This window comes from Streptomyces sp. JNUCC 63, from assembly GCF_054366325.1.
On the sequence record NZ_CM135963.1, the window covers coordinates 6,953,214 to 7,009,262 of the forward strand.

A 56,049-nucleotide genomic window follows, 5' to 3' on the forward strand; every position below is an offset into this window, starting at 1 on the left:
GCAGCAGCTCCACGGGCTGGTCCTCGTCAGAGTCTTTGCCGGGCATGAGCTGGTTGAGCAGGGTGAACAGCTCATCGGGGATCGGCTCGTCGACATCGTGGTCGTCGGGGAACAGGTAGTTGATGATCTCCCGGTCCCGGGACGTCGCAGTCCGCCACCCCTTGTTGTCGCGGTAGGCGTCGTCCTTGTCGTCCCGGGCTTTGCTGAGCGCGGGCGGGTTGAGGATCAACTGCTTGTTCGCCAGCCACAGAAGCAGGTTCTCGGCGGTCAAGCGGGCGTGGCTGAGGGAGTTCGTGAGCAGTTCGCGCAGGTGTGGCGGAAGATTGCGCCTGTCGTCATCGACGATGTCCAGCAGGGACTTCCTCATCAGAGACGCGAGGACCGCTTCCTTGGCGCATCCCTTGATGGCACTCAGCTGGAGGGCGTCCACCTCGTCCACGACGAGCAAATGACACATGCGTGCCATCGCTTCGAACACGGACGCTCCACGGGTCCCTCGCGGCTTGTTCTGGAAGGAGTCGCCGTCGAAGACGACTCCGGTTCGCAGAGTTCCTTCCACGAAGTTCATGTGGTTGGTGATGATGACGCTGGCACGGGTCGCCTCGTAGAGAGGCCGGAACTTATCGCACACCGGGATGAACGGACAGGCGTAGGTGCCACTCTCTCCGGGCTTGCTCAGCGTCAGGCAGTTCTCCTCCCCGGCCGGGAACGGGTCCTGGACCGTCATGTACGCCTTCTGGGCGCACGCGTAGCCCACCTCGGCAAGATCTTCCAGATTCTTACCGTCCCACTGCTCGATAGGCGTGTCCTTCATGAGCGCCCCGTACTCCAAGGCACGTTCGTGGCGCTTGGCCGGCGACATCAGCGCAGCGCAGGTCTTGGGCTCAGGAAATTCCTCCAACTGGTACAGCCAGTCAAGATCGCTGCCGATATCCCGCTTCATCTTCAAGGTGGCCTTGACGTCCGGGACGACAATCCCCAGACGCAGGTCCCGCTTGGCCATCAACGCGGCCAGCACCCGCACCAGGACCGTCTTACCGCTGCCGGTGGGCGCGTTGAGGATCTGGAAGCTGCCGTTCATCAGCTCCAGGGCCTTGACCTTGCCGCCGGGGCAACGGAGCTTCTTCAGGAACTTCTTCACGGTCCGACGGATGTACTTGGTCCCGGCCTTGCGTTCGGGACGGCTGAGGAGTTCGGCGACCTCCAGGATCTCTTTCTTGCTGAACGAGAGCTCGGGTGTCTCAGCAACGGTGACGATGCGGGGAAGGGCGTCGTGACCAGGGGCCTCGTCGAAGTCGGGGGCTGAGGGGAAGGTGAGGCCGACAGCGGCCCGGCCGAGATCCTTGCCGAGGTAGGCGACGCGGGTCGTGTAGTGGCCGGGGCCGGCGAATTCCAGCGCGCGCGGGCGTTTGCCCATGGTGTAGTGGCGGCGAATGATGCTGCCGGCGTAGTCCAGTGGAGGCTCGGGCAGGTAGCAGAGCACGTGCCCGGTCGTGCCGTCGGAGGGCAGAGCAAACAGTCCGTCGGTCAGGTCCACGGAATGTTCACTGTCGTCGCCCAGTATGGCCCGGAACGCGACGCGAACAGCGTCGACTGACGTGTAGGAAGAGGGCAGCTTTCTGACGACGCGGGCGAAGACACGGTATTCGTCTGCTGTGAGCTGGTCCCATTGTTTCAACGACCAGGGTTTGCGTTCGGCGAGCAGGGCCACGTGCCGGAAGGACGCGATGGGTGTGCCGTCGTCGCTGGTTGCCGGGAAGAAGTGGCTTGCCAGGGCGAACGCGGCGAGGAGGGCGTCTTGCTCGGGGGAGCGTCCGCTGCTCACATGTACTCCTTCAGGCGGTCGGTGAACAGGGTCAGGAAGTCGGACGCGGCCATGGCCGTCATCCCGATGCGTTCACGGTGAATGACGGATGTGAGGTAGCCGACCTGCTGGCGGCGGTGGTCGGGTACTACGAGCCAGGTGGCTCCGCCCTTGTCGCCGCGGTCCTCGATGAGCTTCTTGGCCAGGGCCCCGGGCCAGGTGTAGTCCTTGACGTCGATGGAGAAGACGACGGTGTCGCCGTCTTTGACCTCGATGTCGACGCGGTCGTTGTCGGGCCAGACCTGGACCGCCAACCGTGTCCCTGCAGCGGCTTCCTTGAGGACGTCGGCAAGCCTGAGTTCTGGGAGTCCAGGGATGCAGGTGCTGCGCCAGACACGTCGCACCAGCGCACGGTATCCCTCAGCAGGGCAGGCTCTTGGGGTTTCACGCGATGCTCCCGTATAGAGGGGCGTCTCGGCCTTGCTGGGGATGTAGATGCGGTCCTCGGCATGGAGGACCGGGGGCTGGTCGCGGGTGGCAGAGAAGGTGAAGCGGGCTCCGGTGTCTTGGTGCCACGGGTAGAGGCACCTGACGGCGTAGGTCCTGCCGTCGTCGTGCGGAATCACCTGCATGGGATAGGCGCAGGCGGGACATCCGAACCACCACTGCCGCTTGTAGAGGCAGTAAGACGGGATGTCCTGATAGAAGACCTGAGCCACGGCAGGAGGGAATCCGAGTTCCTCCAGTTGTTCCTTGTCGCAGACAGGGTATTCGATGATGTTCCGACGGTGCCGCTCGTAGAGGCCGCCCTTAATGGCCTTGAATACCTGCTCCTGGCCGAACTCACTCTCGAGCTCGAAGTGGGTAAACCTCTCGCCGCGTCGCTGCTTCTTGTCGACGATCTTGAAGATCTCCGCGGCTTCCCAGAGCAGGTCGCAGCCCTCCTGAGTGGACACGCCCACACTGTCGAGGAAGCGGAGGCTACGTAGGGGGCCGGCGAGTGCCTCGTCGGGGAAGATACCGACGAGGCTCCCGGCCTGGTCCCCGGAAAGACGGTTGAGTAGATCCCGGAAGGTGACGCGGAACCGGGGGCCCACGGTCGCCATGATCACTCCCTGGGCCTCCATCAACTTCTCGACGCGCTGCCCGGAAGAGAGACTGTCGTTGTAGCGGGCCTCCTCGCACAGCGCAAACGCGCTGGCGGCCCGCAGGACTGTCTCGTCGAACTGCCATTCTTCCGGATGTACTTCATCGTGCTCGGGCATGCCGGGCAGCTTACGAGCCACCACTGACAACCGGGGTGCGGTACTGCGGCGGGATGAGGTCCTCGAGGCCGTCGGTGGGAACCATCGGATACAACTCGCGATACTGGGCGAGGTAGTCGGCGATGTGTCTCCAGCCGGAGGCTGAAGGAAACCAGGCGTGCCGCCCCCAGGTGGCGCCGTCGGGGAGCCTGTGCTCGAGATAGCCCCGAGAGGGCGCCTCCCGACCAGGACCGGTCTTTACCGTCAGGTGGAGGCGTGCCCGGCCGACCAGGTCGTAATCGCCGCCGCGCTGACTGGCAAAGGCAACACGCACCAGTGTCCGCCACAGCCACACCGACATCATCGGGGCAGGAGCGCTCTGGCTAAGGGAGACGCCGAGGGCCGCGCGGGCAACCGCCCTGCCCCGCTTGGTCATCTCGACTCGGGTCCGCTTGATCAGCCCGGCTCCGGGAACCGTGACGGTGTCGTAGTGAACAGTGATCAGGCCGCGCCGATTCAGTGCGGCGATGGAGGGGCCAGTGCCGGGATCATGGACGCCACGGTCGCGGAGGCGTTCCTGAAGACGGCTGTAGCCAGTGATCTCCGGCGGGGCGTAGAGAGCGAGCGTCATCTTCCGCCACTCGGCGGCGGGGCGACGCTGGCCGGTGCGCGCGTAGCGCTCACGCTCTGCCCGCTCTTCTTCCACGTCTTGAAGGAAGCAGGCTTCCAGGTAAATACGCTGGCGGTCATTGAGACCGTTCCACGTTTCCATGAGGGCGGAGCGCCCGGCGCGAGGGCCCGGCCTCGGCAGTACCGGGGCGGGCTCGTCAGGCCGGGTTCTGCGCCATGCATCAACGACCACGTGCTCGGGGACCTTGTAAACCAAGGCGAGGGCCTTGGCCAGGCGGCCAGCGTGCTCGGGGGTGGAGCAGACTACGCCGCGCACGGGCAGGCCGCGTTCAAGACGGAGCAGCTTGGTGCCGTCGAAGCTGATGCCGCGCATGACTTTCCTGCCGGACACGGCCTGCGCCGCGCGGTCAGCACTGCTGAACCCAGCTTCCCGTCGAAGATCGCGAAGAGTCGCACTCCCCCTAGGCCGGTTCGTGAGGTAGTGAACATCGACCTTGAAGAAGCTCATCAGAGCGTGCAACTGGCGGGCTTCCGGCTTGCGCTGACCGCTCTCCCAGTAGGCGACAGTCCGCTGAGTGACGCCTACCGCGTCGGCGAGCGCGCGACGGCTCACTCCCCCTAGTTCCCGCAGTTGCCGAAGAACTTCAGGCTTGAACGACTCTTCTCGTCCCATACTGCTCCAGGGAACCGCATGGAACAGTTCCAGGCAACCGTCCAGAAACAGCTAGAGTCCAAAAGATCCAAGAAAGATAGGGATTCGTCTTCCGGAGTACGCAAGTCAGGGCTCGGCGAACCAGGGTTGCGCCCGTGCCGCGCGATAGCCAGCCGCCTGGCCGTGGTACGCGTAGTGTCCGAGGGGATGGACACGCCGAGCTCAAACTCTGTCAGTGGGATCGGCTGGCCTGTGCCGTGGCCGCACTCGGAGGCAGTGCTGTGGGGGTGGTGATGAGGTGCGCGGTGTGCCTCACCTTCACGGGGGTGTGCGTCCGGGCTCCGGTGCCATGGGCGAGGTTGTCGGCGAGGTCGGCCAGCAGCGAGCTGGGAGTGTAGGGGGATGCCGTGAGGGTCCAGGTGGGGTGGTCGATGCTGCGGCCGGCCCAGATGGTCCAGGTGACGAGTGTGCTGTTCGGCTTCTGGGCGGCGAGGGCGTCGAACTGGATGCCGGCGTCCCCGGACGGGTTCGTCCAGCGGATCCAGCGTCCGTCCACGGTGTGCTTCCAGCCGGCGTCGGTGAGGGGCTTCGTGGCGGCGGTGACGGTCTTCTCGTCGACGGGGCCACCGATGGCGGTGTCCCACGCGTCGCCTTCGGCAAGGTGGTGCAGCAGGGTCTGGAGCACGGGGGCGGGGGTGGTGCCGGTCGCCGTGAGGTGCCACATCCGGTCCGAGACGGGCGTCTCGTACGCGGCCACGGTCCAGGCGGCCTCGCGCGGGTCGGCTTCGTGGACGCGCTCGATGCGCAGGGTCTGGGATTCGTGGATCGCGTGGGTGGTGTCGTCGGAGAAGGTGCGCCACTTCTCCCAGTCGCCGTGTGTGGCGAGGAACTGCTCGAAGATGGCGTCGTGATCGCCGGCATCGGCGGCGTAGGCGGGTACGATCTCCGGTTCCTGGGCGGGCGGTTCGGGTTCTGTGGCCGGTGTGCCGAGCGAGGTGCGGGCTTGGGCGGCGGCGCGCTCGGTGTCGGTCACGGGCGCGGGGCCGGGCCGCATGGTGCCGCCATGGAGGCGTTCGAAAGCCGTGAGGGCCTGGGCGGGTGAGTCGAAGGTGTCGGCGATCTGCCGCAGGTGGTTCTCGCCGTGGAGGTAGACGCTCTTGCCGTTGTCGCGGTAGGTGCCGACGGCGACGGTGGTACCGCTGTCGTCGGCGTGGGCGTGGATGATGAGACGGCCGTGGCGGATGTCATCGTGGATCTTCTGGGCTTCGTTCGAGACCTCCCGGATCTCCGCCCGGGTACACCAGGGCATCGGGTAGTTGGCCCAGGTCCATTCCTCGTCGATCGCTTCGCGGAGCCGGGGGGTGATCTCGGTGGTGATGCCGTCTGCGGTCAGGGCCTGTGCAGCCTTCTCGGCCCAGTAGGGCTCCTCGTTGTCGATGCGGGCCATGACCAGGGTGTCTTCGTGGAGGGCCTCGAAGCCGCGGGCGGTCAGCAGAGCGCGGGCCAGGTTCTGTCGGGGGCCGGTGATCGTGGCGGTGACGGCGCTGGTGTGTGTGGGGTGGGTGTCGAGGAGGACGTGCGCGTCGGCGGAGGGGGACGTCACGAGGAGGTGCTCGCTTCTGCCGGTGGCCGGACCGTTTCAGGCCCTGCCACCGGCGGGCTCGGGGTCAGCGGGAGATGCGCGTGGCGGGTGGAGCCGTGGTCAGCGGCGGGCCGGCCCGGGGCGGTGCCGTGGCCCTGGTGCGCGCGGGCAGGGGTGTCGGCGCTGGTGAGGTGGCGTGGTGCCAGCGGGTGCGCACGGCGGACAGGCCGGCGAGCGCGCGGCGGCTGCCGACGACGAGCTGATACGGGGTGGTCGCCGGGTCGTCGGAGAACGCCTCGATGCGCAGGCCCACTTGATGCGCGGTCGTGAGGACGGAGCGCTGGAGGATCAGCTCGCCCCAGTGTTGCGGGGAACCGGCCGGTGCTCCGAGGAGCTTGAGCAGCTCGGTCGGCTCGACCTCGGAGGTGAGGAGGCCGCGCTGCTGGGCCTCCCACAGGACGGTGACCGGGTCGACGGGGGCACGGCGCCGGGTCAGAGCGGTCAGGCACTGCCACAGCCCGGCATGCAGGGGGTGGGTGAAGTCGTCGGCGGCCAGCCACCGCATCTGCTCGACGGCAGCAGGGAGCGCCGTCGCGGTCGCGAGCAGCAGCCACTCCTCGTCGACCGCCTCCTCGGCGTTGTAGGGGGCCGCGGTCGGCGCGGGTGTCGGGGTGCGTTGCCGGGGGCCGGAGTGCGGGGGGAACCGCGCGGCGATACCGTCCACGGCGCTGGCGAGGGCGTCGGCTTCAGCGAGGGCGGCGGGCACCGGGTGCAGGAGCGTGACGTCCGTCGCGGTCTGCGCGAGGCGCTCGGCATGGGCGCGCAGGATGCGGCGGGCGTGATCGGCCTCGATCATCCGGGCGTACGCGGACGCGTGGCTGGGCCACGGGCAGACCTGGATCAGGGTGTGCAGGTAGGAGGCGGTCAGTCCGCGGGCGTGCTCGCGTGCGGCGCCGAGCACCGCGTTCAGCCAGGTGGTGTCCTGGGCGTGCTGGACCGGGTCGGGGGCCGGCAGAGCGCGGATTGCGGCGAACAGGGCGCGGTGCGCGTGGTTCGAGAACGAGTCGGGCTCGATCCCGTCGACTTCGTCGAGGCGGTGGGGTTCGAGGAGAAGGGCGCCGAGAAGGGCCTGCTCGGCGTAATACACGGGCTGCGGCGGATGCGAGTCGCGCAGGTCGTCGAGGTCGTTGTCGTCGTCAGGGGCGGGGCTGCGGGGCATCAGACGGCAAGGGTGAAGTCGTCGGGGTTGAAAGGCACGCGCAGGTGCGGGGCGAGGAGGTGGCCGGCGAGGAGCGGGGGCACGGCATTGCCGATCTGGGAGAACTGCTGGCCCTTGTTGCCCTGCCAGGGGTAGTCGGCGGGGAAGGTCTGGAGGATGCCGGCCTCGCGTGCGGTGATCCGGATCGGCTCCGGCGCAGCCTCCGTCTCGTCCTCCGGCGGGGTGCCGACGGGCTGGGCGATCCAGGTGCACTCGTTCGCGCGATGCCCGAAGAAGAGCGTGCCTGCGGGCTCGTCCACGCGGCGGACGGTGGCGTTGGCCTGGTTGTTGCTGCGCAGTGACCACGTCCAGTGCGTGGCCTTACTGGTGAAGGTGGGGGCCGGGGCATCTGCGGGTGTGACGGAGCGGGGGCCGTGTCTGGATGTCCAACCTGCTCCACGCGTCTGCGGTTCGAGTGTCACCTCTGTGGCGGGCACTGGCGGGCGCCAGAGACCGCGCTCTCGGGCGTTGGCGAGTGCCTGGCGGGAGCCGGAAGGGAAGGGCTCGGGGCCGCCTCCTGGTCCGCCGCCGGCGCACACGGTGGGGACGGGCCGGTCGGTGACACCCCAGCCGAGGGCCTCGGCCATGGACACCCACCGGGCGCGGCCTGGCCCGAACAGCGTTTCGGGCTCTGCGACCTGGGCGTGGGTGGGCGAGGGGGGTTCGGCTGTACGGACCCGGGAGGCGAGCAGGATCGCGCGCCGTCGTGTTTGCGGTACGCCGTAGTCGGCGGCGTTAAGGATGCCGGTCCATGCGGAGAATCCCCAGTGGCGGAGGATGGCCGCGTACTGGCGCCACAGCGGCAGAACGTCGGGGACCTCCTCCATGGCGACCCACTCCGGTTCGCCCACCGTGTTCAGGGCATGGAGGTAGCGCATGGGCTCGGCGGCCAGCAGACTGCGCGCGTCCCGGCAGGCGGCGAGGAGCTTCTCGCGAGTGTCGCGGCCTTGGGCGAGGTCGGCCACCGCCTGGTGGACCAGGGGCTGGTCCACCAGGCCGAGGCGCTTGCCGGCCATCGACCATGCCTGGCAGGGCGGGCTCGCGATCAGCCCGATGGTCCGCCCGAGGAACGGCCAGACCGGATACAAGGCCACGTCTGTGCGTATCGTCAACTGTCCTGCTGCCGCACGGGTCTTGCAGGCCCACTCGTCCCATTCCAGGCCCACGTCCCGAACACCGAGGACGTGCAGTGCGTGGCTCCATCCACCCGGTCCCGCAAAGAGGTCCAGGGTGATCAAGAGGCCAGTCCGAAGTCGTCCTGTACCGGCGCGACTTCCCCGCGGCAGGCCCACGGGGAACAGCCATCGATAACGCCCTGCTCCAGCTCCTCCAAGGCTGGTTCAGTGTTGGTGAGTTCCTGCTGCATCGCCGCCCATTCGGCGGCGGTGACGTGGTCGATTGGTGCCTCACTGAGCGGGACGCGGGAGCGGTGGAGGAACGCCTGGCCGAGCAACTTGTTGCCGGCGGCGTTGGCGCGGGCGTTCCCCTTTCGGATGGCGGCGTCGAATTCGACGACGTCCTGCCATTCTGCGGGGCTCGTGTCGCGGATGTGGCGCCATTGTGCGTTGCCGTGGAAAGGGCATCCGAGGCACGATGATTTCGGTGTGTCTGCGAGGCCGCGTGAGGTTAGGTAACGGACGCAGTCGCTGCGGGACCAGCCCATTTCGATCAACGGGTGGATGTTCTTCATGTAGCGGACGTCGGCGTCCTTGGCGCGATGGAATTCGTCCGTCGAAATGCCGACCCACTGCTCGACGAACACGTCCTTCGGGATGCGCTGCGGGTGGGGGTATCCGAGGAGTTCGCGGACCTTCTTCTTGATCGGTTTGATCTTGTATTCACCCGTGCACTGGCGCCTGGTCATGCCCTGCTTTCCGTCCTGGTTCAGGATGTAAAGCGGCATGGAGGCGAACCGGTGATTCGGATCGAGCGCGTCGGCTCGAATGTTCCCGGCGGAGACGCGCAGTACGGGGATCCCGGCAGGTTTGGCTACCTCTGTCTCCAGGCGATCGAGGTGCTCGTATACGGCAGCCGGTTCCCAGCCTGTATCGGCGAAGATGGCGTAATCGACCTTCGGGAGGATGCCTTCGGCGGAAAGGGCGAGCATGGCGCTGGACTGGATTCCCGCGCCGAGTGATATGGCACGAAACTGCGGAGTGGCGGAAATGGTGGATCCTGACGGTGAGACGATGGGGAGGATGGCCGACTTGCTCAGCGCCGCGCGTGGAGCGCGTGGGCGACGGCGGTGACAAGAGCGCCCGCTTCGTGGGGGCGAAGGCTGTTCATCGGCGCCTTCCGCCCGGCTTGCCGGGCGCGGGTACCTTGCTTGGTGATGCTGAGGGCGTCGGTCCGGGCCGCTGGGTGTACAGCACCAGCTTTCCGGCGGCCGTGACCGTGATGTCCTGACCGGCGATGGCGGAGCGCTGTGTGTCGGTCCGGACCAGGCGGTGTTTCTCCAGCACGGCGAAGGGCGTGGCGTGGATGCTGCTGCCGTCGCCGGCCATGACGCTCCTGCTTCCGCCGCGGCGTTCGTAGCGGCGGGCGCCGCCCTGGGCGATCTTGTCGAGCGCCGTGTACTGGGCGTCGGTCAACTGCGGCAGCGGCGGGCGGTGTTCTGGATGATCCTTCAGGTCGCGGGCGATCCCGGCCGCCGTGTACTGGCAGCACGTCGCGCACAGGTCGAGGTGGTGGGCGGCCGTGGTCAGACTCTCGGCCAGGAGGGGCCCGGCCTCGGCGTGCCGGGCTTGGCGCACGGCAGCGTCGTCGACCGGTGGGCCTCCGGCGAAGGCGGCGGCTTCGAGCGGGTTGTCGGCCACGGCTCTCGCCAGCTGCGAGGCGGCGAGAGAGGCGGAGGCGACGACCTCACTGTGAACCGCCCCGGGTTCGGTAGAGATCTCAGATTGTGGTGATGACCTGGGGTTTCGTGAGTTCGGTGTAGTAGTTGGCTTCGTATTCGACGGGCGGAACGTGGCCTATCTCACCGTGGAGTCTTCGGTGGTTGTACCAGTCGACCCACTCGGCGGTGGCCAACTCCACCTGGGAGAGCGTCTTCCAGGGCCGCTGGGGCTTAATCAACTCGGTTTTGAACAGGCCGATCGTGGACTCCATCAGGGCGTTGTCGTACGCGTCACCGACGGATCCGATGCTCGCCGCGATGCCGGCGGCGTCCAGGTGCTCGGCGAGCTTGAACGATGTGTATTGCGACCCGGCGTCCGAGTGATGGATCAACTCGCCTGGCTGAATGGGGTGTTGGTCGCGGTCGCGTTGCCAGACGGCCATCTCCAGGGCGTCCAGGACGAAGACGGTCTCCTTCACGGTGGCCGCCGACCAGCCGACGATCCGGCGGGAGAAGGTGTCCACGACGAACGCGACGTAGACGGTGCCGGACCAGGTCTTCACATGGGTGAAGTCCGCCACCCAGCAGCGGTTCGGAGCGCTGGCGACGAAGTCGCGGTCGACCAGATCGGGGGCCCGCCCGGCCTGCCCGCCGGGGATCGTGGTGATGACGCGCTTGCCGCGCACCGCGCCCTGGACACCCATCTCGCGCATCAGGCGCTCGACGGTGCAGCGGGCCACCGCATGTCCCTGCCGGTTCAGCTCGCGCCAGATCTTCCGGGCGCCGTAGACGCGGTAGTTGGACGTGTAGACCTCCTGGATCCGCTCCTTGAGCTCCGCATCGCGCAGGGAACGGGCGGAGGGGGTTTCGAGGCGTTTCTTGTGGGCGTAGTAGGTGGAAGGGGCGATCTTGCAGTCGTGTGCGGTGAGCGTCCTGCAGATCGGCTCGACGCCGCCGAAGCGGTCCCGGTGCTCGTCGATGAAGGCTACGAGCGCGTGTGTGGCCGGTCGAGCTCGGCCGCGAAGAAACTCGCCGCGGCCTTCAGGATCTCGTTGGCCCGCTTGAGTTCGGCGTTCTCCTTCTTGAGCGCCTTGAGCTGGGCGGACTCCTCCGTCGTCGTCCCCGGCCGCGTCCCCGCGTCGACCTCATGCTGCTTCAGCCAGTTCCGCAGTGTCTCGCGGGAGCCGATGCCGAGCTTGTCCGCGACCGCCTGCAGGGCCGCTGTCTCGTTCGGGTAGTCGCCGCGCACTTCGGCGACCATGCGCACCGCACGACGGCGGAGCTCAAGCGGGTAGCGGGAGGGTCGTGCCATGACTCAATCCTTACATGGAATCGAGCCTCCACCTGACCCGGGGCGGTTCACTGAGTGTCTCCAGGGAGGAACGGCTGCCGGGTATGGCCGTGTACTGGCTGCCATCGAGCACGGACAGGCGGACCAGGGCACGGCCGACCAGCTCGTGGATGGCGAGGATTTTGGGGCCGAGCTGCTGCAGCATCTCGCTGCCCGGCTGGGCGTTCAGGGCGGTGACGGTGGTGTGCAGGGCGGTGACGGTGGTGTGCAGGGCGGTGAAGTCGGCGCCGAGCTTGCGGAGATGGTCGATCTGCGCGGGCAGGTCAATCTGGCGCATGGCGGTGGTGGGGCTCCGGTGCGTAGGGGTCAGCGGGTGCGTCCCCGGGACGGGTTCGCAGCCGGGCCAGTGGGGACAGTGGCGAGGGTGGCGTGGCGTGCGGCGACGGGAATCGCGGCTGGGGTCGCGATACCGAGGCCGACGCGGACAGCGACTCCGTGGGCGTAGGCGTGTGATTCGACACCCACGACGGCGCCGAGCAGGCCGCGCTTGTCCAGCCCGGCCGGGGGCCGGTGTGAGGATCCGTCTGGTGAAGGGGTGAAGCCGTGCTGCTCCAAGAGGGAGCGGGCCTCGGGGGTCTTGGCGGTCGCGGTGACGGTGCCGTCGGCGAACTGGATGCACAGGTCGGACTCGGGCAGCGGGCCGTGCGGACTCCAGCGGGTTGTCCAGGAGAGGTCGACGAGGTCGTGGGTGCGTTCCAGCAGCCCGTACATCGCTTGACCGGCTCGCTCGTGGGCGTCCTGGGGGATTCCCGGCGGCAGCAGGTAGACGGTGCGGTCGTGGTGGGCACGGGCGGTGAAGCCGGCGTCGGTCAGCAGGCGGTCGGCGCCGGGCAGCCGGCGGTTGAGGACGAGAAAGGTGTATCCGTCGTCGGTGGACCCGATGAAGACGTCATGGTGGTCGGTCAGGGCCATGGGGCTCCAGTGGAGGTGGCGGGGGCTGTGATCAGGCCGCAGGCCCGAAGCCGTCCTGCGCGGGGGTGTGCTTGGCGACGGCGCGGGCGGTGATGGCCTTCGAGGCGCGGGCGGAGGTCGCGGACAGTTCGTCGGCGCCGGGCTCGAGGTACCAGGGGCGCAGGTCGAGCATGGCGGCGCGCATGCCGGTGGCGAAGCACAGGGCGGTGCCCTTGGGCAGGGCGCGGATGGCGTCGGCGGGCAGGATCCGCTCCTGCCGCATCGACACCGAGGTGGACTTGCCGGACTCGGAGTGGGAGGTGGAGGTGGTCTCGACGTCGTGGTCGCCGATCAGCCGGGACAGCTTGTCGGCGAAGTCCGGATCGTCGATGCCGGAGCCGATGACCTTCACGGTGGAGGCGGACCACATGGCGTCCATGCCCGCGTCCCCCCAGACCTTCTGGCCCTGGCGGTAGGACTGCAGGATGGTGATCGGGATGATTCCGCGGCTGCCGAGGTGGGAGTACAGGTCCGGCAGGTCGGAGATCTTGCAGACGTTGGCGGCCTCGTCGAGGATCGCGAGCATGGGCGGGTCGAGGCGCCCGCCGGCGCGCTCGGCCTGGGCGGTCGCGGCCCGCATCACGGAGTCCGCGCACGCCGCGATCAGCGCGCTCGCTCCGCCTCCGCCGTCCTTGCTCAGCAGGTAGAGCGTGTCGGTGGAGGTGACGAACTTGGCTGGCTTGAACTCGGGGACGTCCTTCTGCGGGGTGACCCAGGCGGCGATCTCGGAGTTCAGCAGGGCGGCGGCGTACTGGCGGGCGGTCTCGTAGATGCCGTCCCTCGTCTCCGGCGGGCCCTCGACGGTGCCCTTGAGCTGGGCGGCGACGGCGGTGAAGTCGTGGTCGCGGAGGATGTCCAGTGGGGTGCGGTCGGCGGGGAAGGCGAGCCACTGCATGACGTCGGTGATGGGCCGGTCGTCGAGCGCGGCGGCGAGGAACAACTGGGCGAGAATGTTGGATCCGGCCTTGGACCAGAAGTCGCCCTGCTGGGAGGCGTCCACGCTCGCGGCGAGGAAGTGCCCGGCCAGGCGTCCGGCACCGTCCAGCGTCTTGGCGTCCGCGAGGGGGTTCCACCACATCTCGCGGGCGGCGTGCGCGATCTGCTGCGGGTCCATCGACCACGCCCGCCCCACCGCGGCCCGGGCGTCGAGGGTCGCGGTGTAGGCGTCGCCCGCCGCCTTGTTCGAGGTCAGCAGGACCGGGCCGGGCGCGTTGAGGATCGAGGGGATCGCCAGCGACGTGGTCTTGCCGGAGCGCGGGGCCATGATCGCGACGGCGACGTCCTCGTACCCCATGCGGACCTCGTGCTTGGTGCCCTGCAGGTTGCCGAGGAGGATGCCGGTGTCGCGGGCGTCGATGCGCTTGGCGTCCTTCAGGCTCGGGCGCAGGGATCGGGCCTTGTCGGTGATCGCCTTGGCCATCAGCGGCTCGATGTCCCGGGCTTTGGCCATGCCGGTGATCTTCTTCTTCCGTCCTCCACTGGTCTTGTGGCGCGACCACAGGACGCCGGCCGCGGTGGCGAGCGCGAGCAGCGCGGCGGCGGGGACGATGCGGGTCCCGATGAGCAGGGATGTTTCGCCGGTGTGGGGCCAGAGCTGGTCGGGGTGGAGCAGCGCAGTGGTGGGCGCGTAGGAGGCCCAGGGGCCGTCGGCCAGCCAGGAGGTGATGTTGCCGGAGAGCCAGGCGAGGTGGGACAGGGGGACGACGACGGCGGCCACGCCCAGGAGGATGCGGAAGGCGATGTCGTAGCCGTCGGAGGGCTTGTTGGTGGAAGAGGGCAAGGAGTGGTGTGCTTCCGGGCGGAGGGGCGGGCGGCGTGGGTCAGCGGGTGCGGCCCGGGTGGGCAGGCGGGCGTCGCGGGGTGCTCGGGGCCGCCGGCGGTGCGCTGCGGCGGGCGGCGAGTGTGCGGATGCGGTTCTCCAGGGCGAAGGCGATCAGGTCGACGGGCACGTTCGCCTCGGTCCGTGTGATGCGGTTCGGGTCGAGGGTCGGCAGGCGTCCCGGGGAGGTGCGGATGGCCGGGGTCGGGGCGGCGAGGGCGGCGGTGAACGCGGCGATCAGATGCGGGGGTGTGTGTTGGTCGAAGCGGGCCTGCCAGACCGGGCGGGATTCACCGAGCGTGGCCGTGGCGACCCAGGGGCCGGTCTCTTCGCCGACGGGGCGTTGGAGGTAGGTTGTCGCGTGGGGTGAGATGAGGCCGTTCTCGGCCCGGGCGGGCTCCCAGCCGGCTTGCCGGAGCGGCTCGTACGGATCAGCCTCCTCGTCGTGCGTGGGGCGCGGGCCGGTGAGGGCGTCGACGAAACCGGCGAGGATTTCGACCGGGGTGTGGGCACCGAAGCTCGCGTACCAGGCGGGCCGGCCGCGGTCGGGAGCGTGGTGGAGGGTCCACCACTGTCCGTCGGGGGCGGGATCCAGCCGGAGTTGGGCCTTCTGGTCGGGGCTGGTGAGGATGACGCGCGGCATCAAGGGGTCGTCGCCGTGGCTCCAGCCGCAGGCGCGGTGCAGGGGCACGGTGATCCAGGCGGGGTCACCGCCGCCGGCCAGGTGGCGTGGCGTGATGTACTCGACCTCGACGGTCTCGGGAGACGGGGGCACCACTACCTCCGTACCGGGGCGGTCCGGTCGGCCACGGGCGCCGGCTTCGCTGTCGGCTGCGGGGCCAGGGGCGACGGGGTGCTGCGGGCAGTGGTGTTGATGTCGATGACGGCGTGGCCGTGGGTGGCCCAGTCGTCGAGGTAGCTCCACGCCTCGGCGTCGTGGCTGGCGAGCGCGTCGTCGTACGTCGGCGTGCCGGGCCGGGCGGTGAGGGGGAGGTCGGCGCGGGTCTGCTGCCACTGCTTGTGCAGGGTGTCCAGGCGGTCGAGCGCGTCGCGCAGGGTGCCGAGCTGCCAGGCCCAGCGGGTCTGGACCGCGCGGGCGGGCAGTTGGGCGAGTTGTGCTTCCGCGGTGGCGAGGAGTTGTCGCGCGGTGGGGCGGATGGCCTCGAACGCCTCGGCGGTCTCGCGGTCGCGCTGGTGTTGGCGGAGGCCGTAGGCGTGCTCGTCGAACGGCCAGCCGTCGAGGTCGGTGTTCTGTTCGGAGTAGTAGTCCCAGTTGGCCAGGATGTAGGCGCTCTCGCGCAGGAAGGCGGAGAGCTGCTTCAGCGCGGCGCGGTGGGAGGCGGGGATGGCGGAAATGACGGGTCCTTGAAGAGCGGTGACGTTCGGAGTCCCGTTCGGCGGTCATCGCCGCGGGGAGGCAGGCGGGGATGGCGGCGGAGCGGGGGCCTTGGCCGTCTCGGGCTGGGGATGCCGCCGGGCGGCACGGGCCCGGGCACGAAGGGCGTGGACGCGCTCGATGTGCGCGTCGACCACGTGCTGCGGGGACAGGGGGCTCGGCTCCTGCACGGCGCCGTGGGCGGTGCGGTCGAACATGCCGCGCTGGAGCGGAGCGGGGTCGGCGAGCGCGGTGACGAAGGCTTCCACCAGGCGGGTGGGCGTGCGGCTGTCGAAGCAGGTGTGCCAGATGCGGCGGCCCTTGGAAGTGTCGTGTCCTGGTTCGCAGGTCTCGACGTTCCAGTGCGTGGCTTCCCGGCCAGGTCGCCGTTCTACGTGGCACATGCCGTCAGGTGAGCGGGCCGTGTTCTCCTCGTCGGTCCCCCAGTTCGCCGCGTGCAGCACCTGGAGGGGATCTGTCTGCTCGGCCGGCGTGGGGCCGATCAGTGCGTCGGTCAGGCTGCCGAGGATCTCGGCGGGCACGAGTTCCCCGAACTCGGCGTACCAGCCCGGCTCGGTGTCGGTGGGCTCGGCCCGCAGCCGCCACCAGGCGGAGGTGGCGGACTGCGGGTCGAACTGGAGGCTGTAGCGCAGGTCGGGACTGATGAGGACGATTTCGGGGCTGAGTGGGTCGGAGGTGCGCCTCCAGCCGGCGGCGGCCAGGCCGTGGGTGACGTGCCGGGCGTCGCCGGGGCCGGCGAGGTGGCGGGGGCTGGTGTCGAACGGGATTCGCCAGGCGTGGGTATCGGCGAAGGCAGCGAGCTGCTGCTCAGTTACCGGCACCGGCCGCACCTCGGTGTGCTCGTCGGTGCGTTCGCGTACAGGGCGCGCAGATCGTCCAGGACGTAGTGGAGGGTGTGCTGGTCGGCCTGCTCCCAGGCCGCGGTGCGCAGCTCCTGGAGGAGGAGGTCGACTGCGGCGGTGCGCGGGGTGTCCGGGTGGTTCTGTACGGCGCGGGCGAGGGCGCGCAGGGCGTCGGCGAGCTGGACGGGAAGGCCGGTGTACTCGTCGAGCAGCGGCTCGACGAGAGCGAGTGCCTCGGCGGGATCCGGGTCCTGGCGCAGGTATTCGGTGAGGTGGGACAGGGTGTCCGCGGTGGCGCGGATGGTGTCCGGGGTGAGTGCGGTCACAGGGTTCCTCGGTGATCGGCTTCGGGGGTCAGCGGCGGGCGCGGGCGGCGCCGGCGTGAGCGTGGGGACGGACTGTGGTGCGCGGCCGGTTGGCATTCCAGTTGCGGGTCCAGGTGGCGGCGCGGGCAGCGGCGACACGGGCCTGCTGCCAGGCGCTGAGCTGGGAGGGCAGGACGGAGACGGACGTGGTCCGGATCTGCGCGCTGTGCGGGACGCGTCCGCGCGGACGCATCACCGGTTCGGGGCTGGCCAGGGCGGCCGAGAAGGCTTGCACGAGGTGCATCGGGGTGCTGGGGGTGAACTGGGCGGTCCAGCCGTTGCCCTGCCTGTCCCTCGCGCCGGACCACCACATGGCGTTGCCGTTCGGGTCCTGGCGGAAGTGCATCCACGCTGCTCCGTCAGGGCTCGTTGCGGTGTAGTGCCTGCCTTCGGGCCGGGTTTGCCAGTGCTGTTCTTCCAGGGGTGCCCACACGTTGGGGGCGTGGGCGGAGCGCGGACGGGTGAGGGCATCGGTCAGCCCGGCGACGATCTCCACCGGCGTCTGCCGGCCCAGGACCGCCCACCACTCGGCCTGCTGTCCTTGCGCCGTGCCGTGGATGGTCCATCCGCCCGGCAGCATGTGGGGGTCGTAGGAGATCCGCACCGTACGGTCCGGGCTCTCCATGATCAAAGGCCCGTCCTTTTTGGACTTGTCCCGCCAGCCGGAAGCGCGCAAGAACTCGGAGACGTGGCGGAGGTCGCCACCACCGGCGAGGGCGCGGGGCTCGACGAGATAGTGCTGTTCGGGCTGCTCGCCCGGCCCCCAGTGCTGCCGCTGTCTCTTTCTCACCGGCGCCGCCGGGCAACGAGCGGTGCAGGGGACGGCGGCTTCGACATGCTGGTGGCGGTCTGTCTGCTGACACGGCGCAGGGTCTCGCGGTGTTCGTCCAGGTCGCCGCCCATGGCGTCAAGCTCGTTAGCCGCGCGGCCGAGCGCGAGCCATACCTCCGCCGGCAGCGCCCCGCGCTCGGCCTGGACCTTGGCGAACCTGCTGCTGGTGGTGACGAGGCCGGTGACGCCGCCGAGAACTCCGGCGTCTGGGTCGAGTACACGTGCGATGACGTGCGTGGCCTCGTGTGGGGGGAGTCGGGCGAGGTGGTCGGTGAGCTGGCCGAGCCGGCGGGTGATCTCGTCGGCCAGCCGCACCGGGTGCGGGATGGGGTGAGGCATGTTCCTCCAGGACGCGGTGTCGGGATCGGTGATGGTGGTGGCCGGTGTGCTGGGTCTCGGCGAGAGCGGCCTCGGAACGTGCGCGGCCAGCGGCGTGGTGTGGTCGGGGCCGATGGGGATGCGGGCGCGCAGGTAGCGGCGGAACAAGGCGGTCGCGAGGCGGGGCTCGTAATTTCCCAGGTGGTGGAGTGCTGTAGCGGTCGCCGACTCCACCTGTGACGCGGCGTGGGGCAGTCTGCGGTGTCCCGTTGCTTCCGGGGCTGTGGCTGTCCCGAGGTCAGTGCTCGGCGAGTTCTTCCAGCTGTTGAACGACGCGTTCGATGGATGCGGTGGCGTCGATCTCGGCGGTTGCGGTGGCCCGCAGCAGCGGTTCGACGGTGGTCAGGTGGTGGAGAACGGCGTCTCGTTCTTCGGGCCGCTTGCCGTAGGGGTTGTCGGTCCGGGCTGCGATCCGATCCAGCAGCACTTCGGCCGGTGCGCTCAGCAGCACGATGTGGTCGAACAGGGGATAGAACCGGCCTTGGTTGGTCTTGCAGCCGGCCACGAAGAGGTTGCCCTTGTTGTGGCTGCTGAGCAGGTCCGTGATGGCCTGCTCGCGCCAGATCCAGTCGGTGGAGCCGTCGGGCAGCGTCACCCATTGACTCCAGGTGTCGGTATCGGTGTCCACCGTCTGGTGCCCTCGCCGGCGCAGGAGACGGAGTGCCGTCGACTTGCCGGTGCCCGACATTCCGGTGATCAGGACCTTCACGGAGCGAGCCTATGCGAGCCGCCTCGCTCCCGGGTGCGGCTGACGGGGCCGGACCGTTGTCCCCATCCCCGTGGTGCTTCGGCTACTTGCCCGGGGGCGTTGAGGAAGCCGGTTCGCTGAAGAATGCCGGCCGCTTGCTCGGTGCCGCCGAGGGCAATGGCCAGCCCGGTGCAGGGGCCTTGGCGATGGTGATGACTCCAGCATCAGGAAATCGGGTTCGTTCTGCCTCACCGGGATCTGGTCGCCGACGCGCGGGGCGTAGCCGAGGCCGGGGGCGCGGCCGGCGGTGTCGTCGTTGGGGCGATCCGCCCCGAGGGGTGCTGCAGCGCGATCGCGATGCCCTGGTCGCCCAGCTGCTGGCCGGTGTTGCGTACCGCGCGGGCCTGCACGGCGGTGTCGTCGCCGCTGAGGCGGTAGACACCGGTCTGCTGGTCTGGGACGAAGCCGTTGGCGGCCAGTACGGCGGTGGCGGTCTTTCCGACGGGGGCGGCGGCGAGGCTGCCGTCGGACTGCCAGGTCAGCACGACCCGATCCGGCTGCGACGGCTGAACGTTGGCCGCGGCGTTGTGGCGGACCTGGGCGAGTGCGATGTCGTAGCGGGCGAGCAGGTCACCGGCGACTTGCTCGGCACCCTGGAAGGGATCATCCGGCAGGGCGATGCCGTTGGGCTCGCGCACACTGCGGTACGCCTCGTCGGGGAGATCACGGAGGGCGACGGCGGCGATGAGGAAGCCGTTGCGTTCGTCGTGCCGGTCGAGGAGGACGAGCTGGGCGCCGTCCGGGCGGGTCAGGATCGCTGCCTGCTGCAGCGGGTGCTCGGCCAGGGACTCGGCGATGAGGTCCAGGTCCCAGATCCGGTGGGCGAGTTCGGCGAGGTCGTCCTTGTGGTCGGACGGGTGGTAGGTGCTGGTCCAGGCGCCGGGGAGTTCGCCGGCGAGGACGTCAGCGTAGGAGGCGAGGCGTTCGGAGTGTTCGTGGTGGTGCATGGTGTCCTTGGCGAGGTGGGGGTCAGCGGCGCCGCCCGGCAGCCACGGGAGGTGGTGGTCCGGGTCCGTGCACGCGGGAGCGCGAGGGCGCGGCCGGGACGGCGGATGGGGACACTCACCGGCCGCCCCGGGCGTCGGCGACGTGGACGAGCTGGCCGAGGGCCGTGGTGGTGTACCAGCCGCAGTCGATGATCGCGTCGTTGTGGCCGGCGTACTTCGGCAGCAGGTGGTCCTCCATGGCCCGCAGGTAGATCAGGCAGTCCGGGCAGCGGCGCTTGAGGTGCGCGAGGTAGCGGGGGTGGGCGGTGATGAAGGTCTGCGCGCCTCCGTCCGGGTCGCGCAGCCGCCATCCGTCCTCGTCGGTCGGGGTGTGCCAGGACGGGGCGACGACGCGCATCGCATCCCCCCACAGCTCCTTGCCGGCTACGCCCTTGAGGACGACGACCTGGTCACCTGCCTGGAAGTGCTGGTGCGGGATGTCCCGGGCAGGGGTGAGCGGGTCAGGTGTCGGTGCGAAGGCCGGAGTCGGCGGAGGGGTCCAAGAGGGCGGGAGCATGCAGGTCCTTCCACGCGGAACGGGGCGGCGGCGGGAAGATCAATGGTCCGCAGAATCGCCGGTTTGGCTAACCGGCGATCTGCGGCTACGTTCCGTCCGGTTCAGCGGAACGGGTTCTCCGTGCCGCGGTCCTGTTCCGTCGCGGCGTCGAGAAGTTCGAGCAGGTCAGAGCCGTCCTCGTCGCGCTGGTCGATCCACCATCCGGCCCGGGTGACCGTGCGGGCCTTCTCCTCCAGCTCCGCCCAGTCGGCCTCGTCCCAAGTGCCCTCGACGACGAGCGCGGTGTGCGCGGCGGTCATCAGCTGGTGGCGGGAGCGTTCGCCCCAGTCCAGGGCCCGCTCCGGGCCTTCCAGCGGCGGCATGTCGAACTTCGCGGCCCACTCGGCGGCGGCCTGCCGCTCCTCGACGCGCTTGACGGCGAGCCACTGCTCCCTGGAGGCGGTGTCGGTATCGCGGGCGGCCTTCCAGCAGTCGGTGCAGTCCCGTTCCGCGAGCCAGCGGGCGAAGCCGGCCCGCCGGTCTGCGGGACGGTCGGACAGGTCGTGGACGACCTCGTGGCCACAGGCGTGCTGGACGGTCCACTTCGTTCGGACAGCCATAGATCGATCTCCTCAAAGTTGTGTGAAAGGCGGGAAGTTGGGTCGTGTGCTCAGGCACATCCGCGGCACGGCGCTATGGGCGGCGCGCGGGGGCCGCGCTGCGGTGGACCGGCACCGGGGGCGTGGTGTCCAGCGCGGGGCGCGGCCGGGGACACGGCGGCTTGGGAGTGCGGTGCGGTGGCAGGACGGCGACGGTCGCGCCGAGATCTTCCGCCGCCTCGTGAACCTCTCGGATGAGAAAGGCGAGTTGCCGGCCGAGAGCGTCGATCCGGGCACCGATCTGCCGGCCCTGCACGGTGCCGAGTGCGTGCGAGAACTCGGCGGCGGCCTCGAGAAGGGACCCCAGCCGCACCAGGGCACCGGCGTCGTAGCCCGTTTGGGGTGACGCTCAGCAGGGCCTCGGAGACGTCGCCGGTGGCACGGGCCGCGATCACCTCTCGGAGCAGCTCCTGCAGGGGCCGCTCGGGCGCGGGCTCCGGACGGTTGAACCGAGACGAGGCATCCGGGCACTCCGGACGGGACCGGCGGTGGCAGCGCCTGCCCGGCTGCGTACTCGTTGTCGTAGTGCCCGATCACCTCCCAGCCCGCCGCGTCCGGGTCTCCGGCAAGCGCGATCACGGTGGAGGCGTCGTCCTCGACCAGATACGCGAGGCTGATGAGGCGACCGTCGGCCGCGTACCACGACTCGAACCGCTCCAGCTCGCCCCGCCGCCGGGCCGCGTGGGTCATCTCGGTCCACATCTGCCGTTCCTCGGCGGTCAGTTCGGGGGCGGGCTGGTGGTGCTGGTCGGCGAGGTCGGCTGCGATGGAGCCGCAGTCCGCCCAGAAGGCGAGGGGCGGCCACAGGGCGGTGTGCTGGGCGCGCTCGGTGGCCGAGCCGGTGGTGGCGGGACGGTCGAGGACGCGAACGATCTCGACGTGGGAGGCGGCGAGGGAGTTGAGCAGGTCGCGCCAAGCACTGGCGTGCCGGGCCGGAGGCAACTTGTCCACGACGCTGCGGGCCGCGTCCAGCAGGCGGGCGCCGTGCGGGGCGAGATACGTGGCATACGCCGTGAGAGCTGCTTCGTTGCGGCGAGCGAGTGCGACTGCTGCGGCGTGGTGGTGAACGGTGCGGCCGTAGCGGTCACGGGCGGCGTCGAGCGCCGTCTCGGTCTCGCGGTCAATGACCATCATTCGCAGTCGGAAGCCGCGTGCTCGGGAAACCAGTTCGCTGTGTCTGTCGTGGGGGTATCGGGGATCGCTTCCTCCTGGAGGCGGGCTCAACGGTGCGACCGGCGGCCGGGCGGGGCCTGCGCGGTCATGGCCGGCGGGCGTGCCGGCCCGGCTGGCGCGACCTGCCGGCGGGTGTCGTAGCGGAGACCGGGGTCGAGGTCCACGGGGTAGCGGGCGGCGGTGAGCATCTCCGCGGCCCAGGTCGCGCGCTGGTTCTCCCAGTCGCGTCCCATGTCGAAGGGGAGCCGGATCCAGCGGCCGCGCAGGGCTGGCTCGAAGAAGAATCCGGCGTGGCGCAGGATGCCCGCGGCGAGGGAGTCGAAGCGGCCTTCGACTTCGACTTCGCCCCCTGGCCCGCGGGTGATGCGGATCGGCTCGGCGTCGGGGGTCACCGGGACCGTCCGATGGCGGAAGCGGTCAGGTGAACGGTCGGTGCGTTGGGTTTCGATGGGACGGGACGTGCGGACGGGGGTGAGGTGCTCGGTGCCGGCCCGCGCTGCGGGGAGAGAGATGCGGCGGCCCGCGCGATGCGGCTACGGCGTTCGGCCAGCCCGTTCGGGCGAGCCGGCCTGGGCGGTGCGGCCGTCTGCGCGGGGTCGAGACCCACATCGGCGTGCACGGCGTATCCCTGACGACGCAGGTCCTGCACGGCCTGCCGGGTGCGGCGTGGCCCGTCCCGCTCGGGGTCGGTGAGCCGGAAGAGTCCCGGCTTGCCGGGTACGGGCTCGAACTGCTCCCGCACCAGGAACCAGTGGGCCAGGCGGGCGGGTATCGAGGAGGTGGCGGAGGCGACGAAGCCGTGGTCTTTGTGGGTGCCGAAGACGAAGTGCGTGCCAGGATCCAAGGAGGAGATCTCCTTCCGGTGGAAAGTGGGAGAGGTCAGCGGCGGGGCGCGTGTGGGCCACGGGGGAGGGGTTGGTGCGGTCGGGCGACGGCCGGGACCGTGTGCTGCCGAGGGGGAGTTGCTGCGCGAGCCTGGCGGAGGAACGGCTCGCTGTGGGTGAGCCAGGTGTTGAGGGCCGCCCAGAGTCGTGTGTCCCGCTCCGTTCGCGTGAGCGACGCGTCCCTGTCCAGGCCCTCGGCATCGGTGAGGGCGTCGGCCAGTTGCGCGAGGACGTGGGCGTCCTCCGGCCAGCTGGTGGCCGCAGGGCGGCACCGGTCGAGAAGGGCGGGAGCATGTTGGATGACGTTCAGGAACTCGGCCCAGGCCCGGTTCAGGAACGTCTCGGCCGCCTCGCCGAGCGCGGTGGCGCCGAGCGGGGGCGCGGCACTGTACCGGCCCGAGGCAACGATGGCGGCCCAGGTGTCCTGCTCGGTGCGGATGCGGTCGAGGGCCTCGGTGACGGTTGCGATCCGGCGGGCGTGGACGGCGCGCTCGTAGGCGGGCAGGAACCGGTCCGCTATGGTCCGGGCCGCGCGGTCGGCGAACGGTGGCAGGGTGAGGCTGCGCGGGGCGTGCGGGTCGCCGTACCCCTCCTCGAACGGTTCGGGCGCGAAGACGCCGACCAGATAGTCGAGCTGGTGGCCGGGACGTTCGACGAGCAGCAGGGTCGTCCCGGCTGTGTCGGTGAGGGTGGCGGCGTAGGGGATCCGCTCGCCTTGGACGACGTGGGCGAGTTCGCCGCTGTCCCACAGCCATGGGACCAGGTCCTGTTGCCAGGCGGGGTGGGAGTAGAGCTCGATGCGTGCGTCCCACTGGCCGGGCAGCAGGCGGGCGATGTCCCGGGCGGTGTCGCCGATGAACCGCCGGCTGCTGGTGGTGGTAACTTCCACCCCGTGCGCCGTGGCATGGCGGACCAGGCCGGCCACGGTGGCGCGGGAGGCATCCTCGTCCGCGTCCGGCAGGCGATACACCCAGTCGTCGCCACGGCGGAAGCCGGATGCGGCAAGCGCCTGGTGTGCGGCCTTGTACCTCTCACCGTGGCCGATGGCGACGATCCCAGTGCCGCGGCCGTAGGCGAGGATGATCTGCGCGTCAGCCATGGGCCGGCTGTAGGGAGCGTGACTTCGTGAGCACTGGGTCCTGCGGAATTACCGGAACCCGTTGTAGTGAGTAGTGGCGTCGTCGTGGAGATTGAGAAATTGGTGCTGCTCCTCGCCCAGGTAGTAGCAGAGCGTGAGGTCGTGTTGGTTGCAGCGAAGACTGCTTCTGTAACCGGGACCGACTATGAGGCCGATCGCCAGTTCGCCCTCGCCCCAGCTGGCTACTGAACTTGATCGGGCGATGTCGGGTGATTGCCTGACAGGTGAGGGATGGGTCCGGTAGATGTGTGTGCGTGAATGACTCCACGCCCGAGGACGGCGAGCCCACCTCCTTCGTCGAGAAGACGAAGAACTGGTACGAGAGGCACAAGCCGAAGATCCGCATCGTCGGCGCCGTGACTCTGGCCGTGGGCCTGGTCGTGGTTGCCCATCTCGCCACGAGGCAGGACGGCGAGAGGTACGACGCCGAGGACATCGGGGATTCCGAGCCGGTCTCCGGCCGTGAAGCCACGGACGAGCCTCGTCGGTCCTCCCTTGACCTTGACCGCGACCCCTTCCTGCGGAGGCTCCCCGCCGGTCAGCAGGCCAGCGAGGCGGCCAAGGCGAGGTACAAGGAACTGACGGGCAACGACCTCCCTCCCGGTTACACCTTGGTTCGCCGGTGGTTCTACCTGAGCCCGGACGACGAGGACCCCGGCGAAGCCGCAGCCTGAGCGCCCGGGGGGAAGGGCACCGCGGCCTGTCGCTCAACCGAACGCCCCGACATCACCCAATCAAATTCAGTAACGAGGCCACTAGACTCCGATCTCCTTTGCAAAGATGAGGATTTGACCATGAGTGACCTGGCGATGGTGGCTGTCATTAGCGCGTACAATCTGCGCTTCATCCGGTACTGGGACGCCGAAAGCCGGATTGTCGGCGACGCGGGGCCGAAGGTGACCCGATCCCTGCCCGGTCTTCCTGGTCTGCGTATGTTCTATGACCAGTCAGACCAGGATGCTCCACACGTAGATGTCAACGAGGTGGGTCGTCTGGTGGTCGAAGCGTTCGGACATCCGCGACAGGACGAGATGCGTGGGCAACTATGCATCTACCTCGCCGACGCGGAAGGTGTCCCCGTGGACATGCCGCCCTGGCTGCGTGACCGCATCCAGGAAGAGGTCGGCCGCGCTCGCGCTGCGATTCGGACTTGAATTTCCTCGTGCGAGCATTCGGCCAGCGGCAACTACTGAAAATCACCGCTGTTCATGATCACCTGGATTTACAGGTAGTGCTGAGCCACCGTTCACCGCCCGTCAGCGCGGTGATGATCTCGGGCGGGGCGCCGTCGAGGAGGTCGGTGCCGAGTTCGTTCCAGCCGACGGCGACGTCGACCACGAGGTGGCGGGACATGGCCTCGATGTCCCGCCGGAAGCGGTGCTGGTATGCGGTGAGCAGGAGGGGCAGGTGGTGGCTGGGCACGCCGTCGAGGTGGACGTAGATGCCCGCGTATCCGGTCTCGGTGGGGCGGGCGATGAACGCTCGGGTCGACAGGGTGGGCCTCCCGGGGCGTCAAGCGGCTACCGGCCGGGTGCGGGGCCGGTGCGCGGGGTGGGCGGTGGGTTCGGGGGGAGACCGGACGGTGCCTGGGGGCGGCCGGAGGCGGGTGCCTTCGGCGGTGCCGGTGCGGGGTCGTACTCGGCGCGCAGGATCGTCAGGTCGGCTTCGTCCGCGATGGCCAGCACGGACAGGCTGCGGCTGGCCGCTTCCATCAGCAGCTTGGGCGGGGAGCCCTTCTCTGCTCCGCGGTTCTGGCCGCGCCACTGGGCGGCGGCGATGAGGTAGTCGCTCACCGCGCGGAGCACGGGTTCGGCGGCGTCCAGCAGATGCTGGGTGACGGCGCTGGCCTCGGCAGGAGTCTCGGCGGCGGCAAGTGCGGCGAGATAGGGGGCCAGGTCGGGGCCCGGCAGCGGTTCGTCCGGCAGCGGGTGTTCGGCCAGGAAGGGCTCGGCGTCCCGCTTCGCCCAGCGCAGCAGGTCGTCGCGGGTGGCGATGCCGTAGCGGGCGGCGGCGATCTGGTCGCCGGTGCGGCCGACGTTGTCGTACAGCTCGAAGTCGGGATGGTGCACGGAGTCTCCTAGACGGCGGTGCTGGGGCCGCTCGCCTCGGCGTCCGTGCGGCGGCATCCGTAGCCCAGCAGGCTGGACGGCTCGGGCGCGGTCGGGACGGCGGCGACGTCCGAGCAGGTGAAGGTGTAGGTGAAGGCGGGGCGGGGCGTGGTGCCGAGCCAGGCGCGGTCCTGCTTGTCCGGCACGATCACCAGACCCGGCGCGGCGACGGCGTCGTGCTGGGTGTGGTTGTGGGAGAAGACGACGAGCGCGCCCGTGGAGGTCTTCAACGCGTAGCTGTCGGGGAACTGCGTGGCCGCTGACGTGAACTGGGTGGTGCCTCGGGTGCCGAACTTGTGGACCGTGTCGTTGTGGACCTTGACCTGCCGCTTGGCGGCCTTGGTGGGGGCAAGCACCTTGCGTCCGGTGAGGTCGCCTCCGGTGGCGAAATTGTCGATCACGGCCGAGCGCAGCAGGTCGACGGGAGCGGCCAGGGACTTGGAGGCGGGGTCGACTGCGGTGGCGTAGCCGTCCCTGTCCAGCACGATCTTCGGGAGCCGGGAGGGGGCGTCGAGGTCGACGGTGGCGACCATCTCCCACCGCTTCGACTTCGCGTTCTCGGCCAGGACCAGGACGCGGGCGTACTGCTTGTTGCTGCCGGCCCGGGTGACGGCGGCGAACCACCGCTGCTGCCCGTGCTGCAGGCGCGGGATGTAGAGGTCGGTTGCGGCAAGGTCGTACGACCACGGCCGGTAGGGCTCCCGGTCCGCCTGCGGCAGGGCGGCGTCTTCCTTGAGGTCGGCCAGCGACATCGCGTACCGAGGGCCGCCCTCGACGGTGTCGAGGAGCGCGCGGTCGCGCTTGATGTACGCGAGGTTGTTCGTCATCGAGTAGGAGGCGATGGCGTCACGGGCCTCGGCCGGGGTGAGCGCGGGGGCCGGCTTCGGTGCGGCGCTGGGTGACTTCGTCTGCTCTGCGGCAGCCGGGGTGTTGCCATCGGTGTCGCTGGAGCAGGCGGTCGCGGCGAGAGCGAGACAGACAGCGGCGGTGACCAAGGGCAGCGTGCGGCGGGCGGGGCGGATGGGGGCTCCTCTTGGCTGGGAACGGGAAAGAGCGCGGCGAGCGGTCGGCTCACCGGCGGTGGGCAGTCACCGAGGGGCCGGTGGGTACGGGGGCGGCCGGACGCGGGGCTGCAGTGGTGGGTGGTGGGGTGTGGCGGAGGTTCACGCCGATGCCCCTCTGGGCGAGCTGGTGAACCAGCGCTCGCAGGCGCAGGTCGCGGCCGTCCTCGCCGTACGCGGCGGGGAGCAGGAACGCGGCCTGGTGGGGGTGGTGCTGGAAGCCGAGCCCGTACAGGTCCGTGCGGGCGTCCTCGGGGACGCTCCTGTACGGAGTGCCGAGGGCGCCGTCCTCGTACCAGGTCAGGGTGACGACGCGCGCCACCTGCGGCGGCGGAGGCCGGTGGGGCGGCTCGGGCTGTACGGCTGCGTTGTGCCGTACGGCTGCCAGGGCAGCCCGGAGCCGGGGCAGGACCCGCCGGCTGACGGCGGCTGCGGCGCGGACCGGATCGTCGGGGACTGCGATCCCGTTGGGCTCGTCGACCCCGCTGAAGTGGTGCGGTCGGAACCCGTCGGGCTGCACGGGGGCCACCAGGCACTGGCGGGGACAGCGGGGGCGCTCCAGCACACAGAGCTGCTCGCCGTCCGGTCCTTCGAGGAAGGCCGTGGGGGCGTCGGGCCAGTCGAGCAGGGCCGAGTGGGCGGGACCGCAGTCCCAGATCCGGTCGCCACATGCGGCTGGCCTGCGGGCGGGGGGAATCCGGCGTACCTGCGGTACCACTGTTCGGGCAGGTGCGTTGCGAGTGCTGTGGCGAAGGTGCCGAGGTGGAGTGGATACAGGTGGGGCCTCCTGGTTGCAGAGGGGCAGTGATCGACCAGGGCAAGAACCGTCAGCGGCGCGGTGCAGATGAGCGGCCGAGACCGCGGATCGGTATCCGTGAACTCACGGACTTTTCAGTGCATGCGGGCGTCGGTGTCGAACAGGGCCAGCTCGTGGGCGTGGAGGAGGTGTTGGACGATGAAGCTCCTGCCGGCGACCTTCCACAGGCCGCGCCCGCGGTTGAGGTGGGCGATGGCTTCGGCTTCGACGGAGGTGAGGCCGAGGAGGGTGGCTGCGGCGTGGAGCTGGTCGGTCTCCTGGCGGTAGATGATGCGGGTGGAGCAGTCGGCGAGGAGTCCTTCGGCCAGGGCGCGGCCCTGGGATCCGGCGTCGCCGGCGGTGAGCAGGTCGGACAGCCGGTGGATGACCATCAGGTTGGCGATGCCGAGACCGCGGGAGAGTTTCCACTGGGCCTGCATACGCTGGAGGAGGCCGGGATGGCGCATCAGGCGCCACGCCTCGTCGTAGACGATCCAGCGCCGGCCGCCGCGCGGGTCGGTGAGGGCGGATTCCATCCAGGCGGAGGCGCAGGTCATGGCGAGGACGAGGGCGGTGTCGTCGCCGGATCCGCCCAGCCGGGACAGGTCGATCGTGAGCATAGGTGCGGCGGGGTCGAAGATGACGGTGGAGGGGGCGTCGAACATCCCGGCCAGGTCACCGTGCACCAATCTCCTCATGGCGTGGGCGAGGTCGCGCGCCGAGTCGCCGAGCCGCCCGGACATCATCCCGGCGGCTTCGTCGAGCTGGGCGGGGTTGTTGAGGGCGGTGGCGACGTCGCCGAGGAGCGGGGTGCGGCCGGTGTCGGCGGCGCGGGTGACCACCAGGTCGAGGGCCACGTCCAGAGCGGTGTGCTCCATCGGTAGCAGGTCCCGGCCGAGGACCGTCTGGGCCAGGGAGCCGAGTAGGAGGAGGCGCCGCTTGCGGATCTCACCGACCCAGTCCGCCTCGGAGATGCTCTCCGGGCGTGGTGCTGCGTCGAGGGGGTTGAGACGGCCGGGGAGCCCGGGGCCGAGGGCAACGGAGGTGCCGCCCAGCGCGTGGGCGACGGGCGTCCACTCACCCTTCGGGTCGCACGGCACGTAGATGCGGTAGCCGAAGGCGACGGACCGCAGGGCGAGCGACTTCGCGAGAGCCGACTTGCCCTGGCCGATCACCCCGGCCAACAGGACGTTGGGGTTGGTGAAGCCCTCGACCTTCCCGTACAGCGCGAAGGGGTCGAAGACGAAACTGGCCTCGGCGTGGACGTCGCGGCCGATGTAGATGCCCTCTGCGCCGAGTCCTCCTTCGGCGAGGAACGGGTACGCGCCAGCTGCGATGGCGGTGGTCATGCGGTGGGCCGGCAGCCGCAGCCGGTTGCCGCGGGCGGAGGCAGGTCCGGGGCGCCCGTTCGGCGGGTAGAGGGGGGCGGGTGCTTCCTGCTCGGCGGGAGCGGTGCCTGCGGAGTGGGTGGTCGCGTCGGCTCGAGCCTTGGCGGCGGCCTCGGCGAGCTGACGGCGAGCTGCCTTGCGGCTGGCCCGGTCGGTGCCGTGCGGGGTGAACAGCGGGGACGCGGAGGCGCGTCGGGCGCGTCGGGCGGACCGGTGGCTCATGGGAGGCCCTCCGTTCGGCGAGGGGTGCTCATCGCGCGCATGCGGTGGTGTGCGGGCGGTTGAGGTCGGTAGGGGTGGTCTTGCGGCGGACGATGTGTCCGGCGGCCAAGTGGCGCTGGCAGATCGTGAGGACCGGCGGTCCTTCCGGAAGCTGTTCCGGGGCGCACTCTGTGGCCTCGGCCGAGGCGGCGGGGAGGACGTGGAAGGCCGAGTGGACCTCGGCGGTGGCCTGCCACAGCCGGGTCTGTGCAGTGGCGAGGTGCCGGCCTGCGGCGGGATGCGGTGGCCGGGTGGATTCGGCGAGCTGGTCGAGGAGTTGGTGCAGGGCGGTCAGGTGAGCGTGGAGCACGTCGAGGTGCACGCGGTCTACTGCCGTCGAAGCGGTGAGCGCTGGGCGTGTCAGGGCTCGGGTGTGATGGCGGACGCCGGCGGTGGCGGCCCGGAGGTAGGGGTGCGCCTCGGCCGGACGCATACGAGAGGTCAAAGTGTGTTCCTTCCTGTCGCCGTGGCGGGACAGGGCGTTCTGTGAGGGATGTGCTCACAGGGCGGTGCGTGCGAGAGGCAGCGCGGCCAGCGTGAAGGCGTCAGGCTGCTGGTAGTTGAGGCGGCGCAGGTCGACGCCGGCGGTGACGGCGGCGGTCTCGATCTGCGCACAGGCGGCGTCGAGGAGGGCGTCGGTCTCGGCGGTGACGGTGACCAGGCCGGTCAGGGCGACGTCGGCGTGTCCGGCAATCAGCTGGCGTTCGCGCTGTTTGACGTCGGCGTACTCGACGGAGTCTTCCTCGCAGTCGACCTGGCCGCGGCGGGCCCGTTCGTTGGCGTCGGCGATGATCGCGGCCTTCTTGCGCTGGACGTCACGCAGCGCGGACTCGAGCCCCTGGGGCACGTAGATGAGGGAGAGGCTGCGGCGGACCCCGGCCGTAAACATGATTCCGTGCAGGAACCCGGCGCCCATTTCGGTGCGCGGCCAGTTCTCCACCCAGTACGTGGCGTGGCGAGCGGTGTCGGTGGCGAGCCGGTCGTACTCCTCGACCTGGACGACGGGTCCGGCGGCGGCAGGGTCGGCTTCGGCACGGCCGCTCTCGGACCACTGCTGCAGTGCGGCAAGGGCCTTGGGGTCGTAGGCGGTGCGGATGACGGCGGCGATTTCCCGGGCGGACAGCCAGCCGGTCACCATCAGGCCGGCGTTACGGGCGGCCTGGGCGATGGAGGCGGTGGTCTGCTGCATGACGGTGAACGCGCCCGGGAGTCCGCCGCCGGCCTGGCTGATGAGGCGCTTGGCGGCTCTGAGGTCGAGGGAGAGGGCGAGGTAGGTCTCGTGCGGCGCGGCTGCGGGCCCGGCGGAGGCGACCAGTTCGGAGTAGATCTGCCCGGCGACGGGGGTGTGGGGCTGGCCGTTCTGAGTCCAGTGGCGGGTGAGGGTGTCACCGGAGTCGGGGACGGTCCGTTCCAGGACCTGCACGGTGGCGACGTGGCCGGTACGGGCGATGCCGGCCAGAGCCCGTCCCCAGCCGTTGACGTTGTGGTTCTGCGTTGAGGGGTCGAGCAGGGCGAACGCGCGGGACGTGACGCGGGCGACGGCGGTGAGGGTCTGCTGGTGCGGGTCGTGGACGGCGGCGGCACCGTTGGCGGAGTCGCCGGGGGTGACGACCTTGAGCGAGGCAACTGTGCCGGGCAGGTGGAGGACGCCGTCCTGCCGAGGCCGGGTGACCGGCCGGGCCAGCCAGAGGGTCTGCCCGGTACGGCGACGGTTGGCGTAGCGGATGACGATCGGTGCCCAGTCGATCAGGGAGCGGCCGTGTCGTCGAATCAGCACCAGCGCGGCGACGGCCGCCCACAGCGGGGTCAGGGCGATGGCACCGAGCAGTCCGGTGGAGACGACCGTCATCAGCAGCAGGGCCAGCGCTGCCGAGACGAGAACGAGTTGCGGGAGGGAGAGGCCGAGGAGGATGCCGCGACGGGACCGGTGGGGGAATTTCACCGTGACCGGGGCAACGGGGAGATCAGACAAAGGGGCTGGTCCTGAAGGCGCGCGGGCGGGATCCCAGAGACGAGACGTGGTGGGTCCCGCCTCTGGGGATCGGGCGGAGGGTCAGAGGCCGGTCGGGGGCGGAGGCGGAGAGGCCGTGCCGCTGGTCCCGACGGTCTGGTTGCTGGAGGACGGTGGTGCGCCTTGGGGCGGCGGAGTCGTGGTCGGCGGCGCGGACTGCCAGCCGCCGACCTGGCCGGCTGCGGCACCCGCCCCGGAGCCGCCCGTACCCGGGCTGCCGCCCACCCGACCGCTGGTGTCTTCGGAGACACTGGTCGGCGCAGGCTGTACGGCCTTCTCCAACCCGGACTTGACGCCGTCCCCTCCGGGCGAAGCGCCTGTCGGGGGGTTTTGCGCCCCGTTCCGGCCGACGCTTCCACCGCTCGGGCCGGGGGCGATGTCGCCGGGAAACCCGCCACTCCTTGGGATCGAGTCCGGCCCCTGCGGAGCGGCCCCGGCTCCCGCGCCCGCTCCGGCTGCCGCACCGCCGGTTCCGGCGGTGGCCGCCATCGCGGCCGCCTTTCTCCCGGCGCGCTCGGCGTGCTGCTTGGCGAGCTGCGCACCGGCGCCGCCGGCACGGTGCAACGTTTCCCCGTCGGATCCTTCGGCCGCCCAGTGCACGAACTTGAAGGTCGCGTAGGGGCAGAGCAGCACCAGGATCATGATCACGATGCCCGCGAGGACGTCGGCGAGCGCGGCCAGGCCGTCCTTGGCCTCGGTCCTGCCCATGGCCGCGATGCCGAGGACGAAGATGATCGTCATCAGCAGCTTGGAGACGACGAGGGTGGCGGTGGCCTCGATCCAGCCCTTGCGCCACCGGCGTGCGACCTCCCAGCCGCCGCCGGCCCCGGCGAACGCGGCCAGCGTGACCATGACCAGGATGCCGACCTTGCGGACCATCATCACGCACCAGTAGAGGAGTGCTCCGATGGCGGCTCCGAGCGCGGCGAGCACCATCACGAGCCAGCCCAGGCTGCTGACGGCGCCGAGCTGCCCGACCTTGACGATGCGGCGGACCGCGGACTCGATGTCCAGGTTCGCGGTTTTGAGCAGGCCGGCGGACAGGGCGTCGACCACTTCGATCGCGACGGTGGTCAGGGAGATGGCGGCGAACGCGAAGAGCACACCGGAGGCCGTGCCGGTGAACGCCTGCGCCAGGGCCTGGCCGTCGCGTCGGATCGCGGCACGGACGAGCTGGGCACAGAACGTGGCCACCAGAACGACCAGGGCGATCGGAAGGATCGTCTCGTAGTTGTCGCGGAACCAGGTCGCGTTGAGATCGACGCGGGTGGTGGAGTCGACCGCCCGGGCCGCGAGGTCGGCCGAGGCGGCGGCGAGTTCGCCGGCGCTCCGGGCCATCCAGTCGCCGATCGCCTTGCCCGGGTCGGAGGCGAAATCCACGGCTTCGCCGACCGCGCAGACCGTGCCTGCGAGGGGGAGATCACAGAACCCCATGAGGACTCCTCTCGGTCAGGGCGCGACGTTCGGGGCGATGGCGACGAGCGAGCAGTCGGCCGAGGGCCGGCACTGCACGGCGAGGGTGATGGAGCGGTCCTCCGCACCGCCGCCGCCCTTGGCCCAGGCGATGGTCTGCTTGCCGGTGACGGTCACGGCATAGATGTACGCCTCGGTGATCGCGGAAGGGTCCTCGGCCAGGGCCTGCTTGAACGCGGCCGGGTAGTGGGCCTCGGTAATGGTGGCGAGGGCGTGCTGTTCCTGGTCGGCCATGCGCGACCACAAAGTCGGGTCGGGTATCTGCGCGGAGACCGAAGCCCAGTCGCTGTACTCGCTCTCCGTCGTCATCCACGCCTCCATGCCGGCGAGCTGCTGCTCGCGGCTGGTGTCGCGGGTGTCGTAGGACCACAGCATCTCGGCTGCGGCCTTGGCGAAGGCGACGGGATCGGAGATCCGCGGCGGCGCGGGAACCGAGCCAGTCTCGTCCGCCGGATCCTGCGTACCGGCCGAAGGCGCTGTGCCGGGCGACGAAGTCGCTGCGGGACTGCTGGGCGACCGGGGCTGCTCGCCGCGACCAATGAAGTAGGCGGTTGCGGCGGCGATGGCGAGCAGGCAGGCCAGCCCGATCGCGACCAACGTGAAACGGCGGTTCGCGGACCAGCCAGCTCCGTAGCCTGACAAGGAGAAGAATCGGTTGCGCATCAGCGGACCTGGGAGCCGAGGGCGGAGAAGAACGCGACGATGCCGTTGGCAGCGCCGAGGCCGAGCGCGGCGCCGGCCGCGACGACCGCGCCCTTCTTCCCGTTCGCCTCGGCCTGGTGGCCACCGGTGTGGTGTCCCCAGGCCCATACGCCGAGGGAGACGGCGAGGGCGCCGACGACGGCCACGATGCCGAAGAGGTTGATGCTGCTGACGACGTTCTTCAGGACGGAGAGCCCCGGCAGGCCACCGCCCTTGGGGGAGATGCCAGGGTCGTAGGCGAGCTGGATGAAGCGGTCGGCGAAGGGGGTCATGGGTATGGCTCGGCTCCTTGCAAGCACAGGCCGACGGGCCCGGCGGGCGGGAAGACTGAAGGGGGGAGTGCGCAATGGGCGCGAGGAAGGGGGTCTCGTCAGACGACGCGGCGGGCGGCGAGGACGTCCCAGTCCTTGAGCGGGGTGATGCGCACGGGCTTGCCCGTGCGCGGGGCCTCGATGACGAGTCCCTCGCCCAGATACATGCCGACGTGCTCGGGACGTGCGGCGGTGCCGCGGCTGAAGATCAGGTCACCGGGCTTCATGGCCTTCACGGAGACGGCCTTGCCCTCGCTGACCTGCGTGTACGTGGTGCGGGTGAGCTGGATGCCGACCTGGGCGTACGCCTGCTGCATCAGCGAGCTGCAGTCGCAGCGGCCCATCGGGTCCGGTCCGTGCGGCGCGGTACAGGTGCCGCCCCACTGGTACATCGTGCCGAGCTGATGCATCGCCCAGACGATCGCCGTGCGGGCGCGCGGGTCGGCGTTTTTGGGGATCTTGTAACCCTTCGGGACGGTGCCTTCCGGGATCTTCCCGAAGGACGAGCCGTCCTGCGTGGTGCAGCCGGACAGCGACAGGGCGTCGTCGGTCTCCTGGCCGGCATCGGCACTGGCGCCGGGGAAGGTGGCGGCGATGGCCTTCTGCAGCGCGGTCGCCAGCGGCTCCCACTGCGCGTAGGCGTCCGGGTAGCCGGACTTCTGCACCGCCTGCGCGGCCTGGGTCACGGTCATCTGCTGCCAGCCGCTCACCTGCAGGAGCGCCTGGTAGAACCTCTCGGACGAGTGGACGGGATCGCGGATCTGCTCGGCCGTGCCCCAGCCCTGGCTGGGCCGCTGCTGGAACAGGCCGAGGGAGTCGCGGTCTCCGTAGGCAAGGTTGCGCAGCCGGGATTCCTGCATGGCGGTGGCGAGAGCGATGATCTGCCCGCGCTTGGGCACGTGGAGACTGATCCCGGTGGCGACGATGGTCTGTGCGTTCGGGATCTGCTCACCGGGCAGGTCCAGACCCTCGACGTCGGTGTTGGAGGCGTCCGCGCCGTCGAGGATCTTGGTGACCTGTTCGGTGACCTTGTCGGTGTCCAGGTCGGGCAGGCACTGGAAGAACGCGCTGCTCTGTGCGGCGGCTTCGCTGGACGTGGCCATCATCATGGCCGCGCCGCCGAGGAGGACGGGGGAGAGGACGACGACGCCGATGCCGGCGGCGAGCGCCTTCAACCTGCCCGGCCCCCTCGCACCATGGAGGATGCGAGCAGGGGCAGGTGACGAGACGTCACGAAGGTCTCCTTCAAAGAGGGTGTCCGGCGCGCCGCGTACGCGTGGAGGCGGGTGGAAGGGCGCGGCGGCCAGGGTGGGCGATCGAGAGGCGCCGGCCTGCGAACGAGTTGCCGCTCGGTCCGCGGGCCGGGGTAGCTAGGTGTGCCGGGGCAGGGGGTACCTCCGCGGAGTGTGGTGGGAAGGCGCCAGCGGCGGTGTGCGCCGGGCGGTTCGAAAACAATAGGCCCGGATCGGCGGTTGACCAAAAAGTCGCCGTGAGGGGTCGGAATCCGTACCCCTGGCAGGGCACTTCTTGGTGAGCGGCCAATTCGCCCCTACAGTTTTGGGACTCCCCTCGCCCTCCGGTTCGCGGTTTCCCGGGCTCCTGCATGCCCGATTTCCAGCCCGCCCGGATTCTCTTGCGCGAGGGGTGTCCCCTCGAATCCCTCCCGCCCGAATCGGGGTACCTCTTTGCCTTTTTCCCTTCATCAGGGCGACGCCCTGCGCGTGCTGTCCACGCTGCCGGACGACTGCGTCGACTCCGTGATCACCGATCCGCCGTACAACTCCGGTGGCAGGACCGCCAAGGAGCGCACGTCCCGCTCGGCCAAGCAGAAGTACACCTCCGCTGACGCCAAGCACACCCTGCCGGACTTCACCGGCGAGAACATGGACCAGCGCAGCTACGGCTTCTGGCTGACCCAGATCATGACGGAAGCCCACCGGCTGACGAAGACCGGCGGGACCGCCCTGCTGTTCACCGACTGGCGGCAGCTGCCCATCACCACGGACGCGATCCAGGCCGCCGGATGGCTGTGGCGCGGGGTGCTGGTCTGGCACAAGCCGCAGGCCAGACCGCAAAAGGGCAGGTTCACCCAGAACTGCGAGTTCATCGTCTGGGCGTCCAACGGACCGATCGACGCCGCCCGCAACCCGGTTTATCTGCCGGGTCTCTACAGCGCCTCGCAACCGTCGGGCAAGGCTCGTCAGCACATCACGCAGAAGCCGGTCGAGGTGATGCGCGAGCTGGTCAAAATCGCCCCGCCGGGTGGCACGGTGCTCGACTTCTGCGCCGGGTCCGGCTCCACCGGCGTCGCCGCGCTGCTGGAAGGACGCGACTTCATCGGCGTGGAAAAGACCAAGCACTATGCCGCCATTGCGGCGGACCGACTCACGGAGACGGTCCGCCAGACCCTCACCCAGGATGACGTCGTTCTGACGGCCTGAGTCTGCACCAGTCGTTCCACAACACGGATTCGGGGTCCTTCTAGCGGCCGTCAGTACGCCGCGGCGCCCCCTCACCTGTTCTCCCGTGATTCAAGGAGGCCCGCCTTTCCATGTCCGAGTCCGTTGACTCCCACAACGGTGGGGGACTGGAGCCGATAAGGGTTCCGGACCCGCACCTCGAAGGGATCGAGGCAAGCGTCCGGAAGCTGATGGAACAATCCGCCCAGCAGGCCCAGCAACTTGACCATCTCGCCTCGGCTCCGGCATCACCCTTCGCCGCATTCGGCCTGCCGGGGCTCGGCGGACCTGCCTCCGCCGCGCCGCCCGAGCCGCGCCCGATTCTGGAGCTGGAGGGCGAGGAGTACGAGGACGAACTCGACGCCTTGTCGGACTGGGTCGACGACTTCCTCCTGCCGGTCTACGGGGCCGAGGTCACCACGGCCGCCCCGTGGTGCCTGCAGTGGCAGGAGCACAGCGACGTCGTGGCCTGGCTGCACGCGCTGTGGCTGGCCTACCAGCAGCACAAGGACCCCGAGGCCGGGCCGAGCGGTCTGCTCGTGTGGCACCGCGACTTCCTCACCCACACCATGGTCGCCGTCAGAGGACCGGGCGGTCCGCTGTCGGCGTGCATGACTTCACCGGACCGGCCCGCGCACCGCCTCCTGCCCGGCCCGCCGCCCTCGGCCCGCACGGAGAAGGCGAACGCCTCGGAGGCCGGTATGCCGGGCGAGTCGACGTCGTGAGCGGCGGGCAGCAGCCGGCCTTCGGGCTCAGCTTCGACCCGCGCGCCCTGACCGACCTGATCCAGGCCCCCAGTGACATCCGCGACCTCACCCTCGCCTACCTGCAAGAAGTCGTGAACGCCGAGCGTTTCGGGACGAGACTCACCGGCGACCTGGAGGGCTACCGGAAGCTGTTCGTGGATTCCCGCAAGGAGTGGCGCGTCGTCTACGGCATCCGTCCGGCGCCCGAGACGTCCGCACACCGACGGGAGGTCCACGTCGTCGCGGTACGGCCTCGTGCCGGCAACGATGTATACGACACCGTCGGTAAACGCCTGGGCATGAACCGCAGGCCGCTCAGCGCCCGGACCCACGCAGCCCGCTCCCGTTCCCCGCAGCTCACCACCCGCGGGCCCCTTCCGAAGCCGGGGCCGCTGCCCTCTGCGATGCCCGGCCTTCCCCACCCCGCCCAGGCGCTCACGTACCGTCAGGCAGCCCGCTGACCTGAAGCCCAGGCAGCTGCTGCTGACCCCAGCCCCAGCTCCGCCCACCGAAAGGCCCTATGTCCCCACCTGAACTCGACCTTCGTCTGGATGGCTTCGAAGCCGCCGACGAGCAGACCCAGGAAGCGTTCCGGCGCGCGATCCAGATCGAGCAGACCGAACTCACCCTGTTGGCCGAGCATCACGCCCCCGACGGCGCGAGCTACCACGTCCTCCACAACGGTGCCGTCACCTGGGGCACCCCCGGGGAGCCGCAGCTCGTCGCCCTGCACCTGCAGCGCGACCTTGAGGCGAAGACGTTCCGCTTCGCTCACGCGACACTGCCTCTGCCGGCGATGGCACAGTCCTGGCTCATCCACCGCGGCTGCCCGCCCAAGGAGATCAGCCTGGCACCCGGTATGGGAACAGCCCCGGCGGACGAGACGACCCGTGCGCTGGAACACCGGCTCATGAGCGACGGCGACCACTTCGCTCTCCTGCACAGCTACACCGACGACGACCCCGACAACGCCGTTACTGTCGTGGTCCTGCGCTCCCTCGACGTGGGCAGCCCTTCTCCGTTTCGCGTGCTCCACGAGGCCGTGGACACCGGCGCGTGGATCCACACCCTGCGCGAGGGCGGCTTTGCTACCTACGCAGAAGCCTTGCAGTGGTGCGAGGACGTCCTCAGTGGGGAAGCGCCTCCTTTGCCGCCGGTCCAGCCCGCGGTCCGGTCCGCCCAGAGGCCGGCCAATTCCCTTCCGGCTCCCGTACAGCGCCCCGCTGGTCGCAGCCGCTGAGCACCAATTCCACGAAGCGGCCGGAAACATAGACGACGATCGCCGGTTAGCCAAACCGGCGAATCCGTGGACTCTGGTAGCGGCCGACGGGGCGAACGCCCGGTCCGCTTCTCTCTGCATTCCCCTTTTCCCGTATGGAGGTTACTTCCGCATGCGCTCATCCCGAATAGCGCTGTCCGCCGCCGTGCTCGGCGTGCTCGCCCTGCCGATCGTGTCCGCGACGGCGGCCACGGCAGCTCCGGCATCCGCGCCGAGCACGATGTCGGCCACCCGGGCGTGCGACCGGCCCGGCCCCTGGGTCATCGGCACGCAGGCCGTCGTCATCCGCTCCAAGGCATCGGCCAAGTCCACCCGGCTCGGCATCCTCTACCGCGGCCACCGCTTCACCGTCCACAAGACCAGCGGGAACTGGCACTACATCACGGACACGACCACCGGCGTGAAGGGCTGGGTTTCCGGCACTTACGTCTATCGCGACGTCCGCATGTGCCTGGACTGACCCAGCGTTCGAACTCCGCCTGCCTGTATCCCGTGCGCCTCCCAGGAAGGAAAGCCCTGTGTCCGACGACGCAGACGATGTCGTGGGCGTGCTCACCGAGCAGATCGAGCAACGCTTCGGCATGAGCATCGACGCGCTGAAGACCGCCGTCGCAGCCGCCCCGGACGCTAATCACCAGGCCACCGACGTCGTGCGCTGGCACGGTCTGCTCACCGAGTCCCAGGCCGCTTTGGAGCGCGCGGAGGACGACCTGCTGCGGGCCCTGGAAACGCAGCCCAGCGAGGTCGACGACCCCACGATGGACCTCGCCCACCGCGTCAACGCGGCCGTCTCCGCCCGCGACGGGCGGGCCATGGTCGTGCGGTGGCTGCTCGACCCCGACGCACCAGGCAAACGGGGGCCCGACGCCGACCGGCTGGCCCGCCTCAACCGCGGCCAACGACAAAGCCCGGCCATGCCCACCAGTGCACCGACCCGGCCTGCGACGGCGCCGACCACCGGCCGGGGAGTCCTGCGATGAGCGCCCGAGACAAGCCCTGCACCCAGGACGCCCGGCTCCACGAGGTCTTCGGCGCCCCGGTCACCGACCTGTACGAGCAGGTAGCCGGCCCGGACGCCTCCGCGGCCATCACCCGGGCCCTGGAACTGCGCAGCTTCCTCGCCCTGGCCGAGGAGCAGGTCACCCGGATCCGCGACCGCGTGCACGAGGCGATGGCGCCCGAGCGCGACATGGACGAACTGTCCGCGGACGACCTGCGGATGGACACGCAGTGGCTGGAGGCAGCGCTGGCAGCCCGCGACGGCTACCGCGCCGCGCTGGACGACCTGCTGCGCACCGTGCCCCCGCTCCATCAGCAGGCCCGCCCCACCCGATTCGCCCAGCAGACGGTCACCACCACCCTGCCCCCGGCCGCCGCCCCGGCACCCGCGCGTGCCGGGGCGGCCCGCAGCCGAAGACGATGAGAGCACCCGCCGATTGATCCATCCCACCGCCGCTGAGATCGCCGCGCGGATCGAGGACCTGTACGGCGCCGAACTGCCCAGTCTCGAAGCCCACGCCCAGGACCAGGCTCCCGGCATGCTGGCTGCGCTCCTCGGCAGTCACCACACCCTGGCGTTCGCCGAGCAGAGCATCACCGTGCACCGAGAGCGGCTGCAGCACCTGACCCACCCCGAGCGGCAGATCGGTGCCCACGAGGTCTCCCACATCCTCGACTGCGCCCGCCGCCTCGCCGAAGCCGTCGCCGTCCGAGACACACAAGCCGCAACCGCCGACGCGGTCCTGCGCAGCCTCGGCCGTACTCCGGCGCCGGAGCCGCCCACCACCTCGGCCGCAGCCCCCGTTCCCACCCTGCCCGTACCGGCCTCGAGCCCCGCCTTGAGCCGCTGACCCGACAGCGCCCGGCCTTCTGCACCCAGGAGTTCACCCCCTTGGCCACCACCGGTCTGCCGCCCGCCGACGACGCCGACGTCGCCCGGGTCACCGAAGCCCTCCAGATGATCACCCCGCGCTGGAACGTGCGGATCCTGCTGGCCCTGAACCGGCCGCCGCAGCGCTACACGGAGATCGCGGCCAAGCTGCCGTACCTTCAGAGCGGCCAGCTGCACCCCAAGATCCGCTCGCTGTGCGACGCCGGCCTGGCCGAGCGCGCCGAACACTCCGCGCGCCACGTCACCTACGGCCTCACCGCCCGCGGCCGACAGCTCCTGCCGGTGCTCCCCGTGATGGCTGCCTGGGCCGAGGAACACCTGGAGAAGCCGGAGCAGCCGCTTTCCGCGATCGAGCAGGTCGAGGACAGCCTCACCCTCCTCACCCGTCGGCAAGCTCCCGCGATCCTCTGGGTGCTCAAGTCACGGCAGGAGGCGAGCGCTCGGGCACTGGCCCGCATCGTCATTCCCGACAACTACTGGACCAACATCTATCCGCCGCTGCGCCAGCTCATGGACGACGGCCTGGTGGTGACCTCGGGCAAGGGCCAGCCCTACCGCCTCTCACCGGCCGGCGATGCACTGGGCCGCGTGTTCGGCGTGCTGTCCGTGTGGTCCGCCGGACAGCCGCTGGACCACGCCGACCGGCACCCGCTGTGGGGCCGAGCGAAGCCCAGCGTCCTTGCCGCCCCCCGGACCTGGGTCAGCCACCAGTCCCGGCTTCCGGTCCCTTCCGTTCCGCTGGCGCCCGCGGTGCAGACCCAGCCTGCACGCCGCCCGATCTGGCAGAGCGCCGACCTGTTCTCCCACGCGACGCCGAACCGTCCGATGCCGGCCCTGTCGACCGGAGGAGTCCGCCGATGATTCCCGTCCTCGCCTCTGAGCAGCTCCAGCACGCCTGTACGACTCTGGCCTTTGCCGGCCTGGTCCGCCTGGTCAGCGAGATCGACGATCACGGAGCCATCCCGCCCCGCGCGCTCGCACGCACCCTCCCCGATCTCACCCCGAACCAGATCCGGCAGGCCACCGAGCAGGCAGACGCACTCGGGCTCCTCGACCGCTCACACCGCGGCCTCGGCCTCAGCGCCGCCGGACAGGACCTCGCCGACCTCTACGACGCAACCGCCCGATGGGCCCGACGGCACAACTACCCGGCACGCATCTGCGACTTCGCCGGGCGAATCCGCCACACCCTCGCCCTGCTGTGCGAGTCGGCCGTGACAGATCCCCGCATCCAAGACGGTGACGCTGCCACCGGGCTCGGCCATGTCCACCGGCTGCTGGCCGAATGGGTCCACACGTACCAGCCCCAGCCGACCTCTGACGCCTACGGCGCCGCCGCGTGATGCCGGGAGCGACGGCGCCTCCCGCCGAGGGCCTCCTGCGCAGGATCTACCTGCCGCGCGGGGCGGATGCCGCCGCTTTCTCCATGACCACCTACGGCATCCCGCTGCTGGTCCTGGCCACCACTGGGTCTGCAACCCTGACCGGACTGGCCTTCGCGCTGGAGTGGCTTCCCCGCATCGCAGCCTTCACCGTGGCCGGCACCCTCGTCGACCGATTCGGCACGGCCCGTATTTTCCGTGCCGCGTGCCTGGCGCGGGCCCTGGTCGTGCTCGCCGCGGCCGGTGCTCTGATGGCCTTCGGAACCCGGACACTGGCCGCGACGGTCACGGTGATGCTGTTCGCCGCGTCCACCGGCGTCCTCACCGAGTTCAGTTACGTGGCGGCCGAGACCGCCGGCGGCGAGGCGAGCCGGAAGACCGGCGCCCGGGCACACCGGGTGCAGTCCACCCTGATCGCGATCGACCAGACCGCCACCCTCGCCGGGCCCGCCGTCTCCGGCCTGCTGTTGGAGCACGGCGGACCGGCCGTGATGCTCGGCATCCTGGCGAGCTTCTCCGTTCTCGCCGCCACTCTCGGTCCCCGTGAACGCACGGAGCCGACCAGGGGGGCCGCGGCGAAGAGGGGGCTTTGGACGGGGTGGGCGACGCTGCGCTCGCTGCCTGTCCTTGCCTGGCTGGTGGGCGGCCTGGTCGTCTCCAACGGAGCCATCGCCCTCCTGCAGGCCGCCGTCCCGGTGGTCGTCGTCACCGAGCTGAACCACTCCAGCGCGGACGCCGGACTCATCTGGTCCGCCGCAGCCGTCGCCTCCCTGCTCGCCATCAGCGCATCCCGCTTGGCGATCGACCGATGGGGCCTGTGGCCGGTGGGCGTCGCGGCCGCCGCAGTCGCGGCCGGAGCGACGCTCGCCGTCGCCCATGCCGACACCTACCGCGGTTACCTCGTACTGATTGCCATCCTGATGGCCGGCGAAGGGGGCCTTACAGTCGTCCTGCGCACTGTGCGCTCCCACCTGATCCCGCCCGACGTCTTCGGCAGCACCCTTGCCGTGACGATCTTGCTGCTCCTGCTGCCGTACCCAGCCGCCGGCCTGCTCGTCGCCGCCGTGCCTCCAGCCCAGCTCGGGCATGCCATCACCGCTGCCGCCGTCCTGCAGGCCGTCGGCCTCGCGGTCGCCTTCACCCGCCTGCGCAGCCTGCCCGCCGCGCCTGCCTGACCGTCCCGGCACGCGAGGAGCCTTCGACGCTCATGTCCACCATCACGCAGGACGGGCTGCCCGGCCTCGACCTCTCGTCCAGGGGCGGGAGGACGATCAACGAGCAGTTCCACGCCTTCGACGCCAGCCACCCCTGGGTGTACCGGGCCCTGGAATAGCTCGTCATCCAGAGCCTCGCCGCCGGCGCAAAACGGGTGGGGATGAAAGCGCTGTTCGAAGCCCTGCGCTGGCGCCACCCGCACGGCGTGAAGGGCCTCAACAACTACACGGCCTTGTACGCGAGACGGCTGCTCGCCGCACACCCGGAGTGGGCTCCGGTGATCGAAACCTGCCGCCGGCGCAGCCCGTGACCCCTATCCCGCAGACCTCTCCCGCCACGCACTTCTCCAAGGAGCACCTTCTTGTCCGACCGACCTGTCGTCCTGGTCGTAGCCGCGCCCGACGAGGCGTACCGCGGCTACTGCCTTCAGTCCGTGGCCGCCGCCTACGACGTCGTCCTGATCACCACCGAAGAGCCCTCGTGGGAGGTGCCCTTCATCCGGGACTGCGTGGTCGTGCCCGATCCCACGGACCAGGCGGCACTTTCCGCCGTCGGCAGGATCCTGGCCGACCGCTACGACCTGGCCGGGGCGTTCACCTGGACCGAGTGGTACGTCCTCCCGGTCGCCCGCCTCGCCCGTCAGCTCGGCCTGCCCACCACCGCGCCCGAAGTGATGCAGGCATGCCGCAACAAGGCCATCGCCCGCACCCTGTTCGCCCGCCACGGCGTGCCGTCGGCCGCGTCGGTGAGCGTCCGCAGCCGCCAGGAAGCAGAAGCCGCGGTCGAACGGATCGGGTATCCGGTCGTCCTGAAGCCCGCCGCGCACGCCGGCGCCATCGGCGTGCTCCGCGTCGACACCCCTGCCCAGCTCACTGCCGCGTATCGCGCGGCCGACCGGACGGCCGGGCTGGGTGCAGAGAACACCAGCGTGCTGGTCGAGGAGTACCTCGACGGGCCGGAGATCTCCGTCGAGTGCGTCACCCACCGGGGCGCCACCACGGTGGTCGCGGTCAACCGCAAGACCATCAGCGCACCCCCGCACTTCGAGCAGCTCGCGCACTGCGTCGACGCCGCCGACCCGCTCCTCGAGGTCGTCGCCCCGGCCGCGCGAGCAGCGATCAGCGCGCTCGGGATCACCGACGGCGTCAGCCACGTCGAGATGCGCCTGGTCAAGGGCCGACCGCGTCTTGTCGAGGTCAACGGCCGCCTCGCCGGAGACATGATCTGCCATCTGGTCCGCCTCGCCACCGGCATCGACCTGCCGCGCGCCGCAGCCGACGTCGCCTGCGACCGCGCACCCGACCTCACCCCCACCCGGTCCTCGGCCGCCGCCATCCGACTGATCTACCCCGAGACCTCCGGCACCCTCACCAGGCTTCACTTCGAGGGCCCTCGGCCGCCGTGGCTGGAAAGAATGCACTTCCAGCACCGCGTCGGTGACCAGCTGGTCCTGCCGCGGGACGGCGGCAACCTGTTCACCGCCCGGATCGGGTTCCTGATCACCACCGGATCCACAGCCGACCTGGCGCGTGCACGTGCCGAACAGGCTGCCGGTTCGCTCACCGTCGAGGTGAGCCAAGCCGCCGACGCCAACACCGCCGCGTGAGCGCGATACGTGCGTCTGACCGGCGCAGCCGTTGCCTGCTGACCGGCTACTTCCTCGGCCTCGGGATGGTCATGGCCGTCTGGGGCGCCCGAATGCCGGCCGTTCAGCAGGCCGCCCACCTGAGCACCGCGCACCTGGCCCTGGTGCTGCTGGCCGCCGCGCTCGGCATGGTCGCAGGACTGCAGATCGGAGGCCGTCTCGCCCGGCCTGCGCGGCTTCCGGCCCTGCTCACCATCGGAGCCATCAGCCTGGCCGGATGCCTCGCACTCCTGGGCCAGTGCGACAGCCTGCCGTCGCTGTTCACGGCGGCCCTCGTCTTCGGCGTCGCACACGGCGTGCTGGATGTTGCCGCCAACTCCGCGGCCGTGCGCTGCCAGAACGCCTACGGCCGACCCATCATGTCGGGTCTCCATGCTGCCTACTCCATCGGTGCCCTCGGCGGCGCCGCCCTGGCCGCCGTCACCGCCCACACCGCGCACAGCACCCTCTTCCTCGCAGTGGGCCTGTTCCTCATCGCAGCCACGCTCGCCGCCGTACCGGCAACCCGCCTCCTCAGCGGTACCGATCACTCGTCGGCACCCGCCAACCCCGGGCAAGGCGATGCCCGGTCGGCACTCTCGTCCGGGAAGATGTGGCTGCTGGGCGCGCTGGCTGCCTCGAGTCTGCTGGGAGAGGGAGCTGCCGCCGACTGGGCCGCAGTCCACCTGCACAGCCTGGGTGCCTCGACGGCCGCGAGCGCAGCCGCCTTCGCCCTCTACAGCGCGGCCATGGCCACCGGACGGCTGACCGGCGACCGGCTCACCGCAGCCTTCGGCGCCCCCACCGTCGTACGGACCGGCGCAGTCGCCGCCGCGACCGGTCTGGTCACCGGTGTCGCCAGCTTCAGCACCCCACTGGCCCTGGCCGGCTGGGCGGTCTTCGGACTCGGCCTGTCCATCACCGTCCCCTCCCTCATCACCGCTGCCGGAATCGGCGGCCCCAAGGCCGTGGCCACCGTCGCCGTCACCGGCTACCTCGGCCTTCTGGCCGGCCCCGCCCTCATCGGCGCCCTCGCCAGCGTGACGTCCCTGTCCACCGCACTGCTGCTGCCCGCCCTGCTCGCAGCCGCCGTCGCCGCCCTCTCCCACCGAGCCCTGGAGAAACCCACCCCTTGACCATCACCCCTGAGACCCCCGACCTCGATGCTGTGATCCTCGACTACAACGGCGTCATCGGCCTGCAACCCGAAGCCAAGCAGTGGCAGCACCTGGCCCACCTCGCCGCCTGGCCCGACAACGACATCGCCACCTTCCAGAGCGCCTTCTGGAGCGCACGCGAGGCATACGACGCCGGCCAACTGAGCGACCTGGCGTTCTGGGCCCGGGTCTTGGGCCAGCACCCCGGCCCGCGCATGCTGCGCGAACTACGCGCTGCCGACACCGCGATGTGGACCACGACGGACGACGACGTCCTCGCTGTCCTGAGGCACGCTCACCGCAGCGGGCTGCCGATGGTCCTGCTGTCCAACGCGCCCCACCCGCTCAGCGACGTCCTCGACACCACCGACTGGTGCCGGGAGCTGATGACCCGAGCCCTGTACTCGGCCCGGCTGGAGGCGTGCAAGCCCGACCCGGTTACCTACCAGCACGCTCTGGAAGCCACCGGCGCCAGCGACCCCCGCCGCGTGCTGTTCATCGACGACCGGGCCGACAACTGCCGCGCCGCCCAAGACCTCGGACTGCGCACGTTGCACTACACCGGCCGATCCGCCGACCTCGCAGCAGCCCTTGTGCACCGCACTGGCTGACCCTCCGCCCCAACCCTTCAGGAGCCGCGTGCCGCCCGACGATGACTTCCGCACCATCGACGGGGACGTCTACGTCTCCCCGCGCTACCTCGCCCGCGCCACCGCGATCGGCGACCCCGGCCTCGACCCGCTCCGCGACCTCGGCTGGGAACTCCACAACGACGACCTCGGCAACGCCTACCTGAACGCGCCGGACCGCAAGGTCCGCCTCGGCTACCTCCCCGAGGGCGACGACGACGGCCTCTGGCGCATCAACGCCTACAAGGACGCATTCGGCCCACCGGTCTGGGGCGTCTGCTTCAACGACTCCTGTCCCACCGAGTTCGTGACCGCCTTCACCACCGCGCTCGCCGAGGCGTACGAACAGGGACCGGACGCCTACCTCGCCAGGCCGGTCTCCGGGAACAAGGACCGTGACCCCTTCCTGGCGGTCGCTCCGCTCATCAACCGCGGCTGGCAGATCGACCGTCCCCGCTGGGGCGCCTTCACGGTCCAGTCACCCGACGGGCTCGCCGGACTGGAATACACCACCGGACACCTCGACCCGGAAACCGAGCTGACCACTCGCGACGCCCGCTGGCAGCTGTGGGCCGGCACCTCCATCAGCCGCCCCCTCTGGTACGCCACCGCCAGCACCGACACCCCCGTCGCCCTGCTCAAAGCCATCACCAAGTGCATCTCCGACCCCGCACCGCTGCCCCGATGGCGAGAGGACACCTACAGCTACGTCGAAGGCATGACCCGCCTCACCCCGATCCTTCCCCCGCGCCCACCGGCCCCGACGCCGCTCGACGTCCACCGCGCCGCCGCCCGCCGCCCGGCCGCGCTCCCCACCGCCAGCATCCCGCGCTGGAGCACCACCAGCCGACCGGCACTGCCCAGCCCCCGCCGTTGACCACCCACCGCACGACCATCCGCCCGGAGGCATCCGCTTGGCCCTGCATGCCCGCGAGTTCTTCATGGAGCACCTGAAGCTCCCATTCGTCGATGCTGCTGTCGTCGGCAACGCCTACTTCGCGACCCCCGTCCCCGGCGGCCCGCTCCGGCTCCGGATCGACTTCGCCCGGACCATCCGTGCCGGCGAGTACGACGGCCTGCGCCTGGCCACCATCCACCAGGACAGAGGCGAACTCGACGCTGTGTCACTGCGGTTCGAAGAACACAAAACCTTCGATCACCGCGACGCGACCAGGGGCTGCAGCCCGCAGGAGTCGGGGTACGGCACCATCTACGAGTTCCGCGACCGTCCCGACTGGGTGCCATGGCAAGGCGCCCACACCAACGGACTGCGCGACGCCATCGAGCAGTACGCGTCCGTATGGTTCCCCGGCGCCTGGAAGGCGTCCGCACCGCCCCGTGCCCCGGGCCGCACTGCCCGGAAGGCCCCGGCCCCGCCTGCCACCCGCAACGGGAGTCGCTCCCGCTGATCCTCCGCGGCCCTCACACTGCACCCTCCTCATTCTCTTCTTCCTTCAGGAGTTCCTTCTTGCACATCCGCCCTGCCCGCAGCCTCCCCGCTGCCGTCGCCGTTGCCGCCACAGCGACCGGCACCCTCGCCTGGGCCCCAGCCGCGACGGCCCAGGCGTCCGAGCCGACGACCTTCGCCTCCGCCACTCCCACCGAGACCCCTGAACCCGAAGAGGGCAGTGTCTCCATTGTCAAGAAGGACCCGGCCGGCGACGCCCTCCCGGGCGCCGCCTTCCTTCTCCTCGACGCCACCGGTCGGGAAGCGGGCACCGGCAAGACCGACGCCCAAGGCAAGCTGACCTTCACCGATCTGACCCCCGGCGTCTATCGGCTGAAGGAGACCTCCTCCGGAAGCCCGCTCCACGACGTGGTCGCCGACCAGGACGTGATCGTCACCCCCGGCGGCACCGCCCGCCTGACCATCGTCGACCCCTTCAAACCCGCCCAGGTCCTGTTGAAGACCAAGGACGACAAGACCGGCAAGCTCCTGCCCGGCGCCACCGTGAACATCGGCAGCGGCGACAAGACCCTGCTCACCCTTACGACCGGCCCGAAGGGCACGGCATCCGGTGAACTGCCGGTGTCCAGCCGTAGGACGGAGTTCTGGGTCAAGCAGGCCAAGGCTCCCGCCGGCTACGACCTCTACAAGTCTCCGAAGACCTTCACCGCAGGACCCGGCGCTCCGGTCACCGTGACCGTCACCAACTCCAAGACCTCGATCACGCCGAACCTCGGTCCTACCGAGAGGCCGACGGACAAGTCCACCAACACTCCGTCCATGCCCGCTGACAAGCCCACCGACGGGACCTCCGGCGGGTCGAAGCCCATCCCGACGGACTCCACCATGCCGGACACTGGCTCCTCGCCCGTCCCGCATACAGGCGCGACCGACGAGGCAACGCCGAAGGCGCCGACTGGCTCCCTCGCCCACACCGGAGCCGACGCCACACCGTGGATCCTCGGTGCTGCAGGACTCCTTGTCGCCGGCGGCATCGGAGCCGTCGTCGCGGCCCGAAACCGACGCACCGACGACGAGAAGAACCAGTCCGGCGAGGGCTGACAGAACTACATCACCTCCTGACACCAGGGCCCGGGAGTCCGTACGGACTCCCGGGCCCTTCGTCTTCTTATCGGATCAGCGGACGTGAAGAGCCGTGATCAGGCAGTTGATTCCGGCTGTCGTCAGTGCGACGACGGCGGCTCCAGTACCGGCTCGGAGGCATTGACGAAGGAGACCAACCTCCGATGCTGTGGGGCGTTGGCGAGGCCGACGCGGTCTCCTCGGGTAGCGCGTACGGTGGTACATATCAGCCCTCCCAGGGTTGCCAGGCCCCGTGCCGCCGACTTCGTGAGAGAGCGGCACGGGGCGCTCTCTGTCTTCACCCCCACTGTGAGACACCCGCACTTGAGAAGTCCCCGTCGAACGTGTCAATCCCGGTGTAAGTTCCAGGGCATGACGGACTGGCGCGAAGCCTGGCCGGCGGGAACGGCTGCGGACCTGGTGGACGATGCCCGCTCGCTCGGCATCAAGGCGAGCCCGCGCATGGTCACGTGGAAGTGGGGCTTCTCGCGCCGCCGCTCTTTCGGAAGACGACGCAACGTGGGAGCGACCGACGTGTATTTCCGCCGGAGCAGCGCCGCCTGTTCTACGAGCTGAACTGCGCCAAGCTCCGTTCCCCGCTGGTCCGCGTCCCTCACCGGACCCTGATCCCGGTCGTGCTCTACATGTGGTGCCTGGACGACACCGTGGTCACTGATACGCAGGCACGCCGTGCTCTACGGACCTACGCACAAAGCGCTGGCATCAGCTCCGAGGCACGTCGCCAGACCACGGCACGGAAGGTTGTCGAGCAGTTCGCCCATCCACTGGCGACGACCGACCAGCGCCGTGCCGCGCGGCTGTGGATCCGGGAAGGTGAGCTGACCAGAAGGCCGAACTGGGATGCTGTGGCGGATGCTCTGAGCACGGTCGCCAGTCCATGGCGGTCCCGTGGCCTTCCGGAGATCGTGCGGGGGATCGGACCGCCGGATGCACCGGTTACGACAGACCACATCGTGGCGATGTGGGAACTCGACTGGCAGATCAACCAGCAGCTGGCGGTGGAATCCGTCGAAGAGCAGGTGCTGCGGCGTGCCCGTGAAGAGCATCGGTGTAATTGGGAGGAATACCAGAGGGTACGGGCCGACTGGGCATTCCAAGCCGGTCCCATAGGGCATATCTTCGAAATGCCGGACGATCAGGATCAGGCCGCCCGACAGCACGTGAATGGCTTCGTCACGGTCCTGGGTGACACCCTCGGCTTGGCCAAGCCGACCTTCGCTCGTGCCCAGACGAGAGCCAAAACTCGACTCCGCTAGTAGTGCGAGCGCAGCGCAAAGGCGAGCACCGGAGTCACGCCGTGAGGTGGCGTCGCAGTTCGCCGGGGGCAGACAGGAAAGATTCCCGAAAGACTGGCCAACACGAGCAGGGGCATGTCAACGTAGACGACCTTCCCGGAAACCCCAGGTCAGAGAGGTGATCGCCCGTGGCTGCGGCTCCTGTGAGTCCCGGTTTTTCCACCACCGTTGAGGCCCTGCGTTTGCGTGCATGGCACCTCGGCCCAGGCCAGCCCACGCTCGTCATGGACCAATTCTCCGCCGATGACTTCAACCTGGTCGTGGACGACCGAGGGGACGTGCACGTCAACTCGAAGGACGGCCGTTTCTACCTCGGATGGTTTCCGCTCGGCCGCCCCGGTACCGACGGCGAGGGATGGACGATAGCCGTTACAGGCACAGTCAAGGTGCGCGGTTACCGCGTTTCTTTCGACACCGAGACGCCGGCCGATATCGTCGCCGCCGCCGTAGCCCATGTGCTGGCGGCCTCTCAGCCCCTTTGAGGGGCGAGTCGGCTTTACCGGTATTCGACCGAAGGCGCTCCGGTGCGCAGCGAACGATCCGAAGGCCACGCCCCGAAAAACAAGGAGACTTTCAGTGCAGCCCACGGAGATGACCGTCGGTGACCTGATCAAGCGTCTGTCCGCCTGCGATCCGGCCTCGCCCCTGCGGCTGGCCATGAACCCGTTCTTCCCGATGGAGCACCGCCTCGAACAGGTCGTCGAGGCCACGGATCGGGCCGGGCGCCCTGTCGTGTATCTGGCCGAGGGCCGGAACGCGGACACACAGCCTGGTCACCTGCCGCCCGAGGCGGCCGTCGCCCTCGCCTGGCAGGCTCCCGTCCAGGCGCCCCCACGCCGCCCCCGCCGTGCTGCCCGCCCCGCTGGCGGGCAGTAGCCCCGTACGCAGTCCTTGGAGGCGCCCCTGAACCGCAACTCCCCGCTCGACCCGTCCACCCCCAGCGGCACCCAGTCCGCGTACTGGGTCGGTCCTCGGCACCTGGCCGGTGACGACGGACGTCTCTACGACGTCGTCGCGGACACGCTCGCCGGCCTCGGCTGGACCAGCCTCGCGATCGTCCGCGGACGTCAGGAGCCCGACGAGGCCCCGGAGGACCGGCAGGTCCTGCGCAGCACCGTCCTCCACATCAGCCCCGACACCCTCCGGTGGGCGCAGTGGATGCTGCCCGACGAGCCGTTCCACCTGGGCGACCTGCCGATCGCGTGGCAGATCTCCGCCCGCCAGGACGGGACTACGCCCCTCGCGCACTGGTCCGCCTACTTCACCCCCGGTGTGCCGGGCGAGGTTCTCGCCGACTTCCTCCTCGCGCTCGACGCCCGCGACGACCCCACCGCCGCGTACACCGGGCCTGGGCTGGTCCTCGATGCCGTCACGGCCCACGGCTGGCTCCGCGACGTCGACCGGCCCGACGCCGGCGCGGCGGACCCGACGTCCACCTCTCACCTCAGCCTCGGCGAGGTGCCGCCCCTGATCCAGGACGCCGACCCCCGCGTCCTGACCGTCGAGGCGGACGAGGCGGGACCCGCCGGATGGCAGGCATGGGCGCAGCCTGCACTGGGCGCGCCCTTCTTGTGGGCCGTGTCCTTCGGTGCCAGCGTGCCGCACGACCTTGTCGCGGTCTTCGCCGCCTCCCTCAGCTCCACCGTCCCGGTCCTGCGCCGGGTGCTGCCCGAGAGCACGCGGGACCGACTCCTGCGCGCCCCGGCCGGCTGAGTGCAGCAACACCGCGCACACAAGCCCGGTCTCCCGCTTCGGGAGGCCGGGCTTCGTGGTGTTCCGGACTGATCGCTCACTGTCTCAGGGGTGTCGCCGAAGGGGCAGGTACAACCACGGAGCCCCCGGTCGTTCGCGTGACCGGGGGCGCCGTGGCATACGGAGGAGTGTCAGCGGGCTGCTGCCGCCTTGGCGAGAGCCTGGCCGAGGTGCCGGTCGACGAGGGCGGGTGAGCCGGAGATGATCAGCAGCAGGTTTCCGGTGCGGACCGCGGTCTGCTTGACGACGCTCTCCTGTCCGCCGGCGGAGAAGGTGAGGAGCTGGCTCCGGCGCTCGTCGCCGAGCTGGGGCGCGGACGTCTTCCGGGTGGCGACGTCGATCGCGTTGCTGCCTGCCAGAACCTGGTACTCCGGGCAGCCGGTCATCGCGTCGAAGATCCGCTCGGTGCCGTCGGAGAGCTTGTCGGCGCTGTCGCTGTACAGCTCCTCCGAGACCTCCGAACTGGTGCCGACCGTGTAGGTGAAGGACGCCTTCGCCTGGCGGGGAAAGTCGAGCGAGCCTGCGGTGGCCGCGTCACCGCCCAGCTGGTTGAGGGCGGGGCAGCCGAGCACCATCACATCGTCGTGCTGCGTGGTGCCCTCGGGCTTGCGCGTGTAGCCGGCGCCCAGGTCGCTCTCGTCGAGAAGCAAGAGCTCCAGCGCGGCCGACGACAGCGGCGTCATCTGCTGTCCGTTCTTCGCCGGAATGCCGGCGTCGGCGGAGGAGACGGAGTGGGTCTTGCTGGAGTGGGTGGAGCAGGCGGGCAGAGCGAAGACGGTGACGGCGGTGAGGCCGAGGATGGTGGTGGCGATACGGACGCGCACGGCAGGACCCCTTGGTGCCGGGTGACAGTTGGGCAGTGCGGGCCGACGGGCCCGGTGGGGTCGTAGGGGGAGGCGGTCAGTGGCCGAGGTGCCGCAGGCAGTCCTCGAACGTCGCGTGCGTCGCGTCCGAAGGGCCGGAGTGCCGGTTGAACCAGGCGGTGTCGAGACGCGTTTCGAGCTGCTGGTGCCCGGCGCGGCAGCGCAGCCACACCTGGCCGCGGGTGGAGATGATGAGCCAGTCGCGGTACGTCCCGCACTCGGGGCAGGCGACGACCTCGTCGTCCAGGGCGATGGGCCAGGGCCAGGGCATCATCCGGCCTTCGACCTGATCATGGCTGGGCACCCGCAGCTCCGGTGGCAGGAAGTCGTCGACCACGGGCGCCGGCCCAGTGGGTGCCTCCGCGGCGGTGGTCGGCTGCGCGGGGTGCTGCGGCGGCAACTGGTTCGCGACGATTTGCGCTTCGAACTCTGCGTGCCTGCGCAGTATCCCGGCGATCTCTTCCTCCGCGCGGCGGCGCCGTATCCGGTGGAACAACCGTGGTCCTCCCTCATCTCGTCCTGCACACATGATGATCGTGCCGCAACCCTCTGACCAGCTTCCATTCACAAAGCCAACAGTTATTGCCTGCGGCTACGGGATCCGGAACGCTCCTGCGTCGGCCGCTGCGGGCGGCGCGTCGGCCCCTGTGCTCCGTGCTCGCCGGGCACCAATCCGGTGGTGTCAGCAGGGAGGTCGGCAACCCGGCGTAGCCGCCACACGAGTACGTCGCTGGCCGACTCTGCACTGTGCAGTTCCCGTCGTGTGGCTGCTTCGATGAGGAGGGTGGTCGGGTCGTGACCGGCGCTCTCGGCGTCCGCGAGGGTGGCGGCGAGGGCGTACCAGCCGGGTTCGGTGAGGATCCGCTCCGCCAGCTCCGGCAGCGCCTGGTGCAGCACCGCTGTCTGCCGCTGCTGCAGGGGGCGGTTGAGGCGCCGACCGCGCTGGTAGAGAGCACCGAGGGGCTGCGCGGCAGCGGCCCGGTAGGCGGTGCGCAGGTGCTCGGCGGCCTGGTGTGCGGCGGCGGCTTGCTGGGCGTGGTCTCTTTTTGCGTGCCAGTGGGCGGCGGCGGTGATGAGGAAGAACAGCATGTCGATCGCCATGGCCGTGGTCGCGCCGTCCTCGCCCCGGCCGAGGGCGGGGCCGCCGTGGACGAGGTCGCGGGCGGCCTGCCGCAGGGCGCGGTCGTGCCCGCGCTCGGCCCGGACGTGCGAGCGGGAGGCCCGTTCGAACGCCCAGGCGGCGTCGCGCAGTTCCGCTCGGGTGTGGGCGGCGGAGGTCTTCGCGAGCGCGTCCAGGACCTCGCCGGCCGCCGCGATGTAGGCGGCGGCTACGGCGTCGTCGCTGTGCTCGATGACCAGCACCGCCTGCCACGCGGCCGAGGCTGTTCGTCGGCGGGCAGAGGCCGGACCGCTCGGCGCTGGACGCGCTGCCGTCGGCTCCGTCGGAGCGTTGTCCTGGTCGCGGCTGTCGGCGGACCACCGTTCCCGGATACGGGGCAGGGACAGGTCCGGGGCCAGCCGCGCGCCGGGATAGAACACGGGCTCGCCGTCCTTGTTGCGGTCGTCGGGCAGGGCGACCTTGTACCCGAGCAGGTCTCCGGAGGGGGCGACGCGCTTGCGGATCAGCAGGCCGGCTGCGGCCAGCCGGTCGAAGAACTCCTCCTCGCTGGTCGCGCCGGCCACCGCGCGGCGCACCGTCTCGCGCAGCTCCTCGCGCGCGGTCCTTTCCCGGCCCTGACGTTCGGCCTTGTGACGTTCGGCGCTGGTGGGCCGCTTCGCGGCAGTGCCGTCGCCCTTGTTGAGGCGGCGCAGTCCCAGCTCCACTTCCAGTGCGCGGGCTTGGGCCTGGACGCGGGCGGCGTCGTGGTCGAGGTCGGGTTTGTAGCCGTCCTCGCGGACGAGGGTGGCGACGATGTGGATGTGGTCGTCGGCGTGCCGGACGGCCGCCCATCGGCAGCCGGCGCCCTGGTCGGGGTCGTCGATGCCGGCGGCGGCGACCATGCGGCGGGCGACGTTGCCCCACTCTTCGTCGGTGAGGATGCGGTCCTCGGCGGCATTGCGTACGGACAGGTGCCAGACGTGCTTCTTCGGCCGCTCGGTGGCGTCGATGTTCTCCAGCGGCTGGTCGAGGAGCTGTTGGAGCTGCTTGAGCGTGGCGGACTCGTCGCGGCCGGGGTCGGGGGCGTTGTGGTCCCAGGAGGCGACCAGGTGCGGGTCGGTGTGCTCCTCGTACTTGCCCGGTCCGTACAGGTAGTAGAGGAGGCCGAGGGTGCGCTGCCCGCGCTTGTGGATCCTGGGGATCATGCCGTGGGTGTTCCTAGTCCTGATCGAGGAGTTGGTCGGTGGCGTGCTGGACACGCTGGATGGCCCGTTTAGTGGCGGTGATGATGGCGTCCAGTTCGGGCGGATGGGCTCCGGCGTTGATCGCGCGGGCGATCTGGTTGAGGTTGTTGCCGACGTGGCCGAGGTGCCGGCGGGCGGCGAACAGCTCGGCGACGAGTTCGCGGCGTCCGGCGATGGCAGCGGCGGTCGTATCGAGGTCGCGGGCGGCGGCGAGGCCGCTGCGGGCGAGGAAGCCGGGCAAGGTCGTGCGTGCGGCGGTCGCAGCGGCGGTGAGCAGGGTCTTCTCGTCGTCGTTCAGGCGGACACTGCACACGTAAGTGCGCTTACGTGAGGGCGGCTTCGGTGAGCGCTTGCGCGAGGTCTTCTTCGTGGCGCGGCGCTCGCGCGGCGACGGCTGCGTCTCCGGCTGCGATCCGCCCTCGGTCACTGCCTCACGGACCAGCGCCCCCCGGTGCTGGTCCGCTCCCGCCACCCCTGGGGCGGACCCGGCCGAAGATGCCTTCCCCGACGAGGAAGAGTGTCTCGGTCGATAACTTGCTCGCCTCGAGACCGAGTTGAGGTCGTGTCCAGGTTCAGGGGCGTTGCGGTGCTTGTTCGGGTTCGTCATTGGCTTCCGGGCCTCATAGAGCGGGTGCGGTGCTGGATAATGGCAGCCAGTTCGACGACGTCGGCCGGCCCCGCGAGGACGCGGACGGGCCCGTTGGCCTTGTGCTGGACGAGCCATCGGCC

At 70.1% G+C, this 56,049-nt stretch carries 64 protein-coding genes and 1 pseudogene (1 of these 65 cut by a window edge); 25 read left to right on the forward strand and 40 right to left on the reverse strand.

Annotation, left to right across the window (positions count from 1 at the left end; genetic code table 11):
* From ACX25U_RS32045 to ACX25U_RS32165, 25 genes are all read right to left on the reverse strand, one after another.
* Positions 1-1,825, reverse strand: the 5' portion of a protein-coding gene (locus tag ACX25U_RS32045; protein ID WP_111004828.1) for a hypothetical protein. It extends 1,487 nt beyond the left edge of the window; the window shows 1,825 of its 3,312 coding nt (coding positions 1-1,825); its start codon is at positions 1,823-1,825; its stop codon lies off the left edge, out of view.
* A complete protein-coding gene (locus tag ACX25U_RS32050; protein ID WP_454385188.1) occupies positions 1,822-3,069 on the reverse strand; it encodes a restriction endonuclease-related protein in 1,248 nt (415 codons plus the stop codon). Before ACX25U_RS32050 ends, ACX25U_RS32045 begins: the two co-directional genes overlap by 4 nt.
* 10 nt (positions 3,070-3,079) lie before the next feature.
* Entirely contained in the window at positions 3,080-4,351 is a 1,272-nt protein-coding gene (locus ACX25U_RS32055) for a helix-turn-helix domain-containing protein (RefSeq protein ID WP_454385189.1), read from the reverse strand.
* A 211-nt stretch (positions 4,352-4,562) separates the two neighbouring features.
* Positions 4,563-5,933 (reverse strand): DUF317 domain-containing protein, encoded by a 1,371-nt coding sequence (locus ACX25U_RS32060; RefSeq protein WP_454385191.1) that lies wholly within the window; start codon positions 5,931-5,933, stop codon positions 4,563-4,565.
* A gap of 64 nt (positions 5,934-5,997) precedes the next feature.
* Positions 5,998-7,131, reverse strand: a complete 1,134-nt coding sequence (locus ACX25U_RS32065) for a DnaB-like helicase N-terminal domain-containing protein (RefSeq protein WP_454385192.1) — start codon at positions 7,129-7,131, stop codon at positions 5,998-6,000.
* Positions 7,131-8,405 (reverse strand): DNA cytosine methyltransferase, encoded by a 1,275-nt coding sequence (locus tag ACX25U_RS32070; protein WP_454394606.1) that lies wholly within the window; start codon positions 8,403-8,405, stop codon positions 7,131-7,133. Before ACX25U_RS32070 ends, ACX25U_RS32065 begins: the two co-directional genes overlap by 1 nt.
* A complete protein-coding gene (locus ACX25U_RS32075) occupies positions 8,405-9,277 on the reverse strand; it encodes a hypothetical protein (RefSeq protein ID WP_454385194.1) in 873 nt (290 codons plus the stop codon). The genes ACX25U_RS32070 and ACX25U_RS32075 overlap by 1 nt, the downstream gene beginning before the upstream one ends.
* A gap of 175 nt (positions 9,278-9,452) precedes the next feature.
* Entirely contained in the window at positions 9,453-9,986 is a 534-nt protein-coding gene (locus ACX25U_RS32080; RefSeq protein ID WP_454385195.1) for a hypothetical protein, read from the reverse strand.
* Between the two features lie 79 nt (positions 9,987-10,065).
* Positions 10,066-11,318 (reverse strand): IS3 family transposase gene (locus tag ACX25U_RS32085; RefSeq protein WP_454385196.1). Its coding sequence is split into 2 segments (ribosomal slippage): positions 10,066-11,036 and positions 11,036-11,318, totalling 1,254 coding nucleotides; the frame shifts between segments, so codons are not numbered across the junction.
* A gap of 10 nt (positions 11,319-11,328) precedes the next feature.
* Positions 11,329-11,634, reverse strand: coding sequence for a hypothetical protein (locus ACX25U_RS32090; RefSeq protein ID WP_454385197.1), 306 nt, complete (start codon positions 11,632-11,634; stop codon positions 11,329-11,331).
* Between the two features lie 29 nt (positions 11,635-11,663).
* Positions 11,664-12,269, reverse strand: coding sequence for a hypothetical protein (locus tag ACX25U_RS32095; RefSeq protein WP_454385199.1), 606 nt, complete (start codon positions 12,267-12,269; stop codon positions 11,664-11,666).
* A 31-nt stretch (positions 12,270-12,300) separates the two neighbouring features.
* On the reverse strand, positions 12,301-14,088 hold the full coding sequence (locus ACX25U_RS32100) for a type IV secretory system conjugative DNA transfer family protein (protein ID WP_454385201.1): 1,788 nt from the start codon (positions 14,086-14,088) through the stop codon (positions 12,301-12,303).
* A gap of 40 nt (positions 14,089-14,128) precedes the next feature.
* Entirely contained in the window at positions 14,129-14,902 is a 774-nt protein-coding gene (locus tag ACX25U_RS32105) for a DUF317 domain-containing protein (protein ID WP_454385202.1), read from the reverse strand.
* 626 nt (positions 14,903-15,528) lie between these two features.
* Positions 15,529-16,344: a DUF317 domain-containing protein gene (locus ACX25U_RS32110; protein ID WP_454385204.1), complete on the reverse strand. Its 816-nt coding sequence runs from the start codon at positions 16,342-16,344 to the stop codon at positions 15,529-15,531.
* Positions 16,335-16,691 carry a hypothetical protein gene (locus ACX25U_RS32115; protein WP_454385205.1) on the reverse strand — a complete coding sequence of 119 codons (357 nt, stop codon included), beginning with the start codon at positions 16,689-16,691 and terminating at the stop codon, positions 16,335-16,337. Before ACX25U_RS32115 ends, ACX25U_RS32110 begins: the two co-directional genes overlap by 10 nt.
* A 28-nt stretch (positions 16,692-16,719) precedes the next feature.
* Positions 16,720-17,520, reverse strand: coding sequence for a DUF317 domain-containing protein (locus tag ACX25U_RS32120; protein ID WP_454385207.1), 801 nt, complete (start codon positions 17,518-17,520; stop codon positions 16,720-16,722).
* Positions 17,517-17,900: a hypothetical protein gene (locus ACX25U_RS32125; RefSeq protein WP_454394608.1), complete on the reverse strand. Its 384-nt coding sequence runs from the start codon at positions 17,898-17,900 to the stop codon at positions 17,517-17,519. The genes ACX25U_RS32120 and ACX25U_RS32125 overlap by 4 nt, the downstream gene beginning before the upstream one ends.
* Positions 17,901-18,177: 277 nt before the next feature.
* Positions 18,178-18,648, reverse strand: coding sequence for an AAA family ATPase (locus ACX25U_RS32130; protein ID WP_454385208.1), 471 nt, complete (start codon positions 18,646-18,648; stop codon positions 18,178-18,180).
* Positions 18,649-18,875: 227 nt separating this feature from the next.
* Positions 18,876-19,634 (reverse strand): hypothetical protein, encoded by a 759-nt coding sequence (locus tag ACX25U_RS32135; protein ID WP_454385210.1) that lies wholly within the window; start codon positions 19,632-19,634, stop codon positions 18,876-18,878.
* A 115-nt stretch (positions 19,635-19,749) separates the two neighbouring features.
* On the reverse strand, positions 19,750-20,190 hold the full coding sequence (locus ACX25U_RS32140; RefSeq protein ID WP_454385212.1) for a hypothetical protein: 441 nt from the start codon (positions 20,188-20,190) through the stop codon (positions 19,750-19,752).
* A 101-nt stretch (positions 20,191-20,291) separates the two neighbouring features.
* A complete protein-coding gene (locus ACX25U_RS32145; RefSeq protein ID WP_454385214.1) occupies positions 20,292-20,789 on the reverse strand; it encodes a hypothetical protein in 498 nt (165 codons plus the stop codon).
* Between the two features lie 12 nt (positions 20,790-20,801).
* Positions 20,802-21,962, reverse strand: a complete 1,161-nt coding sequence (locus ACX25U_RS32150; protein ID WP_454385216.1) for a hypothetical protein — start codon at positions 21,960-21,962, stop codon at positions 20,802-20,804.
* Between the two features lie 86 nt (positions 21,963-22,048).
* A complete protein-coding gene (locus ACX25U_RS32155) occupies positions 22,049-22,393 on the reverse strand; it encodes a hypothetical protein (RefSeq protein WP_454385218.1) in 345 nt (114 codons plus the stop codon).
* Complete coding sequence (locus ACX25U_RS32160; RefSeq protein WP_454385219.1) at positions 22,390-22,845, reverse strand: hypothetical protein; 456 nt, start codon at positions 22,843-22,845, stop codon at positions 22,390-22,392. The genes ACX25U_RS32155 and ACX25U_RS32160 overlap by 4 nt, the downstream gene beginning before the upstream one ends.
* Before the next feature lie 35 nt (positions 22,846-22,880).
* Positions 22,881-23,984, reverse strand: coding sequence for a hypothetical protein (locus tag ACX25U_RS32165; RefSeq protein ID WP_454385221.1), 1,104 nt, complete (start codon positions 23,982-23,984; stop codon positions 22,881-22,883).
* A gap of 293 nt (positions 23,985-24,277) precedes the next feature.
* On the opposite strand from ACX25U_RS32165, the gene ACX25U_RS32170 reads away from it, so the two are divergent.
* Together ACX25U_RS32170 and ACX25U_RS32175 are read left to right on the forward strand one after the other, a co-directional pair.
* Positions 24,278-24,697 carry a hypothetical protein gene (locus ACX25U_RS32170; RefSeq protein WP_454385223.1) on the forward strand — a complete coding sequence of 140 codons (420 nt, stop codon included), beginning with the start codon at positions 24,278-24,280 and terminating at the stop codon, positions 24,695-24,697.
* 120 nt (positions 24,698-24,817) lie between these two features.
* Positions 24,818-25,177, forward strand: a complete 360-nt coding sequence (locus ACX25U_RS32175; RefSeq protein ID WP_454385225.1) for a hypothetical protein — start codon at positions 24,818-24,820, stop codon at positions 25,175-25,177.
* Positions 25,178-25,250: 73 nt separating this feature from the next.
* Here ACX25U_RS32175 and ACX25U_RS32180 read toward each other — a convergent pair.
* From ACX25U_RS32180 to ACX25U_RS32230, 11 genes and pseudogenes are all read right to left on the reverse strand, one after another.
* A pseudogene (locus tag ACX25U_RS32180) lies at positions 25,251-25,445 on the reverse strand (hypothetical protein); the annotation flags it as partial.
* A gap of 98 nt (positions 25,446-25,543) precedes the next feature.
* Positions 25,544-26,092: a hypothetical protein gene (locus ACX25U_RS32185; RefSeq protein WP_454385227.1), complete on the reverse strand. Its 549-nt coding sequence runs from the start codon at positions 26,090-26,092 to the stop codon at positions 25,544-25,546.
* An 8-nt stretch (positions 26,093-26,100) separates the two neighbouring features.
* The gene (locus ACX25U_RS32190) at positions 26,101-27,126 is read right to left on the reverse strand and encodes a hypothetical protein (protein ID WP_454385229.1); all 1,026 of its coding nucleotides are present in this window, start codon (positions 27,124-27,126) and stop codon (positions 26,101-26,103) included.
* Between the two features lie 76 nt (positions 27,127-27,202).
* Positions 27,203-27,910, reverse strand: coding sequence for a hypothetical protein (locus ACX25U_RS32195; protein ID WP_454385231.1), 708 nt, complete (start codon positions 27,908-27,910; stop codon positions 27,203-27,205).
* A 173-nt stretch (positions 27,911-28,083) separates the two neighbouring features.
* Positions 28,084-29,598 carry a VirB4 family type IV secretion system protein gene (locus ACX25U_RS32200; RefSeq protein WP_454385233.1) on the reverse strand — a complete coding sequence of 505 codons (1,515 nt, stop codon included), beginning with the start codon at positions 29,596-29,598 and terminating at the stop codon, positions 28,084-28,086.
* Positions 29,599-29,626: 28 nt separating this feature from the next.
* Positions 29,627-30,082 (reverse strand): DUF6238 family protein, encoded by a 456-nt coding sequence (locus ACX25U_RS32205; protein ID WP_454385234.1) that lies wholly within the window; start codon positions 30,080-30,082, stop codon positions 29,627-29,629.
* A gap of 54 nt (positions 30,083-30,136) precedes the next feature.
* Entirely contained in the window at positions 30,137-31,609 is a 1,473-nt protein-coding gene (locus ACX25U_RS32210; RefSeq protein ID WP_454385236.1) for an SCO6880 family protein, read from the reverse strand.
* An 81-nt stretch (positions 31,610-31,690) separates the two neighbouring features.
* Positions 31,691-33,082 carry an SCO6881 family protein gene (locus tag ACX25U_RS32215; RefSeq protein WP_454385237.1) on the reverse strand — a complete coding sequence of 464 codons (1,392 nt, stop codon included), beginning with the start codon at positions 33,080-33,082 and terminating at the stop codon, positions 31,691-31,693.
* Between the two features lie 15 nt (positions 33,083-33,097).
* On the reverse strand, positions 33,098-33,784 hold the full coding sequence (locus tag ACX25U_RS32220; protein ID WP_454385239.1) for a hypothetical protein: 687 nt from the start codon (positions 33,782-33,784) through the stop codon (positions 33,098-33,100).
* Positions 33,784-34,095 (reverse strand): DUF6112 family protein, encoded by a 312-nt coding sequence (locus tag ACX25U_RS32225; RefSeq protein ID WP_107428712.1) that lies wholly within the window; start codon positions 34,093-34,095, stop codon positions 33,784-33,786. Before ACX25U_RS32225 ends, ACX25U_RS32220 begins: the two co-directional genes overlap by 1 nt.
* 98 nt (positions 34,096-34,193) lie before the next feature.
* Entirely contained in the window at positions 34,194-35,309 is a 1,116-nt protein-coding gene (locus ACX25U_RS32230) for a C40 family peptidase (protein ID WP_454385241.1), read from the reverse strand.
* Between the two features lie 510 nt (positions 35,310-35,819).
* On the opposite strand from ACX25U_RS32230, the gene ACX25U_RS32235 reads away from it, so the two are divergent.
* The 23 genes from ACX25U_RS32235 to ACX25U_RS32345 all read left to right on the forward strand — a co-directional run bounded on the left by ACX25U_RS32235 (position 35,820) and on the right by ACX25U_RS32345 (position 52,075).
* A complete protein-coding gene (locus ACX25U_RS32235; RefSeq protein ID WP_073947968.1) occupies positions 35,820-36,575 on the forward strand; it encodes a DNA-methyltransferase in 756 nt (251 codons plus the stop codon).
* A gap of 209 nt (positions 36,576-36,784) precedes the next feature.
* Positions 36,785-37,318, forward strand: a complete 534-nt coding sequence (locus ACX25U_RS32240; RefSeq protein ID WP_454394610.1) for a DUF4913 domain-containing protein — start codon at positions 36,785-36,787, stop codon at positions 37,316-37,318.
* Positions 37,315-37,800 carry a hypothetical protein gene (locus tag ACX25U_RS32245; RefSeq protein ID WP_454385243.1) on the forward strand — a complete coding sequence of 162 codons (486 nt, stop codon included), beginning with the start codon at positions 37,315-37,317 and terminating at the stop codon, positions 37,798-37,800. Before ACX25U_RS32240 ends, ACX25U_RS32245 begins: the two co-directional genes overlap by 4 nt.
* Positions 37,801-37,859: 59 nt before the next feature.
* A complete protein-coding gene (locus ACX25U_RS32250; RefSeq protein WP_454385245.1) occupies positions 37,860-38,579 on the forward strand; it encodes a hypothetical protein in 720 nt (239 codons plus the stop codon).
* Positions 38,580-38,730: 151 nt separating this feature from the next.
* Complete coding sequence (locus ACX25U_RS32255) at positions 38,731-39,078, forward strand: SH3 domain-containing protein (protein WP_454385246.1); 348 nt, start codon at positions 38,731-38,733, stop codon at positions 39,076-39,078.
* A gap of 58 nt (positions 39,079-39,136) precedes the next feature.
* Positions 39,137-39,598, forward strand: coding sequence for a hypothetical protein (locus tag ACX25U_RS32260; protein WP_454385248.1), 462 nt, complete (start codon positions 39,137-39,139; stop codon positions 39,596-39,598).
* Positions 39,595-40,041 (forward strand): hypothetical protein, encoded by a 447-nt coding sequence (locus ACX25U_RS32265; protein ID WP_454385250.1) that lies wholly within the window; start codon positions 39,595-39,597, stop codon positions 40,039-40,041. The genes ACX25U_RS32260 and ACX25U_RS32265 overlap by 4 nt, the downstream gene beginning before the upstream one ends.
* A 13-nt stretch (positions 40,042-40,054) precedes the next feature.
* Positions 40,055-40,468, forward strand: coding sequence for a hypothetical protein (locus tag ACX25U_RS32270; protein ID WP_454385252.1), 414 nt, complete (start codon positions 40,055-40,057; stop codon positions 40,466-40,468).
* 41 nt (positions 40,469-40,509) lie between these two features.
* A complete protein-coding gene (locus ACX25U_RS32275; protein ID WP_454385254.1) occupies positions 40,510-41,370 on the forward strand; it encodes a winged helix-turn-helix transcriptional regulator in 861 nt (286 codons plus the stop codon).
* Positions 41,367-41,852 carry a hypothetical protein gene (locus ACX25U_RS32280; RefSeq protein ID WP_454385256.1) on the forward strand — a complete coding sequence of 162 codons (486 nt, stop codon included), beginning with the start codon at positions 41,367-41,369 and terminating at the stop codon, positions 41,850-41,852. Before ACX25U_RS32275 ends, ACX25U_RS32280 begins: the two co-directional genes overlap by 4 nt.
* Complete coding sequence (locus ACX25U_RS32285; protein WP_454385258.1) at positions 41,852-43,066, forward strand: MFS transporter; 1,215 nt, start codon at positions 41,852-41,854, stop codon at positions 43,064-43,066. The genes ACX25U_RS32280 and ACX25U_RS32285 overlap by 1 nt, the downstream gene beginning before the upstream one ends.
* A gap of 32 nt (positions 43,067-43,098) precedes the next feature.
* Positions 43,099-43,224, forward strand: a complete 126-nt coding sequence (locus ACX25U_RS32290; protein ID WP_454385260.1) for a hypothetical protein — start codon at positions 43,099-43,101, stop codon at positions 43,222-43,224.
* Positions 43,225-43,266: 42 nt separating this feature from the next.
* Entirely contained in the window at positions 43,267-43,416 is a 150-nt protein-coding gene (locus ACX25U_RS32295; RefSeq protein ID WP_454385261.1) for a hypothetical protein, read from the forward strand.
* Between the two features lie 51 nt (positions 43,417-43,467).
* Positions 43,468-44,712 (forward strand): ATP-grasp domain-containing protein, encoded by a 1,245-nt coding sequence (locus tag ACX25U_RS32300; RefSeq protein ID WP_454385263.1) that lies wholly within the window; start codon positions 43,468-43,470, stop codon positions 44,710-44,712.
* Entirely contained in the window at positions 44,709-45,866 is a 1,158-nt protein-coding gene (locus ACX25U_RS32305) for an MFS transporter (RefSeq protein WP_454385265.1), read from the forward strand. Before ACX25U_RS32300 ends, ACX25U_RS32305 begins: the two co-directional genes overlap by 4 nt.
* Positions 45,863-46,498 carry an HAD family hydrolase gene (locus ACX25U_RS32310; protein WP_454385266.1) on the forward strand — a complete coding sequence of 212 codons (636 nt, stop codon included), beginning with the start codon at positions 45,863-45,865 and terminating at the stop codon, positions 46,496-46,498. Before ACX25U_RS32305 ends, ACX25U_RS32310 begins: the two co-directional genes overlap by 4 nt.
* A gap of 28 nt (positions 46,499-46,526) precedes the next feature.
* The gene (locus ACX25U_RS32315; RefSeq protein ID WP_454385268.1) at positions 46,527-47,393 is read left to right on the forward strand and encodes a DUF317 domain-containing protein; all 867 of its coding nucleotides are present in this window, start codon (positions 46,527-46,529) and stop codon (positions 47,391-47,393) included.
* A 37-nt stretch (positions 47,394-47,430) separates the two neighbouring features.
* Positions 47,431-47,925, forward strand: coding sequence for a hypothetical protein (locus tag ACX25U_RS32320; protein ID WP_454385270.1), 495 nt, complete (start codon positions 47,431-47,433; stop codon positions 47,923-47,925).
* Positions 47,926-47,984: 59 nt separating this feature from the next.
* Positions 47,985-49,025, forward strand: coding sequence for a SpaA isopeptide-forming pilin-related protein (locus ACX25U_RS32325; protein WP_454385272.1), 1,041 nt, complete (start codon positions 47,985-47,987; stop codon positions 49,023-49,025).
* Between the two features lie 497 nt (positions 49,026-49,522).
* Positions 49,523-50,323: a hypothetical protein gene (locus ACX25U_RS32330; protein ID WP_458633785.1), complete on the forward strand. Its 801-nt coding sequence runs from the start codon at positions 49,523-49,525 to the stop codon at positions 50,321-50,323.
* Between the two features lie 167 nt (positions 50,324-50,490).
* Positions 50,491-50,844, forward strand: a complete 354-nt coding sequence (locus ACX25U_RS32335; protein ID WP_454385276.1) for a DUF317 domain-containing protein — start codon at positions 50,491-50,493, stop codon at positions 50,842-50,844.
* Positions 50,845-50,938: 94 nt separating this feature from the next.
* Positions 50,939-51,238: a hypothetical protein gene (locus tag ACX25U_RS32340; protein WP_454385277.1), complete on the forward strand. Its 300-nt coding sequence runs from the start codon at positions 50,939-50,941 to the stop codon at positions 51,236-51,238.
* Positions 51,239-51,253: 15 nt separating this feature from the next.
* Positions 51,254-52,075, forward strand: coding sequence for a DUF317 domain-containing protein (locus tag ACX25U_RS32345; protein ID WP_454385279.1), 822 nt, complete (start codon positions 51,254-51,256; stop codon positions 52,073-52,075).
* A 170-nt stretch (positions 52,076-52,245) separates the two neighbouring features.
* Here the strand turns inward: ACX25U_RS32345 and ACX25U_RS32350 are convergent, their stop codons facing one another.
* From ACX25U_RS32350 to ACX25U_RS32365, 4 genes are all read right to left on the reverse strand, one after another.
* Complete coding sequence (locus ACX25U_RS32350) at positions 52,246-52,938, reverse strand: hypothetical protein (protein ID WP_454385281.1); 693 nt, start codon at positions 52,936-52,938, stop codon at positions 52,246-52,248.
* Between the two features lie 76 nt (positions 52,939-53,014).
* Entirely contained in the window at positions 53,015-53,473 is a 459-nt protein-coding gene (locus tag ACX25U_RS32355) for a hypothetical protein (protein ID WP_454385282.1), read from the reverse strand.
* A gap of 83 nt (positions 53,474-53,556) precedes the next feature.
* On the reverse strand, positions 53,557-55,281 hold the full coding sequence (locus tag ACX25U_RS32360; protein ID WP_454385284.1) for a relaxase/mobilization nuclease domain-containing protein: 1,725 nt from the start codon (positions 55,279-55,281) through the stop codon (positions 53,557-53,559).
* A 13-nt stretch (positions 55,282-55,294) separates the two neighbouring features.
* Positions 55,295-55,747 carry a plasmid mobilization protein gene (locus ACX25U_RS32365; RefSeq protein ID WP_454385286.1) on the reverse strand — a complete coding sequence of 151 codons (453 nt, stop codon included), beginning with the start codon at positions 55,745-55,747 and terminating at the stop codon, positions 55,295-55,297.
* Positions 55,748-56,049 lie beyond the last annotated feature (302 nt).

Excerpts from the sequence above, each read along its gene's own strand:
- ACX25U_RS32055 (WP_454385189.1), bottom strand. The coding sequence starts at position 4,351 with ATGGGACGAGAAGAGTCGTTCAAGCCTGAAGTTCTTCGGCAACTGCGG.
- ACX25U_RS32090 (WP_454385197.1), bottom strand. The coding sequence starts at position 11,634 with ATGCGCCAGATTGACCTGCCCGCGCAGATCGACCATCTCCGCAAGCTC.
- ACX25U_RS32295 (WP_454385261.1), top strand. The coding sequence starts at position 43,267 with ATGAAAGCGCTGTTCGAAGCCCTGCGCTGGCGCCACCCGCACGGCGTG.
- ACX25U_RS32220 (WP_454385239.1), bottom strand. The coding sequence starts at position 33,784 with ATGCGCAACCGATTCTTCTCCTTGTCAGGCTACGGAGCTGGCTGGTCC.
- ACX25U_RS32145 (WP_454385214.1), bottom strand. The coding sequence starts at position 20,789 with ATGGCTGTCCGAACGAAGTGGACCGTCCAGCACGCCTGTGGCCACGAG.
- ACX25U_RS32200 (WP_454385233.1), bottom strand. The coding sequence starts at position 29,598 with ATGAGCCACCGGTCCGCCCGACGCGCCCGACGCGCCTCCGCGTCCCCG.
- ACX25U_RS32250 (WP_454385245.1), top strand. The coding sequence starts at position 37,860 with ATGTCCCCACCTGAACTCGACCTTCGTCTGGATGGCTTCGAAGCCGCC.
- ACX25U_RS32150 (WP_454385216.1), bottom strand. The coding sequence starts at position 21,962 with ATGATGGTCATTGACCGCGAGACCGAGACGGCGCTCGACGCCGCCCGT.
- ACX25U_RS32165 (WP_454385221.1), bottom strand. The coding sequence starts at position 23,984 with ATGGCTGACGCGCAGATCATCCTCGCCTACGGCCGCGGCACTGGGATC.
- ACX25U_RS32125 (WP_454394608.1), bottom strand. The coding sequence starts at position 17,900 with ATGCCTCACCCCATCCCGCACCCGGTGCGGCTGGCCGACGAGATCACC.
- ACX25U_RS32225 (WP_107428712.1), bottom strand. The coding sequence starts at position 34,095 with ATGACCCCCTTCGCCGACCGCTTCATCCAGCTCGCCTACGACCCTGGC.
- ACX25U_RS32255 (WP_454385246.1), top strand. The coding sequence starts at position 38,731 with ATGCGCTCATCCCGAATAGCGCTGTCCGCCGCCGTGCTCGGCGTGCTC.
- ACX25U_RS32265 (WP_454385250.1), top strand. The coding sequence starts at position 39,595 with ATGAGCGCCCGAGACAAGCCCTGCACCCAGGACGCCCGGCTCCACGAG.
- ACX25U_RS32175 (WP_454385225.1), top strand. The coding sequence starts at position 24,818 with ATGAGTGACCTGGCGATGGTGGCTGTCATTAGCGCGTACAATCTGCGC.
- ACX25U_RS32280 (WP_454385256.1), top strand. The coding sequence starts at position 41,367 with ATGATTCCCGTCCTCGCCTCTGAGCAGCTCCAGCACGCCTGTACGACT.
- ACX25U_RS32095 (WP_454385199.1), bottom strand. The coding sequence starts at position 12,269 with ATGGCCCTGACCGACCACCATGACGTCTTCATCGGGTCCACCGACGAC.
- ACX25U_RS32360 (WP_454385284.1), bottom strand. The coding sequence starts at position 55,281 with ATGATCCCCAGGATCCACAAGCGCGGGCAGCGCACCCTCGGCCTCCTC.
- ACX25U_RS32285 (WP_454385258.1), top strand. The coding sequence starts at position 41,852 with ATGCCGGGAGCGACGGCGCCTCCCGCCGAGGGCCTCCTGCGCAGGATC.
- ACX25U_RS32050 (WP_454385188.1), bottom strand. The coding sequence starts at position 3,069 with ATGCCCGAGCACGATGAAGTACATCCGGAAGAATGGCAGTTCGACGAG.
- ACX25U_RS32240 (WP_454394610.1), top strand. The coding sequence starts at position 36,785 with ATGGAACAATCCGCCCAGCAGGCCCAGCAACTTGACCATCTCGCCTCG.
- ACX25U_RS32215 (WP_454385237.1), bottom strand. The coding sequence starts at position 33,082 with ATGGGGTTCTGTGATCTCCCCCTCGCAGGCACGGTCTGCGCGGTCGGC.
- ACX25U_RS32075 (WP_454385194.1), bottom strand. The coding sequence starts at position 9,277 with ATGCTCGCCCTTTCCGCCGAAGGCATCCTCCCGAAGGTCGATTACGCC.
- ACX25U_RS32135 (WP_454385210.1), bottom strand. The coding sequence starts at position 19,634 with ATGCACCACCACGAACACTCCGAACGCCTCGCCTCCTACGCTGACGTC.
- ACX25U_RS32140 (WP_454385212.1), bottom strand. The coding sequence starts at position 20,190 with ATGCTCCCGCCCTCTTGGACCCCTCCGCCGACTCCGGCCTTCGCACCG.
- ACX25U_RS32065 (WP_454385192.1), bottom strand. The coding sequence starts at position 7,131 with ATGCCCCGCAGCCCCGCCCCTGACGACGACAACGACCTCGACGACCTG.
- ACX25U_RS32290 (WP_454385260.1), top strand. The coding sequence starts at position 43,099 with ATGTCCACCATCACGCAGGACGGGCTGCCCGGCCTCGACCTCTCGTCC.